The organism is Thiopseudomonas acetoxidans (assembly GCF_030362935.1).
GTDB lineage: Bacteria > Pseudomonadota > Gammaproteobacteria > Pseudomonadales > Pseudomonadaceae > Thiopseudomonas > Thiopseudomonas acetoxidans.
In genome coordinates this window covers 171,697-228,802 of record NZ_JAUCDY010000002.1, presented here as the reverse complement: position 1 = coordinate 228,802, position 57,106 = coordinate 171,697, and the positions used below count along the sequence as shown (strand labels likewise).

At 49.0% G+C, this 57,106-nt stretch carries 51 protein-coding genes (2 of these 51 running past the window's edge); 37 read left to right on the top strand and 14 right to left on the bottom strand.

Going from position 1 to position 57,106, the window contains the following annotated elements; genetic code table 11:
- Window positions 1-3,534 carry the 3' portion of a pilus assembly protein gene (locus QEZ41_RS03095; RefSeq protein ID WP_289409916.1) on the top strand. It extends 141 nt beyond the left edge of the window, so the window shows 3,534 of its 3,675 coding nt (coding positions 142-3,675); its start codon lies off the left edge, out of view; the stop codon is at window positions 3,532-3,534.
- 60 nt (window positions 3,535-3,594) lie between these two features.
- Window positions 3,595-4,005, top strand: coding sequence for a type IV pilin protein (locus QEZ41_RS03090; RefSeq protein ID WP_289409915.1), 411 nt, complete (start codon window positions 3,595-3,597; stop codon window positions 4,003-4,005).
- Window positions 4,006-4,119: 114 nt separating this feature from the next.
- Here QEZ41_RS03090 and QEZ41_RS03085 read toward each other — a convergent pair whose 3' ends face one another.
- Both QEZ41_RS03085 and QEZ41_RS03080 read right to left on the bottom strand, forming a co-directional pair.
- On the bottom strand, window positions 4,120-4,740 hold the full coding sequence (locus tag QEZ41_RS03085) for a cytochrome b/b6 domain-containing protein (RefSeq protein WP_289409914.1): 621 nt from the start codon (window positions 4,738-4,740) through the stop codon (window positions 4,120-4,122).
- Window positions 4,737-6,341, bottom strand: a complete 1,605-nt coding sequence (locus tag QEZ41_RS03080) for a tetrathionate reductase family octaheme c-type cytochrome (RefSeq protein WP_289409913.1) — start codon at window positions 6,339-6,341, stop codon at window positions 4,737-4,739. The genes QEZ41_RS03085 and QEZ41_RS03080 overlap by 4 nt, the downstream gene beginning before the upstream one ends.
- A 606-nt stretch (window positions 6,342-6,947) precedes the next feature.
- Between QEZ41_RS03080 and QEZ41_RS03075 the strand changes: the two genes are divergently transcribed.
- From QEZ41_RS03075 to QEZ41_RS03055, 5 genes are read left to right on the top strand one after another with little or no spacing between them, the layout of a single operon-like run.
- Window positions 6,948-8,504: a cytochrome ubiquinol oxidase subunit I gene (locus QEZ41_RS03075; RefSeq protein ID WP_289409912.1), complete on the top strand. Its 1,557-nt coding sequence runs from the start codon at window positions 6,948-6,950 to the stop codon at window positions 8,502-8,504.
- Window positions 8,504-9,643, top strand: a complete 1,140-nt coding sequence (gene cydB / locus QEZ41_RS03070) for a cytochrome d ubiquinol oxidase subunit II (protein WP_289409952.1) — start codon at window positions 8,504-8,506, stop codon at window positions 9,641-9,643. The genes QEZ41_RS03075 and cydB overlap by 1 nt, the downstream gene beginning before the upstream one ends.
- A gap of 10 nt (window positions 9,644-9,653) precedes the next feature.
- A complete protein-coding gene (gene cydX, locus QEZ41_RS03065; RefSeq protein WP_289409911.1) occupies window positions 9,654-9,767 on the top strand; it encodes a cytochrome bd-I oxidase subunit CydX in 114 nt (37 codons plus the stop codon).
- Entirely contained in the window at window positions 9,760-11,475 is a 1,716-nt protein-coding gene (cydD, locus tag QEZ41_RS03060; protein WP_289409910.1) for a thiol reductant ABC exporter subunit CydD, read from the top strand. The genes cydX and cydD overlap by 8 nt, the downstream gene beginning before the upstream one ends.
- Window positions 11,465-13,102 carry an amino acid ABC transporter ATP-binding/permease protein gene (locus QEZ41_RS03055; protein ID WP_289409909.1) on the top strand — a complete coding sequence of 546 codons (1,638 nt, stop codon included), beginning with the start codon at window positions 11,465-11,467 and terminating at the stop codon, window positions 13,100-13,102. Before cydD ends, QEZ41_RS03055 begins: the two co-directional genes overlap by 11 nt.
- 110 nt (window positions 13,103-13,212) lie before the next feature.
- Here QEZ41_RS03055 and htpX read toward each other — a convergent pair whose 3' ends face one another.
- A complete protein-coding gene (htpX, locus tag QEZ41_RS03050; RefSeq protein WP_289409908.1) occupies window positions 13,213-14,085 on the bottom strand; it encodes a protease HtpX in 873 nt (290 codons plus the stop codon).
- Window positions 14,086-14,630: 545 nt separating this feature from the next.
- Here htpX and QEZ41_RS03045 point away from each other — a divergent pair.
- The 7 genes from QEZ41_RS03045 (at window position 14,631) to QEZ41_RS03015 (ending at window position 20,819) form a co-directional block, all read left to right on the top strand.
- Window positions 14,631-15,845, top strand: coding sequence for a flagellin (locus QEZ41_RS03045; RefSeq protein WP_289409907.1), 1,215 nt, complete (start codon window positions 14,631-14,633; stop codon window positions 15,843-15,845).
- An 85-nt stretch (window positions 15,846-15,930) separates the two neighbouring features.
- Window positions 15,931-16,314 carry a flagellar protein FlaG gene (locus QEZ41_RS03040; RefSeq protein ID WP_289409906.1) on the top strand — a complete coding sequence of 128 codons (384 nt, stop codon included), beginning with the start codon at window positions 15,931-15,933 and terminating at the stop codon, window positions 16,312-16,314.
- Between the two features lie 129 nt (window positions 16,315-16,443).
- Window positions 16,444-17,859: a flagellar filament capping protein FliD gene (gene fliD, locus QEZ41_RS03035; RefSeq protein WP_289409905.1), complete on the top strand. Its 1,416-nt coding sequence runs from the start codon at window positions 16,444-16,446 to the stop codon at window positions 17,857-17,859.
- Window positions 17,860-17,865: 6 nt separating this feature from the next.
- Window positions 17,866-18,252 (top strand): flagellar export chaperone FliS, encoded by a 387-nt coding sequence (gene fliS, locus QEZ41_RS03030; RefSeq protein ID WP_289409904.1) that lies wholly within the window; start codon window positions 17,866-17,868, stop codon window positions 18,250-18,252.
- A 189-nt stretch (window positions 18,253-18,441) separates the two neighbouring features.
- Window positions 18,442-18,822: a flagellar export chaperone FliS gene (gene fliS / locus QEZ41_RS03025; RefSeq protein ID WP_289409903.1), complete on the top strand. Its 381-nt coding sequence runs from the start codon at window positions 18,442-18,444 to the stop codon at window positions 18,820-18,822.
- Between the two features lie 22 nt (window positions 18,823-18,844).
- Window positions 18,845-19,141 carry a flagellar protein FliT gene (locus QEZ41_RS03020; RefSeq protein WP_289409902.1) on the top strand — a complete coding sequence of 99 codons (297 nt, stop codon included), beginning with the start codon at window positions 18,845-18,847 and terminating at the stop codon, window positions 19,139-19,141.
- 226 nt (window positions 19,142-19,367) lie between these two features.
- A complete protein-coding gene (locus tag QEZ41_RS03015; RefSeq protein ID WP_289409901.1) occupies window positions 19,368-20,819 on the top strand; it encodes a sigma-54 dependent transcriptional regulator in 1,452 nt (483 codons plus the stop codon).
- 70 nt (window positions 20,820-20,889) lie between these two features.
- Here the strand turns inward: QEZ41_RS03015 and QEZ41_RS03010 are convergent, their stop codons facing one another.
- Entirely contained in the window at window positions 20,890-22,134 is a 1,245-nt protein-coding gene (locus QEZ41_RS03010; protein ID WP_434556783.1) for an ABC transporter substrate-binding protein, read from the bottom strand.
- Window positions 22,135-22,301: 167 nt separating this feature from the next.
- On the opposite strand from QEZ41_RS03010, the gene ung reads away from it, so the two are divergent.
- Entirely contained in the window at window positions 22,302-22,982 is a 681-nt protein-coding gene (gene ung / locus QEZ41_RS03005) for a uracil-DNA glycosylase (protein ID WP_434556780.1), read from the top strand.
- Between the two features lie 114 nt (window positions 22,983-23,096).
- The gene (locus QEZ41_RS03000; protein WP_289409899.1) at window positions 23,097-24,449 is read left to right on the top strand and encodes a GGDEF domain-containing protein; all 1,353 of its coding nucleotides are present in this window, start codon (window positions 23,097-23,099) and stop codon (window positions 24,447-24,449) included.
- Between the two features lie 127 nt (window positions 24,450-24,576).
- Here the strand turns inward: QEZ41_RS03000 and tnpA are convergent, their stop codons facing one another.
- Entirely contained in the window at window positions 24,577-24,993 is a 417-nt protein-coding gene (tnpA, locus tag QEZ41_RS02995) for an IS200/IS605 family transposase (RefSeq protein WP_289409950.1), read from the bottom strand.
- Window positions 24,994-25,014: 21 nt separating this feature from the next.
- Here tnpA and QEZ41_RS02990 point away from each other — a divergent pair, with 21 nt between their 5' ends.
- Window positions 25,015-26,076 (top strand): RNA-guided endonuclease InsQ/TnpB family protein, encoded by a 1,062-nt coding sequence (locus QEZ41_RS02990; protein ID WP_289409898.1) that lies wholly within the window; start codon window positions 25,015-25,017, stop codon window positions 26,074-26,076.
- A 91-nt stretch (window positions 26,077-26,167) separates the two neighbouring features.
- Here the strand turns inward: QEZ41_RS02990 and QEZ41_RS02985 are convergent, their stop codons facing one another.
- The 4 genes from QEZ41_RS02985 to ppsA all read right to left on the bottom strand — a co-directional run bounded on the left by QEZ41_RS02985 (window position 26,168) and on the right by ppsA (window position 31,091).
- Entirely contained in the window at window positions 26,168-26,335 is a 168-nt protein-coding gene (locus tag QEZ41_RS02985) for a hypothetical protein (protein WP_289409897.1), read from the bottom strand.
- 2 nt (window positions 26,336-26,337) lie between these two features.
- The gene (locus QEZ41_RS02980) at window positions 26,338-27,432 is read right to left on the bottom strand and encodes a YeeE/YedE family protein (protein ID WP_289409896.1); all 1,095 of its coding nucleotides are present in this window, start codon (window positions 27,430-27,432) and stop codon (window positions 26,338-26,340) included.
- Window positions 27,433-27,435: 3 nt separating this feature from the next.
- Window positions 27,436-28,383 carry a sulfurtransferase gene (locus QEZ41_RS02975; RefSeq protein ID WP_289409895.1) on the bottom strand — a complete coding sequence of 316 codons (948 nt, stop codon included), beginning with the start codon at window positions 28,381-28,383 and terminating at the stop codon, window positions 27,436-27,438.
- Window positions 28,384-28,727: 344 nt separating this feature from the next.
- Window positions 28,728-31,091: a phosphoenolpyruvate synthase gene (gene ppsA, locus QEZ41_RS02970; RefSeq protein ID WP_289409949.1), complete on the bottom strand. Its 2,364-nt coding sequence runs from the start codon at window positions 31,089-31,091 to the stop codon at window positions 28,728-28,730.
- Between the two features lie 152 nt (window positions 31,092-31,243).
- Here ppsA and ppsR point away from each other — a divergent pair, with 152 nt between their 5' ends.
- The 7 genes from ppsR to QEZ41_RS02935 all read left to right on the top strand — a co-directional run bounded on the left by ppsR (window position 31,244) and on the right by QEZ41_RS02935 (window position 39,244).
- Window positions 31,244-32,062 carry a posphoenolpyruvate synthetase regulatory kinase/phosphorylase PpsR gene (ppsR, locus tag QEZ41_RS02965; RefSeq protein ID WP_289409894.1) on the top strand — a complete coding sequence of 273 codons (819 nt, stop codon included), beginning with the start codon at window positions 31,244-31,246 and terminating at the stop codon, window positions 32,060-32,062.
- 228 nt (window positions 32,063-32,290) lie between these two features.
- Window positions 32,291-33,241 carry a bifunctional riboflavin kinase/FAD synthetase gene (ribF, locus tag QEZ41_RS02960; RefSeq protein ID WP_289409948.1) on the top strand — a complete coding sequence of 317 codons (951 nt, stop codon included), beginning with the start codon at window positions 32,291-32,293 and terminating at the stop codon, window positions 33,239-33,241.
- 31 nt (window positions 33,242-33,272) lie between these two features.
- On the top strand, window positions 33,273-36,104 hold the full coding sequence (gene ileS / locus QEZ41_RS02955) for an isoleucine--tRNA ligase (protein WP_289409893.1): 2,832 nt from the start codon (window positions 33,273-33,275) through the stop codon (window positions 36,102-36,104).
- On the top strand, window positions 36,097-36,600 hold the full coding sequence (lspA, locus tag QEZ41_RS02950; RefSeq protein WP_289409892.1) for a signal peptidase II: 504 nt from the start codon (window positions 36,097-36,099) through the stop codon (window positions 36,598-36,600). The genes ileS and lspA overlap by 8 nt, the downstream gene beginning before the upstream one ends.
- Window positions 36,601-36,616: 16 nt before the next feature.
- Window positions 36,617-37,054, top strand: coding sequence for an FKBP-type peptidyl-prolyl cis-trans isomerase (locus QEZ41_RS02945; RefSeq protein WP_289409891.1), 438 nt, complete (start codon window positions 36,617-36,619; stop codon window positions 37,052-37,054).
- A gap of 11 nt (window positions 37,055-37,065) precedes the next feature.
- Complete coding sequence (ispH, locus tag QEZ41_RS02940; RefSeq protein ID WP_289409890.1) at window positions 37,066-38,022, top strand: 4-hydroxy-3-methylbut-2-enyl diphosphate reductase; 957 nt, start codon at window positions 37,066-37,068, stop codon at window positions 38,020-38,022.
- A 100-nt stretch (window positions 38,023-38,122) separates the two neighbouring features.
- Window positions 38,123-39,244, top strand: a complete 1,122-nt coding sequence (locus QEZ41_RS02935; protein WP_289409889.1) for a beta-ketoacyl-ACP synthase III — start codon at window positions 38,123-38,125, stop codon at window positions 39,242-39,244.
- 47 nt (window positions 39,245-39,291) lie between these two features.
- Here the strand turns inward: QEZ41_RS02935 and QEZ41_RS02930 are convergent, their stop codons facing one another.
- Window positions 39,292-39,636 carry a DUF2798 domain-containing protein gene (locus tag QEZ41_RS02930; RefSeq protein WP_289409888.1) on the bottom strand — a complete coding sequence of 115 codons (345 nt, stop codon included), beginning with the start codon at window positions 39,634-39,636 and terminating at the stop codon, window positions 39,292-39,294.
- Window positions 39,637-39,670: 34 nt separating this feature from the next.
- On the opposite strand from QEZ41_RS02930, the gene QEZ41_RS02925 reads away from it, so the two are divergent.
- From QEZ41_RS02925 to QEZ41_RS02910, 4 genes are all read left to right on the top strand, one after another.
- Window positions 39,671-39,982 carry a YqfO family protein gene (locus QEZ41_RS02925; RefSeq protein WP_289409887.1) on the top strand — a complete coding sequence of 104 codons (312 nt, stop codon included), beginning with the start codon at window positions 39,671-39,673 and terminating at the stop codon, window positions 39,980-39,982.
- A 360-nt stretch (window positions 39,983-40,342) separates the two neighbouring features.
- Window positions 40,343-41,548, top strand: a complete 1,206-nt coding sequence (locus QEZ41_RS02920) for an MFS transporter (RefSeq protein WP_289409886.1) — start codon at window positions 40,343-40,345, stop codon at window positions 41,546-41,548.
- Window positions 41,549-41,594: 46 nt separating this feature from the next.
- Complete coding sequence (locus QEZ41_RS02915; RefSeq protein WP_289409885.1) at window positions 41,595-42,113, top strand: MFS transporter; 519 nt, start codon at window positions 41,595-41,597, stop codon at window positions 42,111-42,113.
- 51 nt (window positions 42,114-42,164) lie between these two features.
- Entirely contained in the window at window positions 42,165-42,938 is a 774-nt protein-coding gene (locus QEZ41_RS02910; protein WP_289409884.1) for a class II glutamine amidotransferase, read from the top strand.
- 55 nt (window positions 42,939-42,993) lie between these two features.
- On the opposite strand, the gene QEZ41_RS02905 is transcribed toward QEZ41_RS02910, so the two are convergent.
- Window positions 42,994-44,649, bottom strand: a complete 1,656-nt coding sequence (locus QEZ41_RS02905) for an electron transfer flavoprotein-ubiquinone oxidoreductase (protein WP_289409883.1) — start codon at window positions 44,647-44,649, stop codon at window positions 42,994-42,996.
- A 337-nt stretch (window positions 44,650-44,986) separates the two neighbouring features.
- Here QEZ41_RS02905 and QEZ41_RS02900 point away from each other — a divergent pair, with 337 nt between their 5' ends.
- The 3 genes from QEZ41_RS02900 to QEZ41_RS02890 all read left to right on the top strand — a co-directional run bounded on the left by QEZ41_RS02900 (window position 44,987) and on the right by QEZ41_RS02890 (window position 47,534).
- The gene (locus QEZ41_RS02900) at window positions 44,987-45,736 is read left to right on the top strand and encodes an electron transfer flavoprotein subunit beta/FixA family protein (RefSeq protein WP_289409882.1); all 750 of its coding nucleotides are present in this window, start codon (window positions 44,987-44,989) and stop codon (window positions 45,734-45,736) included.
- Window positions 45,736-46,665 carry an electron transfer flavoprotein subunit alpha/FixB family protein gene (locus QEZ41_RS02895; protein ID WP_289409881.1) on the top strand — a complete coding sequence of 310 codons (930 nt, stop codon included), beginning with the start codon at window positions 45,736-45,738 and terminating at the stop codon, window positions 46,663-46,665. Before QEZ41_RS02900 ends, QEZ41_RS02895 begins: the two co-directional genes overlap by 1 nt.
- Before the next feature lie 77 nt (window positions 46,666-46,742).
- Window positions 46,743-47,534, top strand: coding sequence for a substrate-binding periplasmic protein (locus QEZ41_RS02890; RefSeq protein WP_289409880.1), 792 nt, complete (start codon window positions 46,743-46,745; stop codon window positions 47,532-47,534).
- A gap of 60 nt (window positions 47,535-47,594) precedes the next feature.
- Here QEZ41_RS02890 and gatB read toward each other — a convergent pair whose 3' ends face one another.
- From gatB to gatC, 3 genes are read right to left on the bottom strand one after another with little or no spacing between them, the layout of a single operon-like run.
- Window positions 47,595-49,040, bottom strand: coding sequence for an Asp-tRNA(Asn)/Glu-tRNA(Gln) amidotransferase subunit GatB (gatB, locus tag QEZ41_RS02885; RefSeq protein WP_289409879.1), 1,446 nt, complete (start codon window positions 49,038-49,040; stop codon window positions 47,595-47,597).
- Window positions 49,041-49,051: 11 nt separating this feature from the next.
- Window positions 49,052-50,500, bottom strand: coding sequence for an Asp-tRNA(Asn)/Glu-tRNA(Gln) amidotransferase subunit GatA (gene gatA, locus QEZ41_RS02880; RefSeq protein ID WP_289409878.1), 1,449 nt, complete (start codon window positions 50,498-50,500; stop codon window positions 49,052-49,054).
- Between the two features lie 14 nt (window positions 50,501-50,514).
- Window positions 50,515-50,799 carry an Asp-tRNA(Asn)/Glu-tRNA(Gln) amidotransferase subunit GatC gene (gene gatC / locus QEZ41_RS02875; RefSeq protein ID WP_289409877.1) on the bottom strand — a complete coding sequence of 95 codons (285 nt, stop codon included), beginning with the start codon at window positions 50,797-50,799 and terminating at the stop codon, window positions 50,515-50,517.
- A gap of 270 nt (window positions 50,800-51,069) precedes the next feature.
- On the opposite strand from gatC, the gene QEZ41_RS02870 reads away from it, so the two are divergent.
- The 6 genes from QEZ41_RS02870 to QEZ41_RS02845 form a co-directional block, all read left to right on the top strand.
- Entirely contained in the window at window positions 51,070-52,107 is a 1,038-nt protein-coding gene (locus tag QEZ41_RS02870; protein ID WP_289409876.1) for a rod shape-determining protein, read from the top strand.
- Between the two features lie 114 nt (window positions 52,108-52,221).
- Window positions 52,222-53,136, top strand: coding sequence for a rod shape-determining protein MreC (gene mreC / locus QEZ41_RS02865; RefSeq protein WP_434556782.1), 915 nt, complete (start codon window positions 52,222-52,224; stop codon window positions 53,134-53,136).
- Complete coding sequence (gene mreD / locus QEZ41_RS02860; RefSeq protein ID WP_289409875.1) at window positions 53,133-53,618, top strand: rod shape-determining protein MreD; 486 nt, start codon at window positions 53,133-53,135, stop codon at window positions 53,616-53,618. Before mreC ends, mreD begins: the two co-directional genes overlap by 4 nt.
- Before the next feature lie 354 nt (window positions 53,619-53,972).
- The gene (locus QEZ41_RS02855) at window positions 53,973-55,121 is read left to right on the top strand and encodes a PEGA domain-containing protein (RefSeq protein ID WP_289409874.1); all 1,149 of its coding nucleotides are present in this window, start codon (window positions 53,973-53,975) and stop codon (window positions 55,119-55,121) included.
- Window positions 55,122-55,222: 101 nt separating this feature from the next.
- Complete coding sequence (rng, locus tag QEZ41_RS02850) at window positions 55,223-56,680, top strand: ribonuclease G (RefSeq protein ID WP_289409873.1); 1,458 nt, start codon at window positions 55,223-55,225, stop codon at window positions 56,678-56,680.
- Window positions 56,681-56,689: 9 nt separating this feature from the next.
- Window positions 56,690-57,106 carry the 5' portion of a YhdP family protein gene (locus QEZ41_RS02845; RefSeq protein ID WP_289409872.1) on the top strand. Its footprint extends 3,399 nt past the window's final position, so 417 of the gene's 3,816 nt are visible here — the first part of the coding sequence; it begins with the start codon at window positions 56,690-56,692; its stop codon lies beyond the right edge, outside the window.

Genomic DNA, 57,106 nt, shown 5'->3' with positions numbered 1-57,106 from the left:
ACTCTGGATGAGTCGGGGAGTATGTCGTGGGGTTATATTCCTGATACGACTGCGCAGTCTTATAAAGATCTTATTGGCTCGTACAATAACAAGCGTTATCACGCGAACAACACCAACCCTTTGGCTTATAACCCGCACTTGGTGTATGAAATACCACCAGCTTTTGAATTGAATGGAGATAGCAAGGAGCTTGCAACCAGCTTTAGTAGTGCGCCTGCTAATGGGTTTGGTGTTCAGCACAGCACAAACAACCCGAGGGTAAACTTAGCGACACAATACAGGCCGATATACGAACACCGTATTCCATTAGCTGCACCGAATTATGCAAATCATCCAAACGACTCCAATGGAGGATGGACAAACACTAGTAACGGGAGGAGGCAGAATACAGCGGCTTATTATTATGAGTTTGATGGAACGCTAGTCTATTCGAAAGGAATCTTGTGCGAGGAAGTAAAGGATAATAAGTATGCAGGCGGTGAAAACTGCTATCGTTATCGTAAAGTTGATCAAACCTCAGCGTACGATAAAGACGGTGAGCGCTTGAGGCATCCAGACGGCACCCTCGTAGATGGTCGACAAAACTTCGCTATCTGGTATTCCTTCTATCGTTCACGCGCGCTGGCTACTCTATCAGCAGCCAGTATCGCTTTTTATGATCTGTCTTCTAATATTCGTTTCACTTGGCAAAACTTAGATACTTGTAAAAGCTTTACTGGCACTACTAGTGGTAGTGGTAGCTGCTTTGCGAACAGCCTTAAACCCTTCAACGCTAAGCATAGAGGAGAGTTTTACTCCTGGTTGCGCAATGTGTACTTTAACAAAGGCACTCCTTTACCAGCAGCAATGAAGCGTGCAGGGGAATACCTGAAAACAGATACGCCCTGGAAAATGAACCCGCAAGGCGGTGATATTGGCAAAAAGGGTAGTGAAAATACCAAGGAAAATACACTGGCGTGTCGCCCTAGTTATCACGTGCTAATGACCGATGGCATGTGGAACGCAACGACAACAAATCCTGGTAGTTTTAGATCAGACGACACAACCTTTGCTACACCCAGCAGCGCTAAATATCCGGCCATGAGTTATAACAACGTCAAACCTTTTTATGACTCAACAACCAATACGCTGGCTGACTTTGCTATGCACTATTGGGCAACCGATTTACGCACCGATCTTGATAATAAAGTGCCAACATTTGTGCCTTTTAAACACGACAGTATGGCTGACGAGTATTGGGACCCGCGCAACAACCCTGCGGGTTGGCAGCACATGACTAACTTTGTGATGGGGCTGGGGCTTACTACCTCTTTGAATAATGCCGATATTCCTTGGGCGGGCAGCACCCATGCTGGTGCCGGTTATAAAGCGCTGGTTGACGGTACTGCTACTTGGCCGCCTGCTGCTAGTGGTAGTGCCAACAACGTTTACGACCTCTGGCACGCCGCCATCAACTCGCGAGGTGACTTCTATAGTGTTGACAGTCCCGCGGATATGGTTAAAGCCTTTAAGGATATTCTCAGTCGTATTGCGGAGCGCCAGTCTACCGCCACATTACCGGCCATTGCTTCATCGGTCGAAGAGGCCGATCCGAATGACTCTGAGTCAGTGGCAAAACTCGCTTCTTATTTTTACCGCAGCAGCTTTGATAGCAAAGACTGGAGCGGTGATCTGGAGAAAATTAAAAGCTATATCTCCTATGAAGACAATAAGCGTACCGAAGTTACTGAAACGGTCTGGAAAGCGAGTAAAGAGTTGCCTTTACATGGCGCACGAAAGATTTACATGGCCAGCTCTACCGCATCTAACAAGTTGAAAGAGTTCAACACAACTAATGCGGATACAGCATTAAAAAATGCGTTAAACAAAAAACCGGATGAGGGAACAAGTGATGGTAATTGGGAGAAGCGCCTAAACTTTATTCGCGGTGCGCGTAGCGAAGAAGGTGGGTTGTTTAGAGAACGTTCATCCGTTCTGGGTGACTTCTTAGGCTCACAACCAGTATATGTTGCGGGCGCACGCTACCTCGAAGGCTTTGCTAATAAAATTGAAGGTAATACTAAGTATTCAGAGTTTGTGGAACAGCAAAAAAGCCGTAGGGCGCAGATTTATATAGGTGGTAACGCTGGTATGTTGCATGCGTTTGATGCAGCCACGGGTGTTGAAAAATTTGCTTTTGTGCCAACAGCTGTCTTCCCGCATTTGAATCGTTTAACTGATCCTAGATATGCGGAAACGCATCGCTTTTTTGTGGACGGTACGCCTGAAGTAGCGGATGTTTACGATGGGCAAAATTGGCGCACTATTCTAGTCGGCACCTTGCGCGCCGGTGGACAAGGAATTTTCGCCCTAGATATCACCAACCCCGATGAAATAAAGTTACTTTGGGAGTTGGATCAAAACTCAGCTGCATTTATAGACAAAGTTAAACCGGGTCATAGCTTCCCTAGACCAACCATTGCACGACTGCATAATGGCAGATGGGCAGTAGTGACCGGCAACGGCTATGACAATGGCGACGACAGTGGTAAGGCTGCTCTGTATATTATTGATGCGATTACCGGAGAGCTGACAAAGAGTCTTGAAGTGCAAAGTCCGGGTTCAGCTACCCATAACGGTCTGTCGACACCTAAACTGGCTGACTTTGATGGTGATGGTGTTGCTGACTATGCTTATGCTGGCGACTTGCATGGCAATCTGTGGCGCTTTGATTTGCTAGGTGCTAACGCTGAAGAAGGTAGAGAGAAAACAGAAGGTTCTATTTACGGCGATAAAGTCGGCGACACAACCGGGTTTAAAGTGTCTTACGGCGCTGAGCCGATGTTTACTGCAGAGTCCAGTAATAAAAGAGCACAAACAATTATGGCTCCACCCAGCTTAGTGCGTCACCCAAACCGGCAGAGCTATTTGATTGTATTTGGTACAGGCAAATACTATGAGGAAGGTGATGCTGGGGGCGATTTAAGTACGGCGCAATCCATTTATGCTATTTGGGATGAGAAAACTAAAGCACAGACTACGAGCGCTTTGAGTATTTCACGCGATGATTTACTTGAGCAGAGCTTCATTGAGAACGTCGTCGGAAAAAATGAGGTGGCCGGTGTGAATCGCGAAGCCCGCACGCTGTCTGATAATGAAATGGATTGGGAATCCAAAAAAGGCTGGGTATTAGATCTAGAGGTTGATGAATCAGCGCTCACAGGCGAAATGCTTATTAATGACATGCGTGTTGTAGGCACTACCTTGTTGTTCTCCACATTAGTTCCTAATGACGATCCCTGTGCGCACGGCGCGGGTAACTGGCTTTATGCTATCAACCCCTTCACAGGTGGTCGCACTGTGCGTCATGTGTTTGATACACGTAACGCAGATCCAGACCATTCGGTACAGGTGGTGTCGGGAATTAAGTTTGGTGGTCCCGGTGGCGTACCGCTTCATAGCACCCCAGGCGGTCTAGAAGTCTACCCAGGCGAGGGCGTTAATATTGCCGAAATGACCGGCCGCCAAACTTGGCGCATGGTTCCTGACCCTTAACGAACACAAAGCAGCCAGCAAGCTGGCTGCTTTTTTCTAGCAGATAAAATGGTTTTTTATATGAAAAAAAATAAAGGCTTTACACTTATCGAAGTCATGATCGTTGTGGCGATTATTGGGATTCTGGCTGCTATTGCTTACCCAAGTTATGACGAATACGTCAAACGTGGTAACCGCGCTGAAGGGCAGGCTTTTTTAAACGAGGTTGCGGCAAGGCAAGAGCGTTATTTTTCACAAAACAATGCGTATGCGGCTAGTGCGTCTGATTTAAACGTGCCTACAGACTCAGAAACAGGAAAATATACGCTGAGCATTGGCACAGATAATGGTTACACGCTTACCGCTACGCAGCAGTTCAATGATACCAAGTGTGGCAATCTAACTTTGAATGCGATCGGCGATAAGGGCGCCAATGGAAAAACAACTGCTAATTCTGCTGATAGAGAGTTTGTAATGAGCTGCTGGCGCTAAAACTAAGCACAGAATCTACTATCAAGAGTTAACAAAAAAGCCCGCTAACGAACAGTTAATTCGCTACCGGGCTTTTTTAATAGTCACTAAACGCAGCCTTGCTGCCTTAGCTAGCTAGTCTTTGCTGTCAGCCGTCTGTTTTTTTGGCATGTCTTCATATCCAGTAATCATGGGTTTGATCATGCTGAAAATGGTTTTACCCATGGTGGTCATATACACGTGGGCAATTACAAAAATGAGCATTGCAAACGCTGCTGCGGTGTGGGTTATCGCAACGCCACCGAGGGTGATAAAGGGTAGGTCTAAATCAGCCCACTGTGTGTAGAACAGGTAGAGCAGACCAGAAACCCAAATAGCGGGTGAGATGACCAGTTTAAATCCCAGATAGGCTAAGCGCTGTAGTGGGTTGTGTTTGGCTTGGGTGGTTGCACGATAAGGGTGTTCAGCGCCAGTAAAGGTGCCGATTAAGTAGTAGTGCACCACTGCGCCCAGTTTATTGGTGGTGGGAACATAGTGCTTCCACTCGCCAGTGGTTAGGTGCCAGAAGATGGCTAATACCCACAGACCCATCAGCGCGTAGGCAGCATACTCATGCAGCTGGGTAGCTTTAGCAAAGCCCAGTACGTGATAGCTGCCATGGATTTCAAAGCCGGTAAACATTAAGAAGAAAATTAATGCTGCCTGACTCCAATGCCAAAAACGTTCAAAGCGTTTAAAAATCATGATGCGACTCATTGGTTTTTTCTCCTGCGGCTCGCCAGAATACGGCCAGCGCCGTGCGCTAAAGCCCCTAGTAATGTAAGCAGTGCAATGCTCCAGCCAGCGCGGTCCAGCCAAATATTGCGGTCGCGGCCGGGCATGTAAAAGCCGATCAGCTCTGATAAGCGACCCTCGCGGGCATGGCATGAACTGCACTCTAATGCCTCGGAAGCGGGGGCGACCATATGGGTAATCGGCCAGTGCATGCGAGTTTCAATAAAGTCGAATTCACCACTGTATTCCTGACCTGCGTAGTCAGTACCTGCTTTAAGGGATTTTACCCAGTCAAAGTTGGTCCACAGGGCAGTATCGTCATCGGCGCTGTACACATGGTTGACCAATAAGTGCTTGTGCAGGGTGTCGTAAGGCTGCTTACCTTCCATAATTTTAAACGGCCAAATACGTGAATCTGGGTTGTCGTGGCTGCCTTTGATTTGGTTGAGTTCGATAGGAGTTTGCGTGTCGTCGATTTTGTCTTCGCGCAAGGTATAGCGTGACTCTCCATCAAACCAACGGTAGGCAGGGATTACGTTTTCTTCGTAACGAAACGTTCCTTTGGTGCTTAAGTACTCTAAGTGACCGCTTTTATCACGAATGGTTTGCGGCTTACCGTCTTTGTCCAGCTGACCTGCTGTGGACCAGTCCCACCAGGTTTTAGTCGCTACACCACCGCGGGCAAACTCAGGGATATGACAGGTTTGACAGGCTACTCGCGCCACATGGTCATTGAGTTTAGGTGTTTGGTGGGGTGCGTTGCTGTGGCATGACTCGCAGGAGGCGCGGGTTTGGTCAGTATGACCGGGTACGTCAATCCCCAGAGTGTCACGTGCATTGGTTAAGTAACGGCTGCCTGTGACACTGTGTGCAGAGGTGGTATGACAGTCGGCGCAGGCAAAATTAGCACCTTCTTGGGACATATGCACATCAAGGCTGCGCGGTGCATTAAGTAGGGAAGAGTCTAAATCGCCGTGCTTTACGCCATCTCCACCGCCGCCATAAAAGTGGCAACTGCCGCAGTTTTGGCTGGTTGTTGCACCAATGTTTTGTGCGATGTTGGCTAGATCTGTTTTGCGCTTAGTGGAGTTGTCTTGTGGGTCAGTGAATTCATAAATGGGGTGACCTGCGCCCGTGGGTGATTTTTTATAACCACCCGTGGTGTCGTGACAAATTAAGCAGTCCACCGTGTTTTCTGCGGCCGGTGGCGCTTGGCGCATATCATCCCAGCCGTAACCGGTGTGACAACTGGTACAGAAGGGCTCGTTTGAGGCAACTGAGCCGCAAAAGCTGTTAACTACATGCCGCTTACCTAGCATTTGTCCCGTTGATGGGTGCTCAAACTGCCAAGTCCAGTGCGTGCTTTTTTGCAGCTGCTTGGACGCTTCGGTATGACATTCCAGGCAGGCGGAAGTCACTTCAGGCCCGGAGCTAAAGGGGCCTTGTAGCTGTTTAAACTGGGTGTGATCAGCGGTTGATGGAGCGGAGCGCTCCAATGCTAACGCTTGCGCAGTGCTAAATAACAGCAGTACACAAACGGCGATCATATGTCGCAGTGCTAGACGAATAAAATACGTCTTCATAGAGCCTCCTTTGACTCAAATGCCGAACAATTAGCCTTTCGAGCAAGGTGTCTTAGGCGTAAAGAACAGAAAAAAAATTGATTTAACCAGCAACTTAAATAATGTGCATTTCAGCGTAAGTGCCTATCTGTGCAGCCTGCTTGGTTAGTTAGCGGGTGCAGGGTTTTAACTAAGTTTGAGGTGCAATTTAAGCAGTGCAGATTATATCATAATGTATATTAATCTTACTTAACGCACAGCGAGCAAGCGCGGTTCTTGAGACGTTGCTGTTCCTATTTATTTATATCTGCTGTGTAACTGACTGTATGGCTGGTGCTGCACTTTCGGCACGGCGAGCTGCCTTTATGTGTGAGGACAAGCTGTTTTTAACCATGACTGCCTGTCTAAATCAGTAACGAGCTAACGTGAAAATGTCAGTGGAGTGCATGCTGTGACAAGCTGCCGTCTTGTTTAAAGTCAATAAAATGTAAAAAATACACACTGGTAGCTCATACTTTGGGCTAAGGGGACGTTGCCTGATTGAATAGACCGCCTGCAATCGACTATTCAACTAAGCCACGTTTTCATCGGTGATTTCACCTGTACTTTTGCAATTGGAGCAAAGCGATGGATCTTGTCGAGCTTTCAAGAATGCAGTTTGCCTACACTGCGATGATTCACTTCTTGTTTGTCCCGCTGACCATAGGCTTGGTGTTTATTTTGGCGATTATGGAATCTGTGTATGTCATGACTGGCAAACAGATTTACCAAGATATGACTAAGTTCTGGGGTAAGTTGTTTGGGATTAACTTTGCCTTAGGTGTCACCACCGGGCTTGCGATGGAGTTCCAGTTTGGTACCAACTGGTCCTACTACTCGCACTATGTGGGCGATATTTTTGGTGCGCCGTTGGCGATTGAAGCCCTGATGGCGTTTTTCTTAGAGTCCACCCTAGTGGGTTTATTCTTTTTTGGTTGGGACCGGCTCAGTAAAACCAAGCACTTAGCAGTGACTTGGCTGATGGCGCTGGGAACTAACCTGTCAGCGTTGTGGATTTTGGTGGCTAACGGTTGGATGCAGTTCCCGATTGGGTCTGAGTTTAACGTGGAAACCATGCGTATGGAGTTAACCAACTTTGCGCAGGTGGTATTAAGCCCTGTAGCGCAGGTTAAGTTTGTGCATACAGTTTCTGCAGGCTATGTGACTGCAGCTGTATTTGTGCTGGGCATTTCTAGTTGGTATTTACTCAAAGGGCGTGACATCGCCTTTGCTCGCCGCAGCTTTGCGATTGCCGCGGTGTTTGGTTTTGCCAGTTCCTTGTCGGTCATTATCTTGGGTGATGAGTCGGGCTATGAACTGGGCGATGTGCAGAAAGTAAAGTTGGCGGCTATTGAAGCTGAATGGCATACCGAGCCTGCACCTGCAGCCTTTACGCTGGTGGGTCTACCTAACCAAAAGGAAGGGCGGACGGATTACGCCATTAAAATTCCGGCGGTAATGGGCTTGATTGCAACGCGCTCGCTGGATAAAGAAGTGATCGGCTTGAGTGAGCTGCAAGAACAGCATCGCCAGCGCATGCTTGATGGCCGTGAGGCCGCAAGCTTAATGCAGCAAATTCGTGCTGGGGATAAGTCGGTAGCGACGCAAGAGCGTTTTAAGGCGATTGAAAAAGACTTGGGCTATGGCTTGCTGTTATCAGCCTATGCTGAAGACCCAATGAACCCCAGCGCTGAAGAGTTACAAGCTGCTGTAGATGCGTCTATTCCTAAAGTATGGCCGCTGTTCTGGAGCTTCCGCATTATGGTTGCTGCAGGTTTCAGCATGTTGCTGCTGTTTGGTTTTGCAGTGTGGCATAGCATGCGACGTACAGAACACAAGCCACGCTGGCTGCTTAGATTTGCACTGTTCTCAATTCCGCTGCCTTGGATTGCCAGCGAAATGGGCTGGTTTGTGGCTGAGTATGGCCGTCAGCCTTGGGCCATTGGTGAGATTTTGCCGACCGAGCTGGCGGTATCACAGCTAACCGAGGGTGATGTGTTGCTCACGCTGGGCAGTATCGTGGTGCTTTACAGTATTTTCGTTGCGATCGAAATGTGGTTGATGTTCCGTTATGCGCGTAAAGGGCCGTCCAGTTTGCAAACCGGACGCTATGACCTAGAAACCGCGCAAGTGAAGGAGGCTTAATCATGGATTACGAAGCTCTGCGTTTTATTTGGTGGGTGCTGATCGGCGTATTGTTGATTGGTTTTGTGGTCACCGATGGCTTTGATATGGGGGTGGCCGCGCTGTTAAAAGTGATTGGTCGCAACAACGATGAGCGGCGAGTGATGATTAATACGGTGGCCCCGCACTGGGATGGCAACCAAGTGTGGCTGATTACGGCCGCCGGTGCGCTATTTGCCGCGTGGCCAACCGTCTATGCTGCTGCATTTAGTGGTTTTTACCTTGCCATGATGTTGACGCTGTTTGCCCTGTTCTTGCGTCCGATTGCGTTTGAATATCGCTCGAAGATCGATAATCAAACCTGGCGCGACCGTTGGGATTGGGCATTAACAGTGGGCTCGACCGTGCCGGCGATTATCATTGGCGTGGCCTTTGGTAACTTGCTGCAAGGAGTTCCCTTTCACTTTGATGACCTGTTGCGCCTGTACTACACCGGCAGTTTCTGGGGCTTGTTAAATCCCTTTGCTTTGCTGGTTGGGGTGTTTAGTTTGCTAATGTTTGTTAACCACGGTGCGGCGTATTTACAGCTGAAAACTGACGGTGAATTACTGCAGCGGGCAGAGCGTATGAGCCAACTGCTGGGTCTGGTGGCGGCAACCCTGTTCGCGCTGGCGGGTGTGTGGCTGTGGTTTGGCATCGACGGCTTTCAAGTCACCGGTGGTTTGGATACTCAAGCTGCCAGTCGCGTTACGGTGAAAACAGTAGAGCAAATCCCGCATGGCTGGTTTGTCAATTATCAGCGTTGGCCGTTGGCGTGGTTATTGCCAGTAGTGACGATTGCGGGCTTTGTCGGTTGCTCTGTGCTGAGTAAGCTCAGACGTCATGCTTTAGCCTTTGTGGCTTCGGGGCTGGCGATTGCAGGCACCATTGTCACCTTTGGCTTGTCGATGTTCCCGTTTATCATGCCGTCGTCAACCACACCGAATCACAGCCTAACTCTATGGGATGCGACAGCCAGTGAGCTGACGCTGTTTATTATGCTGGTGGTGGCGTTGGTATTTGTACCGCTAATTCTAGGCTATACCGCTTGGAGCTACTATGTGATGCGCGGGCGTTTGAACGTGCAGCACATCCACGATAACAGCAATTCACTGTATTAAGGAGCTGAAGATGTGGTATTTCACTTGGATATTAGGCGTCCTTTTAGCTTGTAGCTTTGGCATTATAAATGCCATGTGGTTAGAGCTAGATGGCTACGCTGGTGAAGAGTCTGGCAGTGACTGATAAAGCTGCAGCGCAAGCCTTACGCCAACAACTCAAAGCACTAAGAGCGCCGCAAACGCGGCGCTTTCGCTGGGCGTTGGGCCTTGCGCTAAGCAATGTTGCACTCTTGATTGGGCAGTATGCCGTACTGGCATGGCTGCTTAATCAATGGTTGCAGGCCAGCTTACACGACAGCTGGCAAACCATAGAGCCCACGCGACTGTATGCTGCTGGGGTGTTTTTGGTGAGTTGTTTACTGATTCGTCCATTGCTGCATTATTGGCGCGAACGCTTGTGTCAGCAAGCCAGCTTGCAGATTCGTCAGGGCTTAAGGCAGCGGTTGTTGGCGTTACTCGCCCAGCCTAGTGCACAACTAGCGCATAGCGACAGCGAAGGGGCGTTGGCGAGCCAAATCCTTGACCAGGTTGATGCCTTAGATGGGTACTTGCAGCGCTATGTGGTGCAGGCTCAGTTGGCGGTGTTGGCTCCCTTACTGTTATTAATAGTGGTGTTTCCACTGAGCCCATTGGCGGGCGCTTTGCTGTTGCTGACCGCGCCTTTGGTGCCTTTGTTTATGATTATTTTAGGGCAGGCGGCGGCTAATAGCAGTCGCCGTCAGTTGCAAGCGTTAAGCCGTTTGAGTGGTCGTTTTTTAGATTTGATTCGCGGTATGAAAGGTTTGCAGCAGTTACAAGCGACAGATTTGGCGCAACAGCAGGTGGCAGATTCCGTAGCAGGCTACCGTGAGCGCACCATGGCGGTGCTGCGCTTAGCGTTTTTATCCAGTGCGGTGTTAGAGTTTTTTGCAGCGCTTTCTATTGCGCTGGTGGCGGTGTACTTAGGCTTGGGCTTGTTAGGGCTTTTACCCTGGGCCAAAGAGCAAATACCTGTGCCCTATGCCAGTGCGTTATTTATTTTGTTATTAGCACCGGAGTTTTATGCACCCTTACGCCAGCTCGGGAGCGATTACCATGCCAAAGCCGATGCTGAGGCGGCGTTAACTGAGTTGCAACCCCTGCTCAATGCCGGTGCGGTGATGCCGCAAGGCGAGCAGCCGTATCAGGCTGAAGGTGCACCGGAGATTTCTTTACAGGCTGTGCGTGTTCTCTCAGCGGCTGGCAGAGCGCGGCTCGCTGTTGATGAAATCACAGTGGCAGCCGCCCAACGGGTGTTAATCCAAGGTGAAAGTGGGGCGGGTAAAACCACCTTATTGCATGTTCTCTTAGGCGGATTGGCGTATCAAGGGCAGGTGCGTGTGAATCAGCAGGATTTGCAGCAGCTGAACCGTCAAGACTGGCTAAATCAGCTGGATTATTTATCGCAAAACCCTAGGTTTATCAGCGGAACTTTGGCGGATAACTTGCGGCTGGCCAAGCCGAGTGCCACGGATGCCCAGCTAATTAAGGTCTTGGAGCAGGTGGGACTGGCAGAGCATGTGTCTGTCCGTGGATTACAGCTGCCACTATTTGAGCGCGGATTAGGTTTGTCTGGTGGGCAGTTAAGTCGTGTGGCTTTGGCACAGCTACTGTTACGTGATCGCCCGCTGTGGTTGCTGGATGAGCCAACGGCGCATCTTGATGACGACAGCCAGCTGCAAATCCATGCGCTGTTAGAGCGTTTAAGTCGCGGCAAAACCCTGTTGTTAGTCAGCCATAGTGCAGCGGGGCTGAACTGGGTGGATCAGCAGGTGACGCTAACGCGAGTAGAAGGGCAGAGCGATGCATCCTGACTTTGAACCGATTCGTTTACGCAGCCTGTTGGCCAGCCGCAAAGGCGCTTGGGGGTTGTCGTTATTGCTTGGTTGGTTGACCCTGTTAGCGGTGGTGGGGTTGTTGGCGATTTCTGGTTGGTTTATTACGGCCAGTGCCGCAGCGGGTTTGGTGGTCGCGGGTGCGTATCAGTTTGATTTTTTTAGGCCCGCCGCGTTAATCCGCTTGGCGGCCATGACGCGTACCGCCGGACGTTATGCCGAGCGGTTGAGCAGCCATAATGCCGCGTTGGCATTGTTGCAGGATTTGCGCTGCCGTTTATTTGCCAAGTTAGCAAAAAGCCCATGGCAACAGGGGCAAGTCTCGGCGAAACAACAGCATCGTCTTATTGGTGATATAGATTTACTGGATCAATTTCCGTTAAGTGTGATCGCACCTTGGTTTTGGGCGCTGTCTATCTTGGCGGTGATTGGTATGTTTTATTACTGGTTAGCGCCGAGCTTGTTTTGGCTGGCGCTGCCGAGTTTGTTATTGGCGGGGCTGGCGTTACAGGCGCTACTGAGCCGCCAATTGGTGCGTTTAGCGCAGCAGGATACGGAACTAGTGGAAGCACGTAAGGTGTTTTTATTGGAAAGCCTACAAATGCGCGCACAGCTGGTGATTTGGCAACAATGGGCGCGGCGCACCGAGCAGTTTTCGGCCTCTGATCAAGCGTACTTACAGCAACATCAGTACCAGCAGCGCGTGAGCAGTGCGTTATTGATGTGGCAGCAGTGGGGGCTAGGGTTCGGGTTGTTACTGCTATTGTGGCAAGGCGGAGTTCTGGTGCAGCAGCAACAGCTGGATATTTCCTGGTTAGTGGCGGCATTGTTAGCTTATTTAGCTTGTTTCGAGATTTTAGCGCCCTTGACCGCCAGCGCCACTGCTTTAGGCCACAGTCAAGCAGCACGAGATCGCTTAAATCAATTAGGCAGTGCCGAGCCTGAACCACAAGCTGCATCGTTGGTGTTGGGTACGCAGTCTCCCAGTTTGCAACTTGACGCGTTGCAATGGTCGTTTACCCAAGCGCAGCCGCTAACCCTGAACGTACAGGCTGGGGAAATGTTGTTGTTGAGTGGTGCGTCCGGTGGCGGCAAAACCAGCTTGTTGGAGACGCTTGCCGGTTACTTGACGCCAGTATCAGGACGTTGCACCTTGAATGGCGAGGCCTACAGCCAGCAGTCAGTGCGCCCGCACATGGCGTACTTACCGCAGCAGTTTGACCTGTTTAATCTGAGTTTGGCGGATAATCTGCGCTTGGGTAATCCTCAGGCGAGTGACGCGCAGCTGTGGGAGGCTTTAGCGAAAGTGGCGCTGGATGACTGGGCCGCCGCACAACCCTTGCAGCTGCAAACCCCGTTGGGAGAGTATGGGCTAGAAGTCTCCGGTGGGCAGGCGCGACGCATTGCCCTAGCGCGCTTGCTGTTACGTCAACAAGCCGTGATGTTGCTGGATGAGCCTTTTGCTGGCCTAGATGAGCAAACCGCTCAGCAAGTGATGAATACTGTCATTGAGCATCAGCGCCAAGGGGTTCTCGTGGTCGTGAGCCACAGCTGGCCTGCCGGCGTATTGAACTTGCCGCAAGTGCAGCAGATAGTTATTACCTGAAAAGCGAAAGCAGGGCTTCGTCACGAATGTGCTCGACAGCCCTGCTAGGTAAGGAAGTGGCTTTTGTGGTGCTAGCAACTGAAGTACCAGCAAGCTTTAAATAGCTGCTGCTAGCCGCGCTGTTGCAGAGCAGCAATACGCACTTCCAGCGGTGGGTGACTCATAAACAGTCCGGCCAAGCCGGTTTTTAAGCCAGCGCTAATTGCAAAAGCACTCAATGTTGCTGGCATTTCTGACTCGCGACCTGATTCAGCCTGCAGTCGGCGCAGTGCACCAATCATTGCACCTGTACCCGCTAAGTTGGCGCCCGCTGCATCGGCACGGAACTCACGCCAGCGCGAGAACCACATAACAATAATGCTGGCCAAGATGCCCAATACCAGTTCGGCAAAGATAGTGGCGACAAAGTAACCAATGCCGGGACCGTCTTCGTTTTTGAAAATAGCCTTATCAACAAAGCTGCCAAAAATCCGTGCAAAGAACATGACAAAAGTATTTACCACCCCCTGTATTAAAGTCATGGTCACCATGTCGCCATTGGCTACGTGACCAATTTCATGGGCTAAAACGGCTTCGACTTCTTCGCGAGAAAAACGCTCAAGCAAGCCTTGACTTACCGCGACTAAAGAATTGTTACGGTTCCAGCCAGTAGCAAAAGCGTTGGACTCATACGCTGGGAAGATACCTACTTCAGGCATGCCGATCCCCGCATCTCGCGCCAAACGTTGCACAGTGGCAACCAACCATTGTTCGTGGTGAGTGCGCGGCTGATCAATAACTTGTGTGCCGGTGCTCTTTTTCGCCATCCATTTGGATAGAAATAAAGAAATAAACGAACCGGAAAAACCAATGACAGCACAGAAAATTAATAGTGTTGTGAGGTCGGTGTCGGTGAGCCTGTCAACGCCAAGCAGCTTTAAGGTAATGCTGGCGATAATCAAAACGGCAAGGTTAGTTGCCAGAAAAAGTGCAATGCGCATCATGATGCTTAGTGCTCCAAAGTTATTAGTTGCTGATTATATAGGTATCCGTCAGACAAAATTCAAGAGGTGCGTTTGCCTGCGCCAAAAAATATGGGGCAGTGCAGGCTTTGTTAGAGTTAGAGCGTAACTTTTCTCGATTGTGATTACTTGGCGGCACTTGCGTTGATTCTGTAGTTTGCGATAGCAAAAAAGCAGGCTTTCAGCAGGGTAAGCGGCAAAGAATTTCCAGAAAAAAAGAATGCTGACGCAGGTTAGGATTAAATTTTGTTACCAGTGCTTGTTTTCAAGTCATTGATGTTAAAGGAATTGTTTTGTCTTAAACGTTAAATTAAAAGTTGGCACACTTTCTGCTTTGTATTAGGTGCGTCACCAATGGCTGTCAAAGCTTTGGCGATAACAAGACTTCCAAGCTAGAGAGTTATTTTTGACGCTAACGATAACTAAAGATGAAAAATGAAGACGATAGCTAAGTATTCGGGACATGCAATTGGCATACCCAAGCAGCACGTCTGATTACTTAAACATCAGCCCTGGAGGCTAAGACTATGGCACTTTCAGTAAATACTAACGTTGCGTCACTGAATACCCAACGTAATTTAAATACCTCTACTAATGCGCTCGCCACTTCGTTGCAGCGTTTGTCTACAGGTTCGCGTATTAATAGCGCGAAAGACGACGCCGCCGGCTTGCAGATTGCTAACCGTTTGACCAGCCAAATTAATGGTATGGGTGTGGCAGTGAAAAACTCCAACGACGGTATCTCGATGGCGCAAACTGCAGAGGGTGCTTTGGAGCAATCCACCACTATCCTACAGCGCATGCGTGACTTGTCATTGCAAGCAGCAAACGGCTCAAACAGCGCTGAAGAGCGTAAAGCGCTTAACTCAGAAGTTGTAGAGCTGAAAAAAGAGCTTGATCGTATTGCTAACACCACTAGTTTTGGTGGTAAGAAATTATTGGACGGCAGCTTCCAAGCCACCACCTTTCAGGTGGGCGCGGCGGCGAACGAAACCATTACTGTTAAGCTGGATGAAATGAGCAGTAAAGCGTTAGAGGCTAAATTCAGTACCGGAACTATTCCAGCTGACGCTCTAGGTACTGCAGGAACTCCAGCAGCATCAGGAGGTGTAATCGCGGTTCAGGTGCAAATGGCAGGTGGTGAAGTTAAGACTTTTTCAGCGAAATTTGAAGTAGGTGCGACTCAAGCCGAACAGGTACAGGCGCTGGCTACAGTGATTAACGATGCTAATATCGGTATAGGTGCCTTTGCTAACGATGACGGTGCATTTGATTTGGTAACGTCCCTAGCCTCGGGTACCGGTGCAGGTCAAATTTCATCGCTTAAATTTGGCAGTGGTCCAGATTTGGCGGCTGCAGAAGCGGATGCAAATGCAGCCACAACAGCGCCAAAAAACGTGGCACTAGCGGCAGCAGCGGCAACTGAAAACAAAGTATCAGATATAGATATTAACTCTGTACTTGGTGCGCAAACTGCGGTGATAATCATTGACCAAGCCATCCAGAAAATTGATGCGCAACGTGCTGATTTGGGTGCGGTACAAAATAGATTTGAGAACACCATCGCAAACTTGCAGAATATTGCAGAAAACGTCTCTGCCGCACGAGGAAGAATTAAAGATACTGATTTTGCGGCCGAAACAGCAGCATTGAGTAAAAACCAAATTATGCAACAGGCTGGAACAGCTATCTTGGCACAAGCCAACCAGCTGCCGCAGTCGGTACTTAGTTTGCTGCAGTAACGAGCATCTGAGAGTTGCATAGTCTGACGGGGGAGCGTGGTTATCGCACGCCACCCCGCCTATATTATGAACTCGGAGGTGAGTTATGGAAATTAATACCAACTTCAGCGTGCTGCCTAGAACAGTGCAAGAGCGACAGCCCACTGTTGCTGAAACACAGATGCTAGGGCGCTCAGGCCGCAAAGAGGATTCTGTAGCTCAAACGCAACAAGCACAGAAAACCCAAGTAAGCAAAGCTGAACGCAGTAAAGAAGAGCTGGAACAAATTGTTGATAAAATGCAAGAAGCAGTCAGTGTCATGCAGCGGAATTTAAATTTTTCCATCCATGACGCAACAGGTACGACAGTGGTAAAGGTTATGGATGCGGGCTCGGGCGAGGTTATTCGTCAGATGCCGACTGAAGATGCGCTCGTTTTGGCCGAAAGACTGGATGAGATGCGTAGTTTGCTGTTTGAGGCACGCGCCTAAAGCTTAATGACAGCAAGATACAGAATCAGTAAAGTGTTCAGTGAGAAGTGTGCAGTGTTTAGCTGATCAGTTAGCTAACGCTCAGCTCTCTAATACGCAACAAACGTCAGAATGACGAAGGTGGTTAACATGGCAGGTATTCCAGGAATAGGCTCAGGCTTAGATATTAAAGGCTTGGTCAACTCAATGGTGCAGGCAGAAACAGCACCCAAAGCTGCCCAGCTTCAACGCCAGGAGAAGACCACTGAAGCCAAGTTTTCTGCGTTAGGTAAATTGCAGAGTGCGCTCAGTAATTTCCAAAGCTCCATGAAAGAGCTTAATAAGATGACGCTATTCGATAATATGAAAGCGGCTTCTTCTAATGGCTCGGCACTCAGCGCGACTGCTAGCAAAACTGCAGCCGCTGGCACTTACAGTGTAGAAGTGACGAGCTTGGCGACCAGCAGTAAAGTAGCGACAAAAGCGGTTGCAACAGATTTTAAAGCCTCTGGCGCTGGTTCTTTAGAAGTTAAGCTGGGCTCCGATGGTGAGGTAACTACCGTCAACATTGCTGATGGCTCAAGTTTGACGGATGTACGTGATGCGCTCAATGAGCAGCTTAAAGACAAGGGCATTACAGCTAATATTGTTAATAACCCAGCCAGCGGTACATCGCAGATTGTGCTTAGCTCGAAAGAAACGGGTGCAGGCAAAGATATTGTGATGACCGGAACGCTGGCAGGTGTAATTGGCGAAGCAGACTTTAATGTCGACGGCACAAAAGACATTAAAGCCGAGGATGGCGGTGCTGGATACTTACAGCAAGCCGCAAATGCTAAATTTAGTATTGATGGTTTGGCGCTTGAGAGCGCAACCAACACAGTTGCAAACGTTATCCCTGATGTTGAATTCACTCTTAAAGGTAAAACTGAAGAAGGCAAACCCCTGACAGTTACCGTTGGTGAGGACCGCTCAGGTGTTAAAGATCAGTTAAAGAAATTTGTCGAATCCTATAATGAATTTATGACTGTCGCCAAAGAGTTAACCGCAGTCACCAAGGTCGGCGATGACAAAGCACCGGTGGTAGGCGGTTTGGTGGGTGACTCTACAGTGCGTAGCCTGTTAAATGGTGTGCGTGCAGAGCTAGGTAATGTAATGCCTGGAGCACAAGGTTTGCGGGTGCTGGCGGACTTAGGCATCACTACCCAGCAAGACGGCAAATTAAAAATCGATGATAAAAAATTAGATGCTGCACTTGAACAGAATTTTGATAAAGTAGGGCAGTTTATTGCTGGTGATAACGGCTTGATGTCTCGCTTAGATAGCAAAATAGATGCTTACACGGGCAAAACCGGTATTATTGGTGAAAGACAAAAGAGTCTTGATTTAGCCCGTTCCGATATCAAGAAACAAACAGAGCGCTTAAATGAGCGCTCAATACAAATTGAGGCTCGATTGCTCAAACAGTTTAACGCAATGGACGCTCTGGTCGGTCAATTAAATTCAACCAGCAGTAGTCTAATGCAATCTCTAGCTAGCTTGCCTGGCATGTCACGAAAGGACTAATAAAGCATGACAAACCCAACAGATACATATAGCAACGTAGGCCAAGAACAAGATTTAACACCTTATCAAGCAGTGCAGGTTTTGCTTGATGGTGCGCTCGACCGTATTTCCGCTGCGATTTCTGCGCAGCAGGCAAACAATCATGCAGAGCGTGGTGAGGCGGTTGATACCACACTCACTATTATCGGCCTGTTACAGGATAGCCTAGACAAAGAACAGGGTGGTGAGTTGGCAGAAAATCTTGATGCTTTGTATGATTATATGACGCGCCGCTTGGCACACGTAGCTGTAGATAAAACCCCTAAAACATTGGAAGAAGTGCAGGAGTTGGTGGTTAAGATTCGCGATGCTTGGGCTGAAATTGACCCTGCAAAAGAGCCAGCACAGCTATAAAAATGATTTAGAAACATCTGTACCAATAAGCCACTACTCATTTAGACTCCAGGCTAGAATGTTTGTAGTGGCTTTGTTTTATTGGGATTTTTTACAGTCAAATGAAGCAGTTTCTAGAATTATTTTTTAAAGAAAGTGGTGCTGTTGTCGATAAATAGAGTAATCCGCAAAACATGGGAGCACGAACAAATGAATGCGATGACAGCTTTACAGCAATACCAATCCGTTAATACACAAGCTCAGGCAGCAGGCGCGGATCCGCACCGCTTAATTCAAATGCTGATGGAAGGTGGCTTAACTCGCTTGGCTCAGGCTCGTGGTGCCATGGAGCGTCGGCAAGTTGCTGAGAAGGGTGAGTTAATTAGTAAGGCTATTGGTATCGTTAATGGTTTACGCCAGAGCCTTGACCTTGAGCAGGGTGGCGAAATAGCACTAAATTTGGACGGCCTGTATGACTATATGGCTAGACGTCTTATGGAAGCTAACCTGAAAAATGATCCGCTCATTTTAGAAGAAGTTTCCAGTTTGTTGCGTGAAGTGAAAGAGGGATGGGACGCAATTGCGGCCTGATAATCCCCAAGAGGGTTCAAGTATGAATGCAGCAGTTTTGCAATTGCAGCAGTCTGGAACAGCGCTACGTGAAGCGCTGGAAAATCAAGACTGGGAAGCAATAGGTGCTTTAGATATGCAGTGCCGGCAAGCGGTCGATCAGGCACTGGCCGATCCGCACAGCGCAGCCGACGAGTTGCGTGAAAAAATGCAGGAATTATTGGACTTGTACCGTGACTTGGTTGCTTCCTGTCAATCTGAGCAGCAGCGTATAGCCAGTGAGCTGGTACAGATTCAGCAGTCAAAAAAAAACGCAAAAATTTATCAGCTCTTTGAATGACAGCTTAGATTAAGAATTGAATAAGAGAACCAGCGCCTATGCCGCTGGTTTTTTTATGATTGCTTGTTTTGTTGCGTATGCTTTTCTGACTTGTGTCAAAAAAATACATAAGCATTAAAATAAGTATGCCATTAAATTGACATTCCATAGTAAATTGACTTAACTGTACACACGTCGCCGTAATCAACTTACGGTATTTATTTAAACTGACTATGAATTGGCCAGTATGCATCGTGAAACTAAACTTCTGCTGATCGAAGATGATCCGCAACAGCGTCAAAATATTGCTTATATTTTTAACTTTATGGATGAAGAGTTTATTGCTGCGGATAGCTCCAAGTGGCGTGATGCGGTAAAAGAACTATCCAATCCCCGCGAGATACTCTGCGCGTTTGTTTCTATGCAAGACAGCGCGCAAGCTCTAACGCTGGTTAAGGAATTATGCCAGTGGGATGAGTTTTTGCCCTTGGTTGTTTTTGGCGATATGCCTAACGATTGGCCGGCTGAGTATCGACAACGAATACTGAACTCTTTGTCCCCCGTACCCACCTACAACAGATTGGTGGACTGCTTGCACCGGGCGCAGGTGTATCGGGATGTTTATGCTGAGGTAGATGAGCGGCGCAACCAGCGTGAAACGCATTTGTTTCGCAGCTTGGTAGGAACTAGCCGCTGCATGCAAAAAGTTAGACAGATGATGCAGCAGGTAGCAGACACTGAGGCTAATGTGTTGATTCTCGGCGAGTCAGGGACGGGTAAGGAGGTTGTAGCACGCAACCTGCATTATAGTTCCTCGCGTAAGGATGGACCTTTTGTTCCGGTTAACTGTGGCGCTATTCCTGCAGAACTGTTGGAAAGTGAGCTTTTTGGTCATGAGAAAGGCGCGTTTACGGGGGCGATAAGCACCCGAGCGGGGCGTTTCGAAATGGCTAAAGGCGGTACGTTGTTTTTAGATGAAGTGGGCGACATGCCGCTGCCTATGCAAGTTAAGTTGCTTAGGGTTTTACAGGAGCGGGTTTTTGAGCGGGTAGGCAGTACCAAAACGCAAACGGCAGATGTACGTATCGTTGCAGCCACACATAAAGATCTGGAGAAAATGATTGAAGCCGGAGACTTTCGTGAAGATCTATTTTATCGTTTAAATGTGTTTCCTATCGAAATGCCCCCATTACGTGAGCGTTCGGAAGATATACCACTGCTTATTAACGAGCTGGTCATGCGTATGGAGAGCGAAAAGCGTGGTTCTATTCGGTTTAACTCAGCTGCCATTATGTCTTTATGTGAGCATGACTGGTCCGGTAACGTGCGAGAGCTAGCCAACTTGGTAGAGCGCATGGCGATTATGTATCCCCATGGTGTTATTGGTGTGAATGAACTGCCCAAGAAGTTTCGCTATCTGGAAGAAGATGGCGGAATTAGAGAGCTGCGGGACGAATTAAGCGAGCGCGCTGCTTTGCAGGCGCCGCTGCTTGAAGAGCCGGAGCCTATTGCGCCAATGGGAAATGTGTTGCCCGCTGAAGGATTGGATTTGCGTGAGCACTTGGCAGACATTGAGCGCGCTTTAATTCAGCAGGCACTTGATGATACGGATGGAGTCGTTGCGCATGCAGCGGAACGCTTGGGTATTCGACGTACAACCCTGGTGGAAAAAATGCGCAAATATGATATGAATCGTTAATCAGGTATGTATTTAGCGAAATAAAAAGGTTGGCCTAAGCCAACCTTTTTTATGCCTGAATTGCTGCGTATTAGCGTAGCGTATCGGGCTGCTTAGCGGCTTTGCGTAGTTCTTTCCATTCATCATGACTGATGGCTGCCTTATCACCACTAAGGCTGTGAACGACTTCTAGATAATCTTGACGCGATGGGTGTCTAACAACGGTTTCACGTCCGTTAACCCTTACCACATAGACGGTTTGCACATTTTGGTGATCAAAACCGCGCCATTGTGCTTTGTCTTTTAAGAGTTGATATTCGTGGTTTTCCAGCGCTTTAATGACGTTGGCGCTGTCTAAGCTCTTGCTGCGACTTACCGCGTCAGCCCATTGATATATGACCGTATAAGCCGAAGCTGCGGCACTGGCGGGGTAAAGACCATACCTGTCGCTGAAGTTTTTAGTGAACATTAACCCCGTGCCTGACTTTTCAATTTCCGGCACGCGCCAAAACCAGTGCTCAGTACCTAGTACGCCCACCATAAGGCTTGGACCTGTTTGTTCAATAACGGTTTGGGTTAGGTTGGGTGCGACAATTTGGGTTTTGCGGTTCAGTCCCATAGTGTCGGCAGTGCGCATGGCGCGTACTAGATCATGACCGTACAGCGCTAACACTATTACTTCGGCATTACTTTCCTCTGCTTTTTTCAACGCGCTGCTGTAGTCAGACTGCTTAGCGGAGGGGAAAGGTACTAATACACCTGGATGGGTGTTGGTGTCTTGTGTGTTGGTGTTTTTACGCAATGACTCTTCTGAACTATGTCCCCAGCTGTAGTCGGCAGTGATATAGAAGTATTTTTTATTGGGGAAATTCAGTGTTAAGTATTCGCCTAGCGCACGAGCCGACATGGTAGCGCTGGTGCTTTCTCTGAATATGTAACGATGGCCTTTTTCGGTAGTGACATCGTTAGCATAGCCAATGGTTGAAAAATAAATGGTTTTATTTTGCCGTGCACGTTCCGCAGCAGCTACGGCTACAGCGCTGGAAACGCTACCAAACAACATAACGGCACCTTCTCCTATCATGCTATCGACGTTGCGTGCAGCTTTTTCTGGCCTGGAAGCAGTGTCACGTGTAATAAGTTTGATAGGTCTCCCTAGTAGCCCGCCCTTGGCGTTAATTTCATCAATGGCCAGCAATGCGCCGCGCATTTGTGCTAAGCCTTCTTCTTTATAGTGTCCGGTGCGCGGAAAGTTAAGCCCGATAATGATGGGCTCTTCTGCAATCGCAGTGATACTAATGCCCAGCCAAAGAGCCAAAGCTAAAATCATACGGATCAAGTGAAATCTCCTTATTAAATCTGCAACGAAACAGAATAATGCCTCGACTTTGCTGTTTTTGTTAGTTGCTGGAAAGTCTCCGTTAGTCGAAAGCTGCTTATGTTTTAACTCTAGGTATAATAAAGCGGCAAAGCAAAATAAAACAGCTAGTGATGGGAGGTTTTGTGTCAAAACGAGAAGTGCAGCTTGAGGCAAGCTGGAAGGCCGTATTGCTGGACGAGTTTGAACAGCCTTACATGCGTTCACTGAGCAGTTTTTTGCGTGAAGAAAAAAAACAGGGTAAAGAGATTTTCCCTCCTAACCCTTTGATTTTTAACGCGCTGAATCTAACACCTTTAACCGAAGTAAAGGTGGTTATTTTGGGGCAAGATCCTTATCACGGACCAGGGCAGGCTCACGGGTTAAGTTTTTCAGTGCCTCAAGGCGTAGCTATTCCACCGTCGTTGCAGAATATTTATAAAGAGCTGCAGCGCGATCTTAATATTCCCATAGCTGAACATGGCTGTTTAGAGCATTGGGCGCGGCAGGGGGTGTTACTGTTAAATACGACTCTTACCGTTGAGCAAGCCAAGGCCGGCTCGCACGCTAAGCAGGGCTGGCAGCGATTTACTGATCGTATTATTGAGTTGGTTAACCAGCAGCGCGAACATGTTGTGTTTATGCTCTGGGGTGCGCATGCGCGCAGCAAGGCGGATTTGCTCGATACGCGAAAACATCTATTGCTAACTTCAGCACATCCATCGCCGTTATCTGCCTACCGCGGCTTTTTAGGCAATGGCCATTTTAGTAAGTGCAATAAGTTTTTGCTGCAGACGGGGCAGACCTCTATTGATTGGCAGCTTTAGGGCAATTATAAAACTGTGCACCTGTTAGAGATTTTATTTGTCGTAAAAGCTAGGCTGTGGCGTTTTAATGGCATGCTGATGACAGGTGGTTATTAGCATTTAGCTGGGAAAGCAATGCTAAGTAAAATTGAAAAACTTAAAGAAAAGCTTGAATTAAAGCCCGAACACGAGCTTGAAATACAAAGCTACACGAAACAGCTGCTCAGTCAGAATAAAAATTTTTATCAGCAAATACAGCGTTGGGGCAAAAGACACTGTAGCGGATACTTGCTTCCCGGCCATGAGCTTTTGCTTGATGGGTTTTATGAGGCTGTAATCGGCGGTGAATACCAAGAGAACCTCTATACCGTGGTGTATCGCCAGACACTTAACTGGTATCAGTTAGGTCTTGGCGATACCGATGCTGTGTTGCTGTATAACAAGGTTCGCCAGCTGGTTACCAGCTATGGCAATTCCTTTGGTTATAGCCGCTTGGCTTACTTGTTAAACCAAGTGGTTGATTTATGCATTAGTTTGTCCGTTGAAGTGCGTACTTTGCTGTTCAAAATGGTGCACATAAAACAAGCCGCCGAATACGAAAGTCAGCGTATTAATCAGGTGTTTTCTATCTTATCAAGCAACTTACCGAGCGACTTGGTAAAAGCCTATGTAAAGCATCAGAGCTGGAAATATCAGGTATTTGCATTAGCTTTAGGGCAAGGCTTGGATACTGTAGTTGAACCACTGCCGATTGAAAGTTGCCATCTGACCCGCTGGTTGAAAGAAGATAACTACCGCTCAGTGGAACGTAAAACGTTTGATGCGTTGCATGAACGGGCCCATGAACTCAGCACTATTATTGTCCATCAGGCAGCTGAGCATCGCCCTGAGCAAGTCAGCCTATATTTACAAGAGTTTGAGCAGACCAGTGAAGAGCTTGGCCGCTTGTTGCTTGAGTGTTTGGAAAAGCATATTGCCCAAATGGCAACCCATGATCAGTTAACGAAGCTGCTGAATAGAACCACGTTAGAAGCCAAATTTAGTCGCGAGCGTGCTTTGGCGCAAAGGCTGGAACAAACATTAGGCTTTATGCTGATAGATATAGACCATTTCAAGAAAGTTAATGATGAATATGGCCACTTTGTTGGCGATATGCTGTTGGTGGAGTTTGCTCAGTTGTTAGTGCAGCATGCGCGTATGACTGACAGGGTCTTTCGTTGGGGAGGAGAGGAGTTTGTTGTTTTCGGTATGTTGGAGCCTGATGCTGCGCAGGGCATGCAGCAGTTTGCCGAGCGAATCCGCCAAGCTGTGGAGCAAGCAGAGTTTTGTAAACAAATGAAAGCGTTGCAAGTGACGGTCAGCGTTGGGGTGGTCGAGTTCCCAGCCAGCTCTGAACTGAGCCTGCAAAGAGTATTTGCTCAAGCGGATACGCTGCTGTATCAAGCAAAACAGCAGGGACGCAATCAAGTACAGGCTGCTTTTTTGTGACTAGCGGTGCCTTAGCCTGCAAAGCTTCCGGAGCTCCACCTGTTGTTAGTAGGCTGCTGACCAAAATGCGCGACAAGCCCGTACTTTTAGTGCGGGGAAGGATAGCGCTGGAAGGCTGTAGCCTTCCTTAATAGGGTCGGGTTTGCTGCTCTATGTATTGGCGTATCACTGAAATAGGCGCACCACCAACACTGCCGGCGTAGTAACTGGGACTCCATAGCGCGTTCTTCATATACGCAGACTTGATTAGCTCTGGGTGCAGTTGCTTGAGCCTCCGACTCGACACACCTTTCAGGCTATTAACCAGTTTCGATACAGACACCTTCGGTGGAAAGTTCACCAGCAGGTGAACATGGTCGGCTTCACCATTAAACTCCACAAGCTCCGTTTCAAAGTCCTCACACACGCTGCGAAAGATACTTTCCAGCGACCTAAGATGTTCATCAGTGAACACTACGCCTCGGTACTTTGTAATAAAGACCAAATGAGCATGTAGCTCAAAAACGCAGTGCCTGCCTGTTCTGTATGGGTTGTTTTCTTTCATAGCCCAATTATAATCGAAGATATGAAACACACCAAGACCCTCAAAGTTCGAGTCAAAGACAAGCACCGTCCGCTGCTCAATCAAATGGCACGGTCGGTTAACTTTGTCTGGAATTATGTGAACGAACTCAGTCACCGCTCTATCAAAGAGCAGGGTGTGTTTTTGTCTGCCTACGATATTCAGAAGTACACCCAAGGCGCACACAAAGAACTGGGGCTGCACAGCCACACGGTTCAGAAAGTGGGTGCTGAGTACGTTATCCGCCGTAAGCAGTTCAAGAAGGCGCGGCTCAACTGGCGTAAATCCGGGGGTGCTCGCCGCTCGCTGGGTTGGGTTCCAATCAATACCGGCATGGCGAAGTGGAAAAACGGGCAGGTGTACTACAACGGACACTACTTCAAGGTCTGGGACAGCTACGACCTAGCGTTGTACACGTTCAAGTCTGCCTCGTTCAACGAGGACGCCCGTGGTCGCTGGTATTTCAATGTCGTGGTTGAAGTTGAGGCGGACATGCCCGCCGGTCAAGACAAGATCGGTATCGACCTTGGTCTGAAAGATACCGCCACCTGCTCGGACGGAACCAAGCTAGAGGCAGGCCGGTTCTACCGTGATCTGGAGTCGAAGCTGGCTGTTGCACAACGCGCAGGAAAGAAAAAACGTGTCAAAAACATTCACGCCAAGATTGCCAATCGGCGCAAAGACGCCTTACACAAGTTCAGCCGTCAACTGGTGAACCGTGCGGGTGAAATCTACGTTGGCAATGTGAAATCATCCTCGCTGGCCAAAACCAAGATGGCCAAGTCAGTGCTGGACGCTGGCTGGGCCATGCTGAAAACAATGCTGGAATACAAATGCGCTCACGCAGGCATTGTTTTTAAAGAGGTCAACGAGTCGTACACCACCCAAGCCTGCTCGTGCTGCGGTTGCATTTCCGACAGTAGTCCGAAGGGTAGATCAGGTTTGCGAATAAGAGAATGGACTTGCAGTGAGTGTGGTGTCACTCACGACCGCGACATCAATGCGGCCAAGAACATTCTTGCGGTCGGGCATGGCCGTCCTGTAGAGGGAATCCCCGTCCTTTAGGGCGGGGAGGATGTCAAGCGGGTTGGTATAGTCTTGGTTCGACCAGCAACACTGCTGGTCGTCCGCAGTGAATTACTCAGGTTCTAGTACGCTAGAAACTAGCGCAGTGCGCGCCTGAGGGTGCTTGACCTGAGCCTAGCGCAATAACGGGCGGCTCCATGCGCAGATTGACCGGTTCAGAGCTGTACCAATCCCAGACAAAAAATCCTATCAATACCAGCCAAAAAATTAGCACGCGTGGTTTGCAGAGTATCGTCATGATTAGTATCCATAATGTTTACGGATGCGTACACCCGCTAAAGAACCTAGAAAAGCCAGCACTACCCAAATCCAGCCGTGTAAACTGCCAGTAGAGATACCGCTGACCATGGCGCCAACGTTACAGCCGAACGCTAGGCGTGAGCTGTAACCCAGCAGGAAACCAGCCAAGATACCGACCAGCCATTGCTTGGCGGTGAGCTTGCTTTGTGAGTCGCTTTTTTTGCCAGAAAAAATTAACAAGGCACCGGCTAAAATCCCAAGGTTGGTAATGGTGGTGAGATCCAAAAACACTGATTGCTGTAGTGCTTGCGCATGGGTGGCTTGGCTCCAGAAAGTGTTAACACTGGGGTCGAACAGATTAGCAGCTTGAGCCACCTTGGCAGTCCATAAGCCAAAGCCATAGACAATGCCCCACGGCTGTCCCGCAACAACCAAGTTAGTAACGGCCAGCACCGCCAGTAAAACCGCACCGATCAAGAGCGTTTTATTAAAAGCAGGGCGGGCAACTTTAGCGCCTTTACTCCACCACCAGCTGATGCCGGCAAATATAGCTAAGCCGACAAAGGTTAAAATTAAAGCACCGCTTAAACCTGCTGAGCTGAGTAAGCTAACGGGTTGTAATTTACCCAGTTCGAGCCACCAGCCAAGGTGAACCGAACCCAAGAAGCTGCCGAGGGCAAACATTGGCAAGATGGCCATGTTCAGAGGAATGCCCAAGCCTGCCTTGTACAGTGTGCCAGAACCACAGCCGTCGGCAATTTGCATCGCAGCACCAAACACCAGCGCGCCAACTAGCAGGCTGATACTGGGTGGTCCTAGTGCGGCATTCAGTTCCGTAGGGAAGGCCGCGAGCAAGGGTAACGAGATGGCGGCGGCAATGCCTAACAACAGTATTTGCGCGTAAACGCCACTAGGATCGCGGTTTTCAATGAGGTTGCGCCAACCGGTGGTAAAACCAAAACGCATGCCAGCCAGTACTAAGCCCAAACCAATGCCAAGGATAAACAATAGGCTTTGGCGGATAGACACTGACCAGAGTAAAAAGCCAGCAAAGATGAACAGGGCTAACACCAGCCCACTACGGTTTTTGTTCATGAGTTATTTCACCAGTTGTTGAAGCTTTGCGGTAATTTGATCCAGACGCGTTGGCGCGTTATCCATGGGCAAGGCGGTTTTGCTTTGTGTCCACTCCGCCATGGAGGCTGGATAGAGACGCACGTTAGGTAGCTGGGCCAGTTCGGATAACACAAACCAATTGGTGGCGGCCCAGTGGCCGGTATTACAGAAAGACAGGGTTTCTTGGGCTTGATTCAAGCCTTGTTGCTGCACCAGCTTCTTAATTTCATCTACCGAGCGAATACGGGTATCGCCTGCATTAAACCACTGCTGGAACGGTGTATTCTGTGCGCCGGCAATGGTGCCTGGAGTGGTGGCCATAGGAGCTTTCATTTGCCCGTGAAAAAAAGCTGGTGGACGGGAGTCCAGTAACTGGAAATTACCTTGTTGCTGGCTGATCTTATTGAGCAGCTCATCTTTAAAGATGGCCAGTTCAGGATGTAGTCTGAGCTCAATCTGACTGGGACGCAAAGCATTACTGGTTTGGCTAACAGGGTGCTCTTGTTGCGCCTGCCAGTATTTATAGCCACCATTGAGTATGCTGATATTGCTAAAGCCTAGATACTTGAGCGTCCAGTAAACCCGTGCAGAAGCACCGAAGTCGGTCTCGTCCTCTCCGGTAGAGTAGACGACTAGGTGCTGGTCATAATCAAGACCTAGCTCATGGATAAGCGCTTGAAATGTGGTCGTGTCAGCCAACTGGCCTGGGCTATTGGCGGGACCGCGCCAGCGACCGTAAGGAGCGGAAATTGCATTAGGGATATGACCTGCGGCATAGGCTTCAGGCGCACGAATATCAATGGTTTGTGTTTGAGCTTGTTCAAGCAGTGGCAGCAGTTCGTGGCTTTCGATTAATGGCTGACTTTGCGCAAAAGTAGCTACGCTTAGGCTCAGCAGCAAAAAGCTAAGGATTCGGGAAAAGTATGACATAACACCCTCAGGAATATTCGTTAGGGTGCGTATGGTTGCATGCTTTTTTGGTTATTAGAAATAACTTTTTAATATATGTTTAGAATAAGGTGGGGAAAGTCTAGGAAGTAAAAACCGGTCATTGATGAGTTAATAAGCGGAGTCGAAACATAAGAAGCCTCTGAATAACTACCTGCGTAGCTACCACTGCGTTAAAAACGTACTCAAAATGCTCATTTACTCGGTGTAAACTGCGCTTTTTCGCACGTTTTTGCCTTGTGTTAGCGTCCTCGGTAACGTTATTCAGAGGTTCCATAAAAAAAGAGCGCCGCTGTTGGCGCTCTTTTAGGTCTAGCAATAGCTGGTTAGTCCTGCGCTAAGAAGAACCAAGTATCCAGCACTGAGTCAGGGTTGAGTGACACTGTGTCAATGCCTTCTTCCATGAGCCAGCGGGCTAAGTCTGGGTGGTCAGACGGGCCTTGACCGCAGATGCCGATATATTTATCAGCTTTGCGGCAGGCTTGAATCGCCATGGACAGTAGCTTTTTAACGGCTGGATCACGCTCATCAAACAGGTGCGCAATGATGCCTGAGTCACGGTCCAGACCCAGACAGAGTTGAGTCATGTCGTTGGAGCCGATAGAGAAGCCATCGAAGTATTTGAGGAACTCATCAGCCAGCAGTGCGTTAGAAGGCAGCTCACACATCATAATAAGACGCAGGCCGTTTTCACCACGCTTAAGGCCGTACTCAGCTAGCAGCTCAACCACCTGTGCTGCTTCACCGGTGGTGCGCACAAAGGGCACCATCAACTCGACGTTGGTTAAGCCCATCTCTTCACGAACTTTTTTCATCGCACGACATTCTAGCTCGAAGCAGTCGCGGAACGAGTCGCTGATATAGCGCGACGCACCACGGAAACCCAGCATGGGGTTTTCTTCGGTCGGCTCGTACAGCTTGCCGCCAATGAGGTTGGCGTATTCGTTGGATTTAAAGTCAGACATACGCACAATGACTTTTTTCGGCCAAAACGCAGCCGCCAATGTGCTCACCCCTTCGACAATTTTATCGATGTAGAAGTCTACAGGGCTGGCATAACCGGCCATGCGTTTCTCGATACTGTCTTTTAACTCAGGTGTCATGCTGTCAAAGTTGAGCAGCGCTTTGGGGTGGACGCCGATCATGCGGTTAATAATGAACTCAAGACGCGCCAAGCCAACACCTTCGTTGGGTATTTGAGCGAAATCAAAGGCGCGGTCGGGGTTACCTACGTTCATCATAATTTTGAAAGGGATGTCAGGCATTGCATCAACAGAACTGGTGCGTACATCAAAGCCTAATTCGCCTTCAAAGACATAACCGGTATCGCCTTCGGCGCAGGATACGGTTACGCCTTGACCATCTTTCAGTGCTGTGGTGGCGTTGCCGCAGCCAACGACTGCAGGAATACCTAGCTCGCGGGCGATAATAGCAGCGTGACAGGTACGACCACCGCGGTTGGTGACGATGGCGCTGGCGCGCTTCATCACTGGTTCCCAGTCAGGGTCGGTCATATCTGAAACTAACACGTCACCGGGCTGTACTTTGTCCATTTCTGCGACATCGTTAATGATGCGTACCGGACCAGCACCAATGCGCTGACCAATAGCACGACCTTCCGTCAGTACGGTACCTTTTTCTTTGAGCAGGTAGCGCTCCATTACATTAAGGTTGCTGCGGCTTTTTACGGTTTCTGGGCGCGCCTGAACAATGTAAAGCTTGCCGTCGTCGCCGTCCTTAGCCCACTCAATATCCATTGGGCAGCCATAATGCTTTTCGATGATCATTGCTTGTTTGGCCAGCTCGGTGACTTCCGCGTCAGAGAGCGCAAAGCGCATGCGATCGGCTGGGTCAACCTGAATGGTTTCTACTGATTTGCCGGCAGTGGCTTCAGCGCCGTAAATCATTTTCAATGCTTTACTGCCCAGGTTGCGGCGCAAAATAGCGGGGCGACCTGCTTCTAGGGTGGGCTTGTGCACGTAAAATTCGTCTGGGTTAACCGCGCCTTGAACAACGGTTTCACCTAAGCCATAGGCACCGGTAATAAACACAACATCGCGGAAACCTGATTCAGTATCCAGAGTAAACATCACACCAGCTGCGGCAGTTTCTGAGCGTACCATGCGTTGTACGCCAGCCGACAGGGCAACCTGACGATGGTCAAAGCCTTGGTGTACACGGTAGGCGATGGCGCGGTCGTTAAACAGTGACGCGAATACTTCCTTGGCGGCGCGAATGACGTTCTCAACACCGCGAATATTCAAGAAGGTTTCTTGCTGTCCAGCAAAGGAGGCGTCTGGCAAGTCTTCAGCGGTAGCAGATGAGCGTACCGCAACGGCCATATTGTCATTGCCTTGCGCCATTTCGGCAAAAGCAGTGTGTATGTCGTCATTTAGTTGAGGCGGGAAGTCGGCGTCCATGATCCATTGACGGATTTGCGCGCCTGCTTCGGCAAGGGCGTTAACGTCATCAACATCAAGAGTGTCGAGCAAGTTATGAATCCGCTCGTCTAGATGGTTGGCATCAATAAAGTCGCGGTAGGCTTGTGAGGTAGTGGCAAAACCACCGGGAACGCTTACCCCAGCTCCAGATAAATTACTAATCATTTCGCCAAGGGAGGCGTTTTTGCCACCGACGCGTTCTACGTCGTGATTGCCGAGCTTGTCGAGGGAAACTACGTATTCAACCAAGGTGATCTCTCCACGTTTGTTTCTAAAAAGGTCAAATTGACCGTGGTTACTTAACAGCAAACCAGTGGTAATAATATTTTGCATGTTTATTTGCAAAACTAGTGCTCTATAATAGCCGACAATCCCTATTTACTTAAGGCTTTTTTATAACTATGAAACGAACAGCTTTGTTTATCTCAGATGGCACAGGTATTACCGCTGAAACATTAGGGCAAAGTTTGTTGGCCCAATTTGATGGGATAGAGTTTCGCTTTATCACCCGTCCCTACATAGATACAGCGGATAAGGCGCATGCGATTGTTGAGGAAATTGGCCGAATTGCTGAAGCCGATCAGGCGCGTCCGGTAGTGGTTGATACTGTGATTGATGTACAGATTCGCGATATTTTGGCGCAAGCCAATGCGTTTCGCGTGGATATTTTTGCCAGTTACTTAGCGCCATTAGAGGAAGAGTTAGCCACGCACTCCAGTTATTCCGTGGGTAAATCGCACTCCATCACCCATAGCAGTAACTATATGGATCGTATTGATGCGGTGCACTATGCGCTAGAAAACGATGATGGCGGTCATACGCGCCATTACGACAGTGCAGACATTATATTGGTGGGCGTATCACGTTGTGGAAAAACGCCGACGTGCTTATATATGGCGATGCAGTATGGGATTCGTGCGGCCAACTATCCGCTGACTGAAGAGGATATGGAGTCGTTGCAACTGCCCAAATCACTCAAAGAACATCGTGAGAAGCTATTTGGTTTAACCATTGATGTGGACCGTTTGGCGGCTATTCGCCACGAACGCAAACCCAACAGCCGTTACGCCAGCTATGCACAGTGCGAGTTTGAGGTGCGCGAGGTTGAGGGGTTATTTGCGCGCGAAAACATTAATTTTATTAATACGACCCATTTTTCGATCGAGGAAATTTCCGCTAAAATTTTAGTGGAAAAAGGAATTGAACGTCGCTTGAAGTAAGGGGTGTGTCAACCTATGCCTAGCCCTAACAGCGGCATGAGTTTTTTAGAGTGGCCTTGACTTACTAATCCTCGTGGCTCGGCAGACGATCTGTTTGTGCAGAGCTACCGTTCACCAACAAGCGGATAGGTGCAGCAGTATTTTCAAAGACTGCTCAATATCCGTATTTCATTGTTGCGCTTATCTCTAGCGGGTATAATCGGACGTTTTTTAAGCAAGATGGCAGTTATGCAACTGGTTCGCGGTTTACATAATGTTCGCCCTAGCGCGCAAGGCTGTGTGGCGACTATTGGCAATTTCGATGGGGTGCACTTAGGGCACCAACAGATTTTGCAGAGTTTGGCCGTGCGCGCAAAACAACTCAGCTTGCCTAGCTGTGTCATTATCTTTGAGCCACAGCCACTGGAATACTTCAAACCCGAACAAGCACCTGTGCGCTTAACGCGTTTGCGGGACAAGCTTGAGTTGTTTCAACAACTGGGGGTGGACTGGGTGCTTTGCGTGGCGTTTAACCGCAAATTCCAACAGCTCAGCGCACAAGAGTTTGTCCGCCAAGTCTTAGTAAAAGCCCTGAATGTCAAGCACTTGCAAGTGGGTGATGATTTTCGTTTTGGTTGCGATCGCAGTGGTGATTTCGCATTTTTACAGGCTACAGGCGCTGAGTGTGGTTTTTCAGTGGAGCCGACGACTACCGTGATGCAGGCCCAGCAACGCATCAGCAGCACGTTGATACGTCAAGCGTTGGCCGAGGCTGATTTGCCCTTGGCAGAGCGTTTGTTGGGGCGGCCCTTTAGTATTAGTGGTCGTGTGATGCATGGGCAAAAGCTGGGTCGCACTTTGCATGCGCCAACTGCCAACGTGCAACTCAAGCGTTATCTAGCGCCGATGCAGGGCGTGTTTGTGGTGCAGGCGCATCTGGCCGATGGGCGCAGTGTGGCAGCGGTAGCCAATATAGGTACCAGGCCAACAGTAGAGCAGAGTGGGCGTGCTTACTTAGAAGTGCATCTGCTAGACTTTGCTGAAGATTTATACGGACAGCGCATGACCGTGGTTTTTCATCAAAAATTGCGTGATGAAGAAAAATTCACCTCGTTGTATGCGCTGCAAGCAGCCATAGCAGAAGATATTCGCCTCGCACGATTGTATTGGCAGCAGTACGCGATGAAACATCGTCTTTAAAATATTATTCAAACAAAACCTTGGAAAGAACATGACCGATTACAAAAGCACGTTAAACCTACCGCAAACGGCTTTCCCGATGAAGGCGGGCTTGCCTAATCGTGAACCACAGATGCTTGCGTATTGGGACAGCATTAACCTGTACCAAAAAATGCGTCAGGCAAGCGAAGGGCGACCGCGGTTTATTTTGCACGATGGCCCTCCCTATGCCAACGGCGATATTCATATTGGTCATGCGGTTAACAAGATCATTAAAGACATTATTGTGCGTAGCAAAACCCTATCTGGATTTGATGCGCCCTATGTGCCCGGTTGGGATTGTCATGGTTTGCCGATTGAGCACCGCGTGGAAGTGAAATACGGTAAAAACCTGCCTGCAGACAAGGTGCGTGAGCTATGCCGCGATTACGCAACGCAACAAATCGAAGGGCAAAAAGCCGACTTTATTCGCCTGGGTGTGCTGGGCGAATGGGATAATCCGTATAAAACGATGGATTTTGCCAATGAGGCTGGCATTGTCCGTGCCTTAGCAAAAATGGTTGAGGCGGGGTTTGTGTTTCAAGGTTTAAAGCCCGTCAACTGGTGTTTTGATTGCGGTTCGGCACTGGCTGAGGCCGAAGTTGAGTATCAAGACAAGCAGTCGGATGCCATCGATGTAGGCTTTACCTGTGCCGAGCCAGAAAAATTAGCGCAAGCCTTTGGTGTAGATGCGCTGAGCAAACCCGTACAGATGGTTATCTGGACCACCACGCCATGGACTATTCCGGGTAACCAAGCGCTGAACATTCACCCTGAAGCTGAGTATGCCTTGGTCGATGTGGGCGAGCGTTTATTGCTAGTAGCAGAAAGCCTAGCTGAGAGCGCGCTGCAGCGTTACGAATTAACCGGTGAAGTGATTGCCCGCGCACCGGGAACCGCGCTGGAAAACATTAACTTTAAACACCCTATTTATGAGCGCATGGCACCGGTTTATTTGGCCGACTATGTGGAACTGGATTCAGGCACAGGCGTGGTGCACTCGGCGCCTGCCTACGGTGAAGATGACTTTTATACCTGCCTGAAGTACGGCATGCACCAAGATGAAATATTACGGCCCGTGCAAAGCAATGGCGTATTTGAACCTGAGCTTGAGTTTTTTGGTGGTCAGTTTATTTGGAAAGCCAACGCTAACATTGTCGCAAAGCTTGAGGAAGTTGGCGCACTGTTAAAGCATGAATCAATTCAACACAGCTACATGCACTGCTGGCGTCATAAAACCCCATTGATTTACCGTGCGACTGCGCAGTGGTTTGTCGGTATGGATACTGTTGTTGAGCAAGGCGATAGCCTGCGCGAGCGCGCACTGAATGCGATTGAGCAAACTCAGTTCACCCCAGCTTGGGGACAAGCGCGTCTGCATAATATGATTGCCGGTCGCCCTGATTGGTGTATTTCCCGTCAGCGTAACTGGGGCGTGCCAATTCCGTTCTTCTTGCACAAAGTAACCGGCGAGCTGCATCCGCGCACGGTTGAGCTGATGGAAGCCGTGGCGCAACGTATTGAACAGAGTGGCATCGAGGCGTGGTTTAAACTGGATGCGGTTGAGCTGTTGGGTGATGAAGCGCCAGATTACGAAAAAATTAGTGATACGCTGGATGTGTGGTTTGATTCCGGCACGACCCATTGGCACGTGCTGCGTGGTTCACACTCGCTAGGGCATAGTGAAGGCCCGCTTGCAGACCTGTATTTGGAAGGCTCGGATCAACACCGTGGCTGGTTCCATTCATCGCTGTTAACCGGCTGTGCCATTGACGGCCATGCGCCTTACCGTGGCTTGCTCACCCATGGATTTACTGTGGATGAAAAAGGCCGCAAGATGTCTAAGTCTATGGGCAATGTGATTGCACCCCAAGAAGTGACCGGAACCCTAGGCGCAGACATTTTACGCCTGTGGGTGTCTTCGACGGATTACGCCAGTGAAATGTCCGTATCGCAAACTATTTTGCAGCGCAGTGCTGATGCCTATCGCCGCATTCGCAATACCGCCCGCTTTTTGCTGGCTAACTTAAACGGTTTTGATCCAGCCAAAGATTGCGTCGAACCAGAGCAAATGCTGGCCCTTGATCGTTGGGTGATGGATGCTGCGGCGCGCTTACAGGATGAAATTGATAGCTCTTACAACGACTACCGTTTCCACAGCGTGTATCAGAAAGTGCATAACTTCTGTGTGCAAGAGTTGGGCGGTTTTTATCTGGATATCATCAAAGATCGCCAATACACCACTGGTGCAGACAGCCTGCCACGACGTTCCTGCCAAACGGCTTTGTACCATATTGCTGAAGCCCTGGTGCGTTGGATTGCTCCGGTGCTGAGTTTTACCGCAGACGAAATCTGGCAAAACCTACCCGGTGAGCGCAATGAGTCGGTGATGCTGAATACTTGGTACGCAGGCTTACCGCGCTTACCCGAAACTGCTGCGCTGGGTGCAAGCTACTGGGAGCAGGTGATGGCGGTTAAAGATGCCGTTAACAAAGAACTGGAAAACCAGCGTAATGCTAAAGCGGTGGGTGGTAACCTGCAGGCTGAAGTGACTCTGTATGCGGATGAGCAGTTGGCGCAATTGCTGAAAAGCCTGGGTAATGAATTACGTTTTGTGATGATTACTTCAACAGCCGACGTGCAACCTTTAGCCAGTGCGCCTGATACGGCAGTAGCAACCGATGTGGCTGGTCTGCGTGTGCATATTCTCAAATCAGTTCATAGTAAGTGTGGCCGTTGCTGGCACCATTTAGCGGATGTCGGTAGTCATGCTGAACATCCTGAGTTGTGTGGTCGTTGTATTGAGAACATTGAAGGCCAAGGCGAGGTACGTCACTATGCCTAAGGGCATGGCTGGCTTGGGGCAGCTTAAATGGCTGTGGCTAACGCTGTTTGTGCTCGTGCTTGATCAGGCTAGCAAACAGTGGTTTGAAAATAATTTGTCGCTGTATGAGCAGGTTGTCATCATCCCTGACTTATTTAGCTGGACGCTGGCCTACAACCGCGGCGCAGCTTTTAGCTTTTTAGCTGATGAAACCGGCTGGCAGCGTTGGTTTTTTGCGCTGATTGCCGTTGTGGCGAGTAGCGTTTTATTGGTCTGGCTCAAGCGTTTGCAATCACACGAGCGCTGGGTAGGTATAGCTCTAGCGCTGGTGCTGGGTGGCGCTTTGGGCAATTTATATGACCGCGTGGTGCTGGGCCATGTGGTGGATTTTATTTTAGTACACTGGAAAACCCAGTGGTACTTTCCAGCGTTTAATGTGGCCGACAGTGCCATTACTGTGGGGGCGATCATGTTGATTTTGGACATGCTAATGAACTCGTCCGCCAAAAAAGCCTAATCAAAGGATACAAACCATGAGTGAACAACGAATTGGCCAGCAGAGCACAGTGACCTTGCATTTTGCTTTGAAGCTGGAAAGCGGCGATGTGGTTGATAGCAATTTCGATAAAGAGCCCGCCACCTTTACCGTGGGCGACGGTAATCTGTTGCCAGGCTTTGAACAAGCGCTGTTTGGTTTTAAGGCTGGCGATAAACGTAGTATTGTGATTCCTCCTGAGCGCGGCTTTGGTCGCCCCAATGAGCAGAACGTACAGGTGATGCCGCGTAAGAATTTTACCGAGCTAGAACTCGAGTATGGCGTGATGGTGATGTTTCGGGACGCTGCAGGTGGCGAAATTCCCGGCGTAGTTAAAGCCTTTGATGACAAAGAAGTCACCGTCGATTTTAATCACCCTCTAGCCGGACGTGATATCACCTTCGAGGTGGAAATTGTTGAAGTGGTTAACGGCTAACGAGGTTTTTTATGCAGATTAAATTGGCCAATCCCCGTGGCTTTTGTGCTGGAGTGGATCGTGCTATTGAGATAGTCAATCGTGCACTGGAGGTGTTTCAACCGCCGATTTATGTACGCCATGAGGTGGTGCACAACAAGTTTGTGGTCGAAGATTTGCGTGAGCGTGGCGCGGTATTTGTTGAAGAACTACATCAGGTGCCTGATGACGCTATAGTGATTTTTAGTGCGCACGGTGTTTCCAAAGCCGTGCAAAATGAAGCCCAGAGCCGCGGGTTAAAAGTTTTTGATGCGACCTGTCCGTTGGTGACCAAGGTACATCTAGAAGTGCTGCGATACAGCCGTGACGGACGCGAATGTGTACTGATTGGTCATGCGGGTCACCCAGAGGTGGAGGGCACCATGGGGCAGTACGATAACAGCCAAGGTGGGCAGATTTATTTGGTTGAAGACGAAAAGGATGCGGCTGCACTCGAAGTTAAAAACCCAGAAACCCTCGCTTTTGTAACCCAAACTACCCTGTCGATGGATGATACCAGTCGCGTAATTGATGTGTTAAGAGCGCGTTTTCCAGCGATTAGCGGGCCACGTAAAGATGATATTTGCTACGCCACACAAAACCGCCAAGATGCAGTGAAACAATTAGCCAGAGATTGCGATGTGGTGTTAGTGGTGGGTAGCCCTAATAGCTCTAACTCTAATCGCTTGCGTGAGCTGGCTGAACGCATGGGAACACCGGCTTATTTAATTGATGGTGCTGAAGATATGCAGCGTCATTGGTTTGCTGATGATGCCATTGTGGGTATGACAGCTGGGGCTTCTGCTCCCGAAATATTAGTGCAAGGGGTGATTGTACAATTGCAGGAGTGGGGCGCAACCATAGCGCAAGAATTGGATGGTCGCGCCGAAAATGTGACGTTTTCTATGCCTAAAGAGCTGCGCTTGGTGGATGTAACCAACGCGCAATAATCAAACAAAGCGTAGGCATCCATGCTCCGGTATGCATGCTCGCGTAAAAATAACGATAGCCGCACAGCGGTCAAGCATAATCTGTAGCAGAGGGTAGAGCATGAAAAAAATAGTTATCAGTGGCACAGGCCTGTTTACCCCAAGCCAAAGCATTTCCAACGACGAGTTGGTCGAGGCGTTTAACAGCTGGGCACGCCAGTACAATCAAGAACATGCGCAAGCCATTGCCGATGGCAGTATGCAAGCGCAGCCTGAGTCCAGTTCAGAATTTATCGTCAAAGCGTCGGGAATTAAAAGCCGTTTTGTCACTGATAAAGCCGGTATTTTAGATCCGCAGCGCATGAAGCCGCGTATCCCTGAGCGCAGCAATGACCAGATGAGCATTCTGTGCGAGATGGCGGTAGCCGCTGCTAAGCAAGCCATGCAACGAGCAGGACGCACTGCAGCGGATATAGATGCGGTGATTGTCGCCTGTTCTAACTTGCAGCGCCCTTATCCTGCGGTGGCGATTGAAGTGCAGGCCGCCTTAGGTATCGATGGCTTTGCTTATGATATGAATGTGGCGTGTTCTTCTGCGACCTTCGGTATTCAAGCAGCCAGCAATGCCATTCAAACCGGTCAAGCACGTGCGGTATTGATGGTTAACCCAGAGATATGCACCGCTCATATGAATTTCCGCGATCGTGACAGCCACTTTATTTTTGGTGATGCCTGTACGGCCGTTATTTTAGAAGAGGCTGAACTGGCTACTTCGGCCTATCAATGGGAAGTGGTGAGCAGTAAGCTTAAAACAAGTTTCTCCAATAACATTCGCAATAATTTCGGCTTTCTTAACCGCTGTGCCGAAGAGTGTGTGGACGCTACAGATAAGCTATTCGTGCAAGAAGGGCGCAAAGTGTTCCGCGAAGTCTGCCCGATGGTGGCTGAGTTAATTGGCGAGCATCTAGCCAGCAATGAATTGTCTGCCCAAGATGTACGTCGTTTTTGGCTGCATCAGGCCAACCTGAGCATGAATCACCTAATCACCCGTAAGCTGCTGGGACGTGATGCTGAAGTTCATGAAGCCCCAGTGATTTTGGATAGTTATGCTAATACCAGCTCTGCGGGTTCGGTTATTGCCTTCCACTTGCATCAGGATGATTTGCCCAGCGGTGCCTTGGGTGTACTGAGTTCCTTTGGTGCAGGATATTCCATTGGTAGCGTGATTTTACGTCGGCTATAACAGATGTTTAGCTGCTGGTCTGTTTAGGGAGCAGCAGCTAAAACGGATTAAGGTTGTGGTGGTTTATCCACCAAGCCTTCAACAAAATGTCGAATCCGCGGTGCACCAACCATTACCAGTAAAAAAGCGATTGGCCATGCCACTGTAAATGCTTTTGCCCAGCGCAATAAGAATCCAGCACTTAAGCCTGTATTTACCCAAGTAATGACAAAGGTCATGCCGCTAACCATGTATAAAGACATGAGTACGGCGAATACCAGTGGTGCGAGCCGCGGTTTGATCACAAAGAATGCTCCGATTAAATATTTTATTGCAAAGTATGTTAACAAAGCTGCAATGCCGTGTGTATATGCAATCGCTCTATTATGTTGAACCTGCTGACGCGCTAACATACGGGCATGAAGCTTAAACGAGATCTCCTTAGATATGTATACATTGGTTTTTTATATCCCGGAAACACATCTAGAAAGCGTAAAAGAGGCGGTGTTTGCTGCTGGTGCGGGCGTGCAAGGCGAGTATCAGCGTTGCTGTTGGCAGGTGCTGGGGCAAGGCCAGTTTGAGCCGATGCCGGGCGCTCAGCCTTTTATTGGTCAGGCCAACAAGCTGGAGCAACTGCCGGAGTGGCGCGTAGAAATTCTGGTGCAAGAAGCAGCGCTCGAGGCGGTGATACAAGCGTTTAAACAGGCGCATCCTTACGAGGAGCCAGCCTACGCTGTATATGTGCGGGTAGCTATTTAACGCTCAAAGTTATCAGACTGTACGGTTAAGTCTGCCGCACTGAAAGGTAACTAATCAGCACCTCGGCACCCGGCACTCAAGTCGTTTAACGAGGCAGTGTATTATCTTTTTTATGTTTAGCCTCGAATTGTTAATGTTTTCGTGCAAAAAATCGTCTTTAGTAATGTTTTAGAGGCGGAAATAACGGATCCTCATCCAAATGTGGTCGCGTATGCCATGCCAGTGGATTAATGCCATGAATCTTTTAAGCGTCTTACGCCAGACCTGCTAGATATATAGAAGGTAGCTAAATCCTATGCAAGCTAACGACTTGCTCAGTACAATGCGTCCTTGTTTGTGGTTGATTACTTCTGGTGAGCTATGTCTGCCTGTGTTGAGCAAGATATTCCCTTTATAGTTCGCGGTACTGCTGAGTACCGACGCGCTACTTTTGCCTTGTTCTGCGCCGGCTTAGCCACCTTTGCATTGCTGTACTCCGTACAGCCAATTTTGCCAGAGCTGGCCGAGTATTTTGCGGTATCTTCAGCCAGCAGTAGTTTGGCGCTGTCGGTGACTACCTTCAGTTTGGCCTTTGGTTTGCTTATCGCTGGCGCTCTAAGCGAAAGCTGGGGGCGCAAACCGATGATGGTGGTGGCGTTGGTACTGGCGTGTAGCTTGGGTGTGGCCAGTGCGTTGACGACCAATTGGCACTGGTTATTGTTGCTGCGTACTTTATTAGGGTTGGCGCTAAGTGGTTTGCCTGCGTTGGCAATGGCTTACGTGGGCGAGGAGTTTGACCCACGCTCTTTGCCGGTGGCCATGGGGCTCTATATCAGTGGTACTGCTTTAGGTGGTTTATTAGGTCGTCTCTTGGCGGGTGGTTTAAATGATTTGGGCGGCTGGCCTTTGGCGCTGGGTGGTATTGCCGCGCTGGGCTTGTTGGCCTGTGTGCTATTTATTTGGTTGCTGCCAAAATCACGCCACTTTGTTGCCCAGCCGTTATCGCTTTCAGGCTTATTAGCTAATTTCACCCGGCACTTACGCAATCCAGAATTGCGTGTGTTGTTTTTGCTGTCATTCTTATTAATGGGCAGTTTTGTGGCGCTGTTTAACTACATAGGTTTTTATCTGACCGCGGCGCCATATCATCTGTCCAGCACCCTGATAGGGTTTTTATTTGTTGTCTATTTGTTTGGCATTCTGAGTTCGAATTGGAGTGGACGCTGGGTGGCTCGTTTCGGTGCTGCTAAGGTGCTGATGGCCTCGTTACTAACGATGCTGCTCGGCGCTTGGTTGTGCTTGGTGGTATGGCTGCCGGCCATAGTGTTAGGGTTGGCGTTGTTTACCATAGGTTTTTTTGCGACACATGCTGTGGCCAGCGGTTTGGTTGGGCAAAAAGCGGGTAATGCCCGGGCGCAGGCTTCGGCACTGTATTTGTGTGCGTACTATTTAGGCTCTAGCGTGGTGGGTTATACTGGCGGTTGGGTTTGGCAGCATTTTGGCTGGCAGTTACTGATTCTTTGTTTAAGTGCATGCATGCTAATCGCTATGTATTGCGTACGTAAAGCGGCGGCAAAGGCAGCATAGCTGTGTTGCTGGTGCGTGTTAGCATTATTTTAAAAGTGAGTTTCGTTTGGACAGTTCGATATTTACTAATGAATATGAAGTGGCGTGGGGGCTTTATTTGCTGGCTGCGCTAGGCTGCTTTTGGGTATGGACGTTTTTCACGGGCTGGATGTGGCGCTACTTGCGTGAGCCGTTGTGGGTGATTGCTGCAGTCGTGCTGTTTACTCCAACCTTGGCGGATCCCAATGGCAGTAATTATGTACCCGCTTTTGCTATGGCCGCGATGGATATATTGTTTAAGGTGAACAATGATGCTTGGCGTGCTTTGGCAGATTTAACTATGGTTGGCGCTGCCGCTTTTGTGGTGTATTTGTTCTTTGTGCTGCTGCGCTGGTTGCTGTTAAGAAACAGACCGAGCAAAACGCAGTCTGCTAAAAATACAGAAAAAGACAACAAAAAAACCTCCCAAGGAACAACCAAGTCAGCGCCCGCCGCCTACGCTAACAACGAACCGGTTGAGCCAACATTGCAAGAGATTTTAACCATGGAACATGGTCAGGGTAACACTCGCTCTGGGCGAATTTAATATGGATTTTCGTTGTAGCCTCAAGATGATGCTGCATAAACAGGTTGAAATATGTGTGAATTATTAGGCATGAGTGCCAATGTGCCCACGGATATAGTGTTTAGCTTTACCGGTTTGATGCAGCGTGGTGGGCGCACTGGGCCGCATCGAGACGGCTGGGGCATAGGGTTTTATGAGGGGCGTGGTCTGCGTTTATTCCAAGACCCACAAGCCAGTGCCGACTCTGAAGTGGCCCAATTAGTGCAGCGTTATCCGATTAAAAGCACGGCAGTGATTGGCCATATTCGCCAAGCCAATGTCGGGGCGGTCAGCTTAGCCAATACCCATCCTTTTGTGCGTGAGCTGTGGGGGCAGAACTGGTGTTTTGCCCATAACGGCCAATTGGCAGACTTTGCATCGGCGCAAGGTTTTTATCAGCCTGTGGGTGATACAGACAGCGAAGCGGCTTTTTGTGAGCTGCTCAATCGTTTGCGTAGCTACTTCACGCAGTTACCCTCATTGGATAAATTATTGACCGTGCTGGTGGAGGCTTGTGATGAATTCCGCCAAGCGGGGGTGTTTAACTGCTTGCTCAGCAATGGTGATTGGTTGTTTAGTTATTGCACCACAAAGATGACGCATATCACGCGTCGCGCACCCTTTGGACCTGCCACTTTAAAAGATGCAGATGTGACTGTGGATTTCCATGCAGAAACCACCCCCAATGATGTAGTTACTGTAATAGCCACTGACCCATTAACGGACAACGAAGCCTGGGTGTTGTATCAGCCGGGTGAATGGAAGCTGTGGCGCGATGGAGTGATTTATAGCGAGGGGAAGGCTTAGCTACACGCGCGATTTGCACATAAAAAAGCCCTCTTTAACGAGGGCTTTTTGCTGTCTACATGTTGGGGTAGTTAGGTCCGCCGCCACCTTCGGGTGGAACCCAAGTGATGTTTTGCGCGGGATCTTTGATGTCGCAGGTTTTGCAATGTACACAGTTTTCGGCGTTGATTTGTAGGCGTTTGCCACCTTCGTCCGCATCGACTATTTCGTATACGCCTGCTGGGCAGTAGCGCTGTGCGGGCTCGTCATACAGAGGCAGGTTTTGCTCCACTGGGATGCTTGGGTCAGTCAGCTTTAAGTGCACCGGCTGATTCGCTTCGTGCGCGGTGTTAGAAATAAATACTGAGCTAAGTTTGTCAAAGCTGAGTTTGCCGTCAGGCTTGGGGTAATCAATTTTTGCCGCTTCATTGGCTTTCTTTAAGCGCGCATAGTCTGGGGTTTGATCGCGCAAAGTGATTGGGATTTTACCGCCAAAGATATTTTGGTCGATAAAGTTAAATGCTCCACCCATCAACGCGCCAAATTTATGAATGGCTGCGCCAAAGTTGCGACTGCGGTATAAATCGTCATACAACCAGCTATTTTTATAGCCTTGCACGTAGGCTGTGAGTTCATCACCACCTTCTGAGCCGCCTAATAAAGCTTCTGCAGCGGCATCAGCTGCCAGCATGCCTGATTTCATGGCGGTGTGATTGCCTTTGATTTTGGCAAAGTTGAGCGTACCGAGATCACAGCCAATTAGCGCACCACCGGGGAAAACCATTTTTGGTATGGAGTTAAAGCCACCCTTAGTTAGCGCCCGTGCGCCGTAGGAAACACGCGTGCCGCCCTCAAGATACTGCTTGATCACCGGGTGATGTTTATAGCGTTGGAATTCGTCGAAAGGTGACAAGTGGGGATTGCTGTAGGACAGGTCAACAATCAAACCTACGGCCACCTGGTTGTTTTCCGTGTGATACAGGAATGAGCCGCCCGGGTTTTCGTCATTCAGTGGCCAGCCTGCAGTGTGAACTACCAGTCCTTCTTCGTGCTTGGCAGGATCAATATCCCAAATTTCTTTGATGCCAATACCGTAGTGCTGGGGATCGCAATCACTTTCCAGCTGATAGCGTGCAAGAAGTTGTTTGCCCAAGTGACCACGGCAGCCTTCAGCAAACAGAGTGTACTTGGCGCGTAGCTCCATGCCGGGGGCGTACATGCCATCTTTGGGGTTGCCGTCGCGGTCTACGCCCATATCGCCGGTGAGGATGCCATACACAGCGCCCGCATCATTAATAAGAACTTCCTGCGCGGCAAAGCCGGGATATACTTCTACGCCAAGGTTTTCGGCTTGTTCAGCCAGCCAGCGGCATAGGTTACCGAGGGAGATAATGTAGTTGCCTTCGTTGTGCATGGTTTTGGGCACAAACAAACCAGGGATTTTTTGGGCTTTTTCAGCACTTTTAAACAGATAAATGTCGTCGCGCTTAACCGGCACGTTTAGGGGGGCGCCCATTTCTTTCCAGTCAGGAAAAAGCTCGTTAAGCGCGCGCGGTTCAAATACGGCGCCAGAAAGACTGTGTGCACCGACTTCAGAGCCTTTTTCTACGACGCAGACGCTGATTTCTTTGCCAGCCTCGCTGGCTTTTTGCTTTAAACGACAGGCAGCAGACAAACCGGCAGGGCCTGCTCCTACAATGACGACATCGAAATCCATGAATTCGCGTTCCACAAGCGTTCTCCTACTTCATATACGTAATGTTGTTATTTTATAGGTTGGCGGACAGTTGAGCCAGATTAGTTAGGCTGTTAGAGAGTATATCTACCATGGTCGATAGAATAAATGCAAACGATCGTTTGAATTTATTGAGATCCTGTTTAGAATCACTGCTAAGAGTAATGTGCTTGGGCTGTTTAGTTGACCGCATCGCTTGTTGCGTTCAAGATAACCTACCCTATTGTGTTTTACTGTTTTGCAAACCTCTTAAAGTGTTTTTTTTATTGAGGTTTTAACTACTCTGCTGGGCTTGCCTTGCGGGTTTTATTCATCCGGAGATAACGAGGAATCTATGAAGGTTCTAGTAGCTGTCAAGCGTGTGGTCGACCATAACGTTAAGGTTCGCGTTAAAGCGGACAATACGGGCGTTGAACTGGCCAATGTGAAAATGTCCATGAACCCTTTTTGTGAAATTGGCGTAGAAGAAGCCATTCGTTTAAAAGAAAAAGGGATTGCCACTGAAGTTGTTGCTGTGTGTGTAGGTCCAACAGCAGCGCAAGAACAATTACGTACGGCGCTGGCGTTAGGTGCTGATCGTGCGATTCTAGTCGAAACTGATGCCGAGCTTGGCTCGTTGGCGGTGGCGAAAATTCTTAAAGCGGTTGCCGACCAAGAACAGCCGCAGTTGATTTTGCTGGGTAAACAAGCCATTGATAGCGATAACAATCAAACGGGTCAGATGCTTGGAGCGTTGACAGGCTTTGCCCAAGGCACCTTTGCCTCTAAGGTTGAGGTCGATGGCGATACAGTGAGTGTAACGCGTGAGATTGATGGTGGTTTTCAAACCGTAGCGCTGAAACTGCCTGCTATTGTCACCACGGATTTGCGCTTGAATGAGCCACGTTATGCCAAGTTGCCAGACATTATGAAGGCCAAGCGCAAGCCGCTAGAGACGCAAACGCCTGACGCATTGGGGGTTTCGGTGGGCTCCACGCTTAAGACGCTCAAGGTCGAAGCCCCGGCTCAACGCAGCGCTGGCATTAAGGTTAAGGATGTAGCTGAGTTGGTTGATAAGTTAAAAAATGAAGCGAAGGTGATCTAATGGCTATTTTAGTAATTGCTGAACACTCCAATAGCGCGCTGGGTGCTGTAACTCTAAACACAGTGAGTGCAGCTAAGGCCATTGGTGGTGATATTCATATTTTAGTGGCCGGTGAGAACTGCGCTGCAGCAGGTGAAGCAGCGGCAAAGGTAGAGGGCGTAACCAAGGTGTTGGTGGCAGATAACGCTGCCTATGCGCATCAATTGCCGGAAAACGTAGCGTTGCTCGTCGCAGAGCAAGCCAAGGCGTACAGCCATGTTTTAACCCCAGCTACCACCACGGGTAAAAACCTGTTGCCACGTGTGGCTGCACTGCTGGATACGGATCAGATCTCCGAGATTATTTCTGTTGAAAGCCCAGATACCTTCAAGCGTCCAATCTATGCAGGTAATGCGATTGCTACTGTGCAATCCAGTGCTGACATTAAAGTGATTACTGTGCGTGGCACAGGCTTTGATGCCGCTGCTGCAGAAGGCGGTAGTGCAGCTATAGAAAATATTGCTGCGGGTGTTGATGCAGGTATTTCAACCTTTGTTGGTGAGGAAATCGCTAAGTCTGACCGTCCGGACTTAACTGCAGCGCGTGTGGTTATTTCGGGTGGCCGCGGTATGCAAAGTGGTGAAAACTTTGACATGCTTTACGCCCTAGCTGATAAGTTAGGCGGTGCTGTAGGTGCTTCCCGTGCGGCGGTTGACGCAGGCTTTGTGCCCAACGATTTACAGGTGGGTCAAACCGGTAAGATCGTTGCCCCTGACCTGTATATAGCGGTAGGTGTCTCAGGTGCTATCCAGCATTTAGCCGGCATGAAAGACTCTAAAGTCATTGTTGCGATTAACAAAGATGCGGATGCGCCTATCTTCCAAGTGGCTGACTATGGTTTGGTCGCCGACTTGTTTGATGTTATTCCTGAGTTAGACGCCGCGCTGTAAGCTGTTAAAATACGTGGCACAACAAAAACCCGCTATTCATAGGCGGGTTTTTTAACTCTTTTTGAAGATGGCTGACTTTGATTAAATCGCGCGCATTTTTACCGCTGTTGTTAGGAGTAGGGCTGCTGGCTGCCAACGCCGCGCAGGCCGATATTCCTGTGCCTGAAAGCTGCACGAATATTGTCGCTGTAGCACTTGGCACACAGCCGGCCTATAGCAACGAGCAGGGCACTGGCGTAGATGCACAGTTAAGCCGCGAGTTAGCCAAGCAAGCCGGTATTAAAATAAACCTGTTACCCGTAGATAGCTATGAAGAAGGTTTGCGGGCATTTGCTTCGGGGCAGGTGGATATGTGGCTGTCTGCGCGCTTGGATTTGCTGGAGCATGCAGATGCGCTGCTTATCGAGCCGGCTTATTGGCAAGCGCGCTATCAGCTTTGGTTTCGTTATGCAGAGTTAACAGACCTGAAGCAAACTCCAGCCTTACGAGGCTTAAGAGCGGTCTACTGGCCAGCACAGATTGAACAGGGATTACTAACACCCTGGCTAGGTGAGATGGATGTGCAGCAGGGACTTGAAGTGGCTAATCAGCGCGAGGCAGTACAAGCCATTCTTAATGGTAAAGCGGATTTTTTACTGGCAGATGGGTATGAATTAGACTTGAGTTTACAGGCTTTGGCGGCGCAGGATGAGTTAGAGGCGCTGGCACAGGTTCGTGTTACAGAATCCGTTTATATTGCATTAAGCAATAACTCCGCCTGCAATGACCCAGCTTTGCAAGGCAAGTTGAGCCAAGCACTGCGAGAGCTTAACAAGCGCAGTGTAGCTAAAAAGTTGTTGCAGAAAAAACAAGCAAGCCTGAAGCCCTAAGCTATTACTAAAATCGCTCAGGGCTTCAGAAACACAGCATAATTTATCAGTAAGTCTTAATTAGCCCTCAAGCTTTTGCTTGAGGAGCTCATTCACCTGCTGTGGGTTGGCTTTGCCTTTAGAGACGCGCATGGCTTGTCCGATAAAGAAACCAAACATACGCTTACGGCGGTTTTCGTCTGCCGCACGGTACTCCTCAACTTCTGTGGCATTGGCGGCCAGCATTTCATCGAGAATGGCTTCAATGGCGCCAGAGTCGGTAACCTGCTTTAAGCCGCGCTGTTCAATGATGCTGTCCGCATCACCTTCGCCATTGGCAATGGCTTCAAACACAGTCTTGGCAATGTTGCCGCTGATAGTGTTGTCTTTGATGCGTACCAGCAGCTGACCCAGTTGCGTAGCGCTGATGGGCGAGTCTTGGATATCCAAATTGTCTTTATTGAGTAGGCTGGACAGTTCACCCATCACCCAGTTGGCGGTGAGTTTGGCGTCTTTACTGATGGCTAGAGCGGCTTCAAAGTAATCGGCCATTTCCCGGCTGGAAGTCAGCACGCTGGCGTCATAGGTGGAGAGCATAAATTCTTGCTCGAAACGCTTGCGCTTTTGTGTCGGCAGTTCAGGCAGTTGCTCACGCAATTCATCTAAAAAACTGCGCTCAATCACGACCGGTAGCAAGTTAGGACAAGGGAAGTAGCGGTAATCGGTGGCTTCTTCTTTGCTACGCATGGAGCGGGTTTCGTCTTTGCTCGGATCATACAGACGGGTTTCCTGCACCACGGTGCCGCCGTCTTCAATCAGCTCAATCTGGCGCTGTACTTCGCTATTGATCGCGCGTTCGATATAGCGGAAGGAGTTAACGTTTTTGATTTCTGTGCGGGTGCCGAACTCGGTTTGCCCTTTGGGGCGAATGGAGACGTTACAGTCGCAGCGGAACGAGCCTTCTGCCATGTTGCCATCACAGATGCCTAAGTAGCGTACCAGACTATGAATAGCGCGGGCGTAAGCCACAGCTTCTTTAGCGTTGGACATTTCTGGCTCGGAGACAATTTCCAGTAGCGTGGTGCCGGCACGGTTGAGGTCGATACCGGTCATGCCGCTAAAATCTTCGTGCAAGCTTTTTCCCGCATCTTCTTCGAGGTGCGCGCGGGTAATGTTGACGCGCTTGATGCTGCCGTCTTCGAGGGTGATGTCCAGATGACCCAAACCGACGATCGGGTGATCCATCTGGCTGGTCTGATAGCCGCTGGGCAGGTCAGGGTAGAAATAATTTTTCCGCGCAAAGATGTTATGTTCGGCAATCTCAGCGTCTACGGCCAAGCCAAACATGCAGGCCATGCGGACTGCCTCAGCATTCAGCACAGGTAAAGTGCCTGGCATGGCTAAGTCGCTGACGCTGGCTTGGGTGTTTGGCTCAGCGCCAAATTCAGTGGCGCTGCCGGAAAAAATCTTAGTTTTAGTGGCTAGTTGTGCATGAATCTCTAGCCCAATCACGGTTTCCCATTGCATGGTGCGTCTCCTTAGAATCCAGCCGGTGTGCGGGTGTGCCAGTCAGTTGCCTGCTGGTATTGGTGGGCTGCATTCAGCAGGCGTGCCTCGTGAAAGTGGGGCGCAATCAGTTGCGCACCGACGGGCAGTTGCTCCAGCAAGCCAACCGGCAGTGAGAGGGCGGGTAAGCCAGCTAAGTTGGCCGCTACGGTATAGCGCTGGGTTAAAAAATCAGCGTTAGCATCCACAGTGGCGTTGACTGCACGAGGTAAATCAGCGCTGGTGGGACTTAAAATCAAGTCCACCTGCTTAAAGGCCTCCATGTAATCTTGCTTGACTAAGCGGCGAATACGCTGGGCTTGGACATAGTAATCTTGATATTGCTCAGCTGAGAGGTAGTAAGCACCCAGCAGGATGCGGCGCTGCACCTGCTCGCCTAGGCCTTCACTGCGGCTGCGTTGATACATATCAGCCAAGTCACGTGGATTCTCGCAGCGGTATCCAAAGCGCACGCCATCAAAGCGCGACATATTAGTCGAGGCTTCAGCGGTGCCAATGATGGTGGCAATGGCGACGGCGTGTTCTGCGTGCGGCAGTTCGATATCAACCAAGGTGGCGCCCAGTTGCTGAAGTTGTTCGGCGCTGGCGAGTACGGCCTCACCGATTTGGCTGTTTAAATCGACGTTAAACAAGGCGCGCGCGATACCGATGCGCAGACCGGTCAGCGGCTGATTTAAGGTGCTGCTGTAATCCGGCACAGCTTCTTGTGCGCTGGTAGAGTCGCGCTCATCAAAACCGGCGCAGACGTTTAACAGCAGGGCGCTGTCTTCGGCGGTGCGGGTTAAAAAGCCGGCTTGGTCAAAACTTGACGCATAGGCGGTCATGCCCCAGCGTGATACACGTCCATAGGTGGGTTTTAAGCCAGTTAAACCGTTAAAAGCTGCAGGCAGGCGAATGTCACCGCCGCTGTCCATGGCTGTACTGGCGGCCGCTAAGCCAGCCGCTACTGCTGCAGCGCTACCACTGGCTGCACCGCCCACCACACGGCTGTTATCCCAAGGGTTGTTGCAGGCACCATAAAAGCTGGTCTGCCCGCTGCTGCTCATGCCAAACTCGTCCATGTTCAATTTACCCAAGGACACAGCACCGGCTTGATTGAGTTGCTCAATCAGCTGGGCATTGTAAGGCGCGACAAAATTATCCAGCATTTTTGAGCCACAGCTGGTGCGCACCTCTTGTGTACAAAACAGGTCTTGGTGCGCTAAAGGGATGCCCAGTAAGGGCTGTTTTTCCCCGGCGGCGCGACGAGCATCGGCGTGTTCGGCTTGTTGCAACGCCTGCTCAGCGGTAACAGTAATAAAGCTGTTTAGCGCAGGGTCTTGTTGTTTGATGCGCTGTAGGTAGTGCTCGGTCAGTTCGCGAGCGGAAAATTCTTTACTGGCCAGTGCTTGCGCAAGTTGAGCCATGGTTTTCTGTTGCATGATTGAGACGTCCTTTAATCCAGCACTTTGGGTACGAGGTAGAGACCATTTTCCACGGCGGGAGCGAGGGTCTGGTAGCGGTCGCGTTGATTGGTTTCGCTCACCACATCGGCACGCAGGCGTTGGCTGATTTCCAGAGGGCTGATTAGCGGTTCGGAATTGGCGGTCGCGATATTTTTGATGGAGCTAAAGAGGGAGGTTGTTTGGTTTAAGGCCCGTAGGTGCTCGGCTAAAGCTGTGTCGCTTAAAGCTAGCTGGGTGAGTTTGGCTAGCTTTTCGACGTCTTGATGGGTCAGCATCGTAGAGGTTCCTTAATAAATATGAATGAATTGGTAAAGCCGTTGTCTATGCAAAGATCTTTTATCGCAAATTATACGCAGTTAAGCGGTACAATCGTGGTTAATTGTTAGCTTGGGTGTTAAATGGAGCTTGGTGAAATCTGCTAGTGAGCTTAGCCAATGCAACAATTTACCATAAACTTCATCTTGCTCAAAAGGGCGCTGATTGTTACAGTTTCACATTAATTTTTTTTTGCACTTTTCACGCACATATATTAGGGCTGTTTTTCCATGTTAAAAAAAATACGCGGTATGTTTTCTAGTGACTTATCTATTGATCTTGGTACAGCTAATACATTGATCTGTGTGCGCGACAGAGGCGTGGTTTTGGATGAGCCCTCGGTTGTAGCTATTCGCACTCGGGGTAATCAAAAAAGCGTGGTGGCTGTGGGTACGGAAGCCAAGCGCATGCTGGGACGTACGCCCGGTAACATTCAAGCAATACGCCCTATGAAAGATGGGGTGATTGCAGACTTCAGTGTGTGTGAAAAAATGCTGCAGTACTTTATTAATAAAGTACATGAAAATAGTTTTATCACACCCAGTCCGCGGGTGTTGATTTGTGTGCCTTGTAAGTCCACCCAGGTTGAGCGTCGTGCTATTCGTGAATCAGCATTGGGTGCGGGCGCACGCGAAGTTTATTTAATTGAAGAGCCTATGGCCGCTGCTATTGGTGCTGGACTGCCGGTTGAAGAAGCACGTGGTTCTATGGTCGTGGATATTGGTGGCGGTACTACAGAAATTGCCCTGATTTCGCTCAATGGCGTGGTTTATTCTGAATCAGTACGTGTGGGGGGCGACCGTTTTGATGAAGCGATTATTACCTACGTACGCCGCAACTACGGCAGTCTGATTGGTGAGTCAACCGCAGAAGAAATCAAGCAAAGAATTGGTACAGCTTTTCCTTCAGGTGAGTTGCTAGAGTTTGATGTGCGTGGACGTAACTTGGCGGAAGGAGTGCCGCGCAGTTTTACACTGAACTCTAATGAAGTGCTTGAAGCGCTACAAGAGTCACTGAGTCAAATTGTGCAGGCGGTAAAAAGTGCGTTAGAGCAGTCACCGCCTGAGTTGGCTTCTGACATTGCTGAACGTGGACTGGTATTAACCGGCGGCGGTTCGTTACTGCGCGGCATGGATGAGTTGTTAGCACAAGAGACTGGACTTCCAGTTATTGTTGCCGAAGATCCGAAAACCTGTGTGGCGGTAGGTGGTGGTCGCGCCTTAGCCATGATGGAGCAGCATTCTATGGATTTGTTGTCGGTAGAATAATAAAGGCAAGGTCAGTCCTATTGGTTAGAGTTAATTTTAACGCCGGATAAATAGCTAAAGGAATTTAACATCAAACCGATCTTTTCAAAGGGCACTTCGCTGAACACGCGGTTTATCGCGGTGGCGTTTCTGTCTGTCTTATTGATGGTTATTGATGCGAACTTTTCAACACTCAAACCAATCCGCAGTTCTGCTGGATTGGTTTTAACGCCTCTGTACTGGGTTGCTGAATTACCTGTACGTGCATTTGATAACCTGATCCAAGTCTTTACTAGCCGCACTGAAATCCTTGCTGAGAATGAAAAGCTGCGTGCCGAAACGCTGCTGATCAAACGACGTCTCCAAAAACTGGCTTTGTTAACTGAGCAAAATCTGCGCCTGCGTGAGCTGCTCAACTCATCGGCTTTATTTGAAGAGCAAGTATTAGCGGCCGAGTTGCTGGGTGTGGATCCTAGTCCGCAAACTCATAGAATTGTGATTGATAAAGGCAGTCAGCACGGGGTTTATCTAGGGCAGCCTGTGCTTGATGCGCGCGGAGTGGTGGGGCAGGTGGTTGAAATTATGCCTTTTTCAGCCCGTGTTTTATTAATGACCGATACCACGCACAGCTTGCCGGTGCAGGTTACGCGCAACGGTTTACGAGCCATAGCCAGCGGTACGGGCAATCCAGATACTGTCGAATTACGCTACATCACGGATGTCGCCGACATTAAAGAAGGCGATCTGTTGATAACCTCAGGTATGGGGCAGAGATTTCCGGCCGGTTACCCGGTTGCGGTGGTGACCAATGTTGTGCGTGGAACAGGTCAGCCTTTTGCCACGGTACATGCCGTGCCGATGGCTGCCTTGAATCGAAGTCGTTATTTTCTTTTAGTCTTTGGCGAGGGACATAGCCCTCTATCGGAGACCCAAATGCAGCAATTAATCGATGCTGAACCAAATACAACAGCAGAAGCCATGCAGCAGGTGGATGGAACGACACAAAATGCTAAGCCCGATAAAGCGAAAGTAGACGAGGCAGAGCAATGAGTGCAACGCGAGTAACTTTTTTGATTTTTGTTGGGTTAAGTCTAGTGACTGCCTTAATGCTTTCTGTGGCACCTCTGCCTGACTTTATGCAAGCGGCTAGACCGCTGTGGTTAGCGTTAATGCTTTCCTATTGGGTATTTGAACTGCCCTATAATTTTAAAATCAGCCTGGCTTGGGTTTTTGGCTTGGCGCAGGATGTGCTCTACGGCACGTACTTTGGTTTTCATGCGCTTTTTTTAGCCTTCGTTGTCTATGCGATTTTAAGCTTTCAACAGCGTTTGAGAATGTTTCCGCAGTGGCAGCAAGCAATTTTCTTGATGTTGATTTACAGCATAGGTCAAATTTTTCTATTGTGGCTTAATACTTTGGCTGGTCATCATACTTTAGTCTCGCAATATATATTCCCGGCGCTGGTGAGCGGTTTGCTTTGGCCTTGGGTATACATGATAATGCATCTTTTACGTAAACTGATGCAGCTGTGATAGTCTTGCCGCTGGCTTGCTTATAGGGTGGCTTTCTGGAAATATTTACAGTCAAATTGCACCACCGTTAGTGATTTAAGATAAAAACTAGGTGCTGGGTTCTATTGAAGTGTATTTTTTATTGCTGCCAAACAACCAAACAGCTTATAGTTAGGCGCTAGTAGCGTTATGGAATCGTCAAGCAAAACGGATTGCTGGATACAAAGCGCGAAGAACGTATAATTTATACGCTTTATAATAAACACAATTACATACTTGCACTTGCAAGCACGCTAAACTCACACATCAATACTTGAATAGGCGAGTTCGAATATGGGGATTCAAACAAATTGCTGGGATGGAATAGATGGCCATATGCGCAAGAAAAACGTGCTTGGCCTCTTAAAAAGCCCAATGGCCTATGTGGTAACGGGTTTTCTTTTTGTTATTAGCCTGTTTGTTTTTGAATATGCCTTCGCTAAGGGAACAGTTGATAGAGCCGTTTTACAGGAGCTTGCCAAAAACAGCGGCGCGCCCACTGTAAATTCGAGTTCAGCCACTAGAAATTACACTCCAGCCGTTAGGGTGGGTCTGATAAGCCAAGCAGATATCGATGATTTGGCGAGCCGTGTAGCATCACTTAACGAAGAGAAATTACAGCTAGACAACACATGGCGTATCGAGCGCAATAAGCACGATTCGATGATGATTCGAATTGAAGACAGCAAAAAAACAATTCGTTTAGAAATGGATGAGGTTTTGCTGAATAATTCTCCACGTGAGCGCTTGGATGAGTTGTTAGGTCTGCACGAGTTGCTGTCTAAGGATGAAAAAGAAGTTGCCAAGCGTGTCAGCCAGATAGAAGAAAAATTGGCGTCACATCAGCTGCTGCTAGTTCAAGCCAAACGCGATTTGGATAGAATGAAAACCAATTATGCAGCGCAACAGCGCGAGCAAGATATCCAGCGCGTGCAAGAAATTACCCGGTTTTTGGATCGTGAGCTGCGCTTTAGCGAAGCTGTTTCTTTTAAATGTTCCCCCAGCAAAAGCCTGGCAGCTTGTCTAAATGACTATCCGCTGGATGCAAGAATTCAAAACTGGGTGCAGGATCATTACCAAGCGGCCTTATCTGAAGAGTTAGCTGATCAAATCGATCAGGTCAGATTAAGCTCTGACTGGTACACCACCGAGGTTAACCGAAACTTTACTGAAGCCAACATGAATCTAGATGGCTCGGTTAGCGCAGAGGTTGAAGTACGTGCCAATGTAGTTTCGCGCAAAATGATGGCCTGCGCACTCTTAAAGGCTCCAGCTGATTTATGTGAAACCCAGTCGGTTTCTCTGATTGTGCGTAGCAACAAATACGGTGACCAGGTGTATATCAACGATAAGCCCTACGGTTCTACACCTTTATCGCTCATACTGGACCCGGGTGTATATAACGTAGAGGTTAAATATCAGGGGCTGACACAAAAGCGTACGCTTACGCTAGAGGATAATCGTCACCTTAATTTTGTGTTCTAAAATCCCCCTGCGTTAAAACTGCTGTAAAATGCCGATATTCCCAGAGTATCGGCATTTTTGTTTGTAAGCTTCTGAAAACTGACTCGGCAAAGAGAAGTAATATGAGTGAAGAGATTTTAATCAATATCACCCCCATGGAATCTCGCGTAGCTATACTTGAAAATGGTGTGCTGCAAGAGGTGCATATTGAACGCACTCAGCGCCGAGGCATTGTCGGTAATATTTACAAAGGCAAGGTGGTGCGCGTTTTACCAGGCATGCAAGCTGCCTTTGTTGAGATAGGTTTAGAGCGCGCTGCTTTTTTGCCCTTGGATGAAGTGCGTGCGGCTTCTGAACAAGGCGTAGAAAGCATTAGTGCTGTTTTGCAAGAAGGACAGCTTATCGTCGTACAGGTGACAAAAGACCCTATAGGCAGCAAAGGCGCGCGCCTAACCACTTATCTGTCTTTACCCTCGCGTTACTTGGTATATATGCCAGGTAGTGAGCATGTGGGCGTGTCTTTAAAAATTGAAGATGAAGGTGAGCGTGAGCGATTAAAAGAGCTGGTTTGCCAATGCATTGAGAATGAGCCACATAAACAACAGGGTGGTTTTATTGTTCGTACTGCCGCTGAATCTGTAGGTACGGAAGGGATGTTGGCGGATATTCGTTACTTACACCGGTTGTGGGGGCAAGTGGTAGAGCGTATTAATAATTGTTCATCGGCATGCTTGATTTATGAGGATTTGGCTTTACCAATGCGTGCGTTGCGAGACTTTGTCTGTGAGGGTACGGAGAAAGTTCGCGTGGACTCGCGCGAAACAATGCAAAAAGCGTTACGCTTTGTGAGTGAGCTGATGCCCGAGTTGAGTGAGCGCATAGAGCACTATCCGGGTGAGCGGCCGATTTTTGATTTATACAATATTGAAGATGAAATTCAGCATGCTTTGCAGCCCAAAGTGCCGCTGAAGTCAGGTGGTTATCTGGTTATAGAGCTCACTGAATCTATGACCACTATTGATGTAAACACAGGAGCTTTTGTTGGGCATCGAACTTTAGAAGAAACTATTTTCAAAACCAACCTAGAAGCTGCCATAGCCATTGCAAGGCAGTTACGTCTGCGTAACTTGGGCGGTATTATTATTATCGACTTTATTGATATGGATGATGAGGAGCATCGTCGACAAGTGTTGCGTACCTTAGAGCGTCAACTAGAACGTGATCATGCTAAAACCCATATTGTGGGTATTTCAGAATTAGGCTTGGTACAGATGACGCGCAAACGCACGCGCGAAAGCTTATCGCAAATCCTCTGCGCGCCTTGTCCAACCTGCAGTGGGCGTGGTGAATTACGTACCGCCGAAACAGTATGTTATGAAATTTTTCGTGAAATTTTGCGTGAAGCGCGCACCTATCAAGCTCAAGGCTATATGGTATTGGCGAGTCAGAGTGTTGTGGACAGGTTGCTGGATGAAGAAGCAGGCAATTTGGCCGACTTGGAAATATTTATAGAACGCCCTATTAAGTTTCAGGTTGAAAGCATGTATTCGCAGGAACAGTATGATGTGGTTTTGCTTTAAGGACGCACCGTGAATCTGTTGCAAAAAACGCTTAAGCTCAATCTTAGGTTGAGCTATTGGCTGGTTTTTGTTTTGTTACTGCTTACGGCGGTATATGTCAGCTTTGGACGTTTTTTCTCTCCCCTATTGACTGAACATAAAGCGGATGTAGAGCAGTTTCTTAGTCAGCAGTTACAACAGCCTGTGCGTTTGGGCAGTATCGAAGGGGGTTGGTCAGGCTTTTCACCAGTGGTGCGCGCTGGCGATGTTTCCATAGGGCAAGGCAATCAAACTCTGGATGTGCAGCGGCTTTATTTCCAGCCTGATATTGTTAAAAGTCTGCTGACTCGGCAATGGCAGCTAGCCGCAATAACTATTGAAGGGTTGCAGCTGAAGTTAGAGCAAGACGAGCAAGGCAACTGGTTGCTGGTCGGTATGGCATTAGCG

Excerpts from the sequence above, each read along its gene's own strand:
- QEZ41_RS03090 (WP_289409915.1), top strand. The coding sequence starts at position 3,595 with ATGAAAAAAAATAAAGGCTTTACACTTATCGAAGTCATGATCGTTGTG.
- QEZ41_RS03085 (WP_289409914.1), bottom strand. The coding sequence starts at position 4,740 with ATGAGTCGCATCATGATTTTTAAACGCTTTGAACGTTTTTGGCATTGG.
- QEZ41_RS03080 (WP_289409913.1), bottom strand. The coding sequence starts at position 6,341 with ATGAAGACGTATTTTATTCGTCTAGCACTGCGACATATGATCGCCGTT.
- QEZ41_RS03075 (WP_289409912.1), top strand. The coding sequence starts at position 6,948 with ATGGATCTTGTCGAGCTTTCAAGAATGCAGTTTGCCTACACTGCGATG.
- cydX (WP_289409911.1), top strand. The coding sequence starts at position 9,654 with ATGTGGTATTTCACTTGGATATTAGGCGTCCTTTTAGCTTGTAGCTTT.
- QEZ41_RS03055 (WP_289409909.1), top strand. The coding sequence starts at position 11,465 with ATGCATCCTGACTTTGAACCGATTCGTTTACGCAGCCTGTTGGCCAGC.
- htpX (WP_289409908.1), bottom strand. The coding sequence starts at position 14,085 with ATGATGCGCATTGCACTTTTTCTGGCAACTAACCTTGCCGTTTTGATT.
- QEZ41_RS03045 (WP_289409907.1), top strand. The coding sequence starts at position 14,631 with ATGGCACTTTCAGTAAATACTAACGTTGCGTCACTGAATACCCAACGT.
- QEZ41_RS03040 (WP_289409906.1), top strand. The coding sequence starts at position 15,931 with ATGGAAATTAATACCAACTTCAGCGTGCTGCCTAGAACAGTGCAAGAG.
- fliD (WP_289409905.1), top strand. The coding sequence starts at position 16,444 with ATGGCAGGTATTCCAGGAATAGGCTCAGGCTTAGATATTAAAGGCTTG.
- fliS (WP_289409904.1), top strand. The coding sequence starts at position 17,866 with ATGACAAACCCAACAGATACATATAGCAACGTAGGCCAAGAACAAGAT.
- fliS (WP_289409903.1), top strand. The coding sequence starts at position 18,442 with ATGAATGCGATGACAGCTTTACAGCAATACCAATCCGTTAATACACAA.
- QEZ41_RS03020 (WP_289409902.1), top strand. The coding sequence starts at position 18,845 with ATGAATGCAGCAGTTTTGCAATTGCAGCAGTCTGGAACAGCGCTACGT.
- QEZ41_RS03015 (WP_289409901.1), top strand. The coding sequence starts at position 19,368 with ATGCATCGTGAAACTAAACTTCTGCTGATCGAAGATGATCCGCAACAG.
- QEZ41_RS03000 (WP_289409899.1), top strand. The coding sequence starts at position 23,097 with ATGCTAAGTAAAATTGAAAAACTTAAAGAAAAGCTTGAATTAAAGCCC.
- tnpA (WP_289409950.1), bottom strand. The coding sequence starts at position 24,993 with ATGAAAGAAAACAACCCATACAGAACAGGCAGGCACTGCGTTTTTGAG.
- QEZ41_RS02990 (WP_289409898.1), top strand. The coding sequence starts at position 25,015 with ATGAAACACACCAAGACCCTCAAAGTTCGAGTCAAAGACAAGCACCGT.
- QEZ41_RS02985 (WP_289409897.1), bottom strand. The coding sequence starts at position 26,335 with ATGACGATACTCTGCAAACCACGCGTGCTAATTTTTTGGCTGGTATTG.
- QEZ41_RS02980 (WP_289409896.1), bottom strand. The coding sequence starts at position 27,432 with ATGAACAAAAACCGTAGTGGGCTGGTGTTAGCCCTGTTCATCTTTGCT.
- QEZ41_RS02975 (WP_289409895.1), bottom strand. The coding sequence starts at position 28,383 with ATGTCATACTTTTCCCGAATCCTTAGCTTTTTGCTGCTGAGCCTAAGC.
- ppsR (WP_289409894.1), top strand. The coding sequence starts at position 31,244 with ATGAAACGAACAGCTTTGTTTATCTCAGATGGCACAGGTATTACCGCT.
- ribF (WP_289409948.1), top strand. The coding sequence starts at position 32,291 with ATGCAACTGGTTCGCGGTTTACATAATGTTCGCCCTAGCGCGCAAGGC.
- ileS (WP_289409893.1), top strand. The coding sequence starts at position 33,273 with ATGACCGATTACAAAAGCACGTTAAACCTACCGCAAACGGCTTTCCCG.
- lspA (WP_289409892.1), top strand. The coding sequence starts at position 36,097 with ATGCCTAAGGGCATGGCTGGCTTGGGGCAGCTTAAATGGCTGTGGCTA.
- QEZ41_RS02945 (WP_289409891.1), top strand. The coding sequence starts at position 36,617 with ATGAGTGAACAACGAATTGGCCAGCAGAGCACAGTGACCTTGCATTTT.
- ispH (WP_289409890.1), top strand. The coding sequence starts at position 37,066 with ATGCAGATTAAATTGGCCAATCCCCGTGGCTTTTGTGCTGGAGTGGAT.
- QEZ41_RS02935 (WP_289409889.1), top strand. The coding sequence starts at position 38,123 with ATGAAAAAAATAGTTATCAGTGGCACAGGCCTGTTTACCCCAAGCCAA.
- QEZ41_RS02930 (WP_289409888.1), bottom strand. The coding sequence starts at position 39,636 with ATGTTAGCGCGTCAGCAGGTTCAACATAATAGAGCGATTGCATATACA.
- QEZ41_RS02925 (WP_289409887.1), top strand. The coding sequence starts at position 39,671 with ATGTATACATTGGTTTTTTATATCCCGGAAACACATCTAGAAAGCGTA.
- QEZ41_RS02920 (WP_289409886.1), top strand. The coding sequence starts at position 40,343 with ATGTCTGCCTGTGTTGAGCAAGATATTCCCTTTATAGTTCGCGGTACT.
- QEZ41_RS02910 (WP_289409884.1), top strand. The coding sequence starts at position 42,165 with ATGTGTGAATTATTAGGCATGAGTGCCAATGTGCCCACGGATATAGTG.
- QEZ41_RS02900 (WP_289409882.1), top strand. The coding sequence starts at position 44,987 with ATGAAGGTTCTAGTAGCTGTCAAGCGTGTGGTCGACCATAACGTTAAG.
- QEZ41_RS02895 (WP_289409881.1), top strand. The coding sequence starts at position 45,736 with ATGGCTATTTTAGTAATTGCTGAACACTCCAATAGCGCGCTGGGTGCT.
- gatB (WP_289409879.1), bottom strand. The coding sequence starts at position 49,040 with ATGCAATGGGAAACCGTGATTGGGCTAGAGATTCATGCACAACTAGCC.
- gatA (WP_289409878.1), bottom strand. The coding sequence starts at position 50,500 with ATGCAACAGAAAACCATGGCTCAACTTGCGCAAGCACTGGCCAGTAAA.
- gatC (WP_289409877.1), bottom strand. The coding sequence starts at position 50,799 with ATGCTGACCCATCAAGACGTCGAAAAGCTAGCCAAACTCACCCAGCTA.
- QEZ41_RS02870 (WP_289409876.1), top strand. The coding sequence starts at position 51,070 with ATGTTAAAAAAAATACGCGGTATGTTTTCTAGTGACTTATCTATTGAT.
- mreD (WP_289409875.1), top strand. The coding sequence starts at position 53,133 with ATGAGTGCAACGCGAGTAACTTTTTTGATTTTTGTTGGGTTAAGTCTA.
- QEZ41_RS02855 (WP_289409874.1), top strand. The coding sequence starts at position 53,973 with ATGCGCAAGAAAAACGTGCTTGGCCTCTTAAAAAGCCCAATGGCCTAT.
- rng (WP_289409873.1), top strand. The coding sequence starts at position 55,223 with ATGAGTGAAGAGATTTTAATCAATATCACCCCCATGGAATCTCGCGTA.